The 57,671-nt window shown below is 44.4% G+C and carries 57 protein-coding genes, 3 tRNA genes and 1 other RNA gene (1 of these 61 only partly in view); 31 read left to right on the forward strand and 30 right to left on the reverse strand.

What is annotated here, in order from left to right; translation table 11 throughout:
• Positions 1-54: 54 nt before the first annotated feature.
• A complete protein-coding gene (locus tag ACE1CD_RS36180) occupies positions 55-255 on the forward strand; it encodes a hypothetical protein (protein ID WP_374791894.1) in 201 nt (66 codons plus the stop codon).
• A gap of 385 nt (positions 256-640) precedes the next feature.
• Here the strand turns inward: ACE1CD_RS36180 and ACE1CD_RS36185 are convergent, their stop codons facing one another.
• Together ACE1CD_RS36185 and ACE1CD_RS36190 are read right to left on the reverse strand one after the other, a co-directional pair.
• Entirely contained in the window at positions 641-1,126 is a 486-nt protein-coding gene (locus ACE1CD_RS36185) for a hypothetical protein (protein WP_374827834.1), read from the reverse strand.
• Between the two features lie 33 nt (positions 1,127-1,159).
• On the reverse strand, positions 1,160-1,996 hold the full coding sequence (locus ACE1CD_RS36190) for a hypothetical protein (protein ID WP_374827835.1): 837 nt from the start codon (positions 1,994-1,996) through the stop codon (positions 1,160-1,162).
• Between the two features lie 105 nt (positions 1,997-2,101).
• On the opposite strand from ACE1CD_RS36190, the gene ACE1CD_RS36195 reads away from it, so the two are divergent.
• Positions 2,102-2,260: a hypothetical protein gene (locus ACE1CD_RS36195; protein ID WP_374791890.1), complete on the forward strand. Its 159-nt coding sequence runs from the start codon at positions 2,102-2,104 to the stop codon at positions 2,258-2,260.
• A gap of 42 nt (positions 2,261-2,302) precedes the next feature.
• On the opposite strand, the gene ACE1CD_RS36200 is transcribed toward ACE1CD_RS36195, so the two are convergent.
• The 5 genes from ACE1CD_RS36200 to ACE1CD_RS36220 all read right to left on the reverse strand — a co-directional run bounded on the left by ACE1CD_RS36200 (position 2,303) and on the right by ACE1CD_RS36220 (position 4,780).
• Entirely contained in the window at positions 2,303-2,713 is a 411-nt protein-coding gene (locus ACE1CD_RS36200) for a type II toxin-antitoxin system HigA family antitoxin (protein WP_374827836.1), read from the reverse strand.
• Positions 2,701-3,369 carry a hypothetical protein gene (locus ACE1CD_RS36205; protein WP_374827837.1) on the reverse strand — a complete coding sequence of 223 codons (669 nt, stop codon included), beginning with the start codon at positions 3,367-3,369 and terminating at the stop codon, positions 2,701-2,703. The genes ACE1CD_RS36200 and ACE1CD_RS36205 overlap by 13 nt, the downstream gene beginning before the upstream one ends.
• Positions 3,370-3,496: 127 nt before the next feature.
• Positions 3,497-3,886: an alr0857 family protein gene (locus ACE1CD_RS36210; RefSeq protein WP_374827838.1), complete on the reverse strand. Its 390-nt coding sequence runs from the start codon at positions 3,884-3,886 to the stop codon at positions 3,497-3,499.
• 21 nt (positions 3,887-3,907) lie between these two features.
• Complete coding sequence (locus ACE1CD_RS36215; protein ID WP_374792018.1) at positions 3,908-4,369, reverse strand: HNH endonuclease; 462 nt, start codon at positions 4,367-4,369, stop codon at positions 3,908-3,910.
• Between the two features lie 165 nt (positions 4,370-4,534).
• On the reverse strand, positions 4,535-4,780 hold the full coding sequence (locus ACE1CD_RS36220) for a hypothetical protein (RefSeq protein ID WP_374791882.1): 246 nt from the start codon (positions 4,778-4,780) through the stop codon (positions 4,535-4,537).
• Between the two features lie 93 nt (positions 4,781-4,873).
• Between ACE1CD_RS36220 and ACE1CD_RS36225 the strand changes: the two genes are divergently transcribed.
• Positions 4,874-5,212 (forward strand): hypothetical protein, encoded by a 339-nt coding sequence (locus tag ACE1CD_RS36225; protein ID WP_374791880.1) that lies wholly within the window; start codon positions 4,874-4,876, stop codon positions 5,210-5,212.
• A 160-nt stretch (positions 5,213-5,372) separates the two neighbouring features.
• Positions 5,373-5,636 (forward strand): hypothetical protein, encoded by a 264-nt coding sequence (locus ACE1CD_RS36230; RefSeq protein WP_374791878.1) that lies wholly within the window; start codon positions 5,373-5,375, stop codon positions 5,634-5,636.
• A gap of 9 nt (positions 5,637-5,645) precedes the next feature.
• Here ACE1CD_RS36230 and ACE1CD_RS36235 read toward each other — a convergent pair whose 3' ends face one another.
• Positions 5,646-5,870, reverse strand: coding sequence for a hypothetical protein (locus tag ACE1CD_RS36235; RefSeq protein ID WP_374791876.1), 225 nt, complete (start codon positions 5,868-5,870; stop codon positions 5,646-5,648).
• Positions 5,867-6,043, reverse strand: coding sequence for a hypothetical protein (locus ACE1CD_RS36240; protein WP_374827839.1), 177 nt, complete (start codon positions 6,041-6,043; stop codon positions 5,867-5,869). Before ACE1CD_RS36240 ends, ACE1CD_RS36235 begins: the two co-directional genes overlap by 4 nt.
• 167 nt (positions 6,044-6,210) lie before the next feature.
• Here ACE1CD_RS36240 and ACE1CD_RS36245 point away from each other — a divergent pair, with 167 nt between their 5' ends.
• From ACE1CD_RS36245 to ACE1CD_RS36295, 11 genes are all read left to right on the forward strand, one after another.
• Positions 6,211-9,444: a WGR domain-containing protein gene (locus ACE1CD_RS36245; protein ID WP_374827840.1), complete on the forward strand. Its 3,234-nt coding sequence runs from the start codon at positions 6,211-6,213 to the stop codon at positions 9,442-9,444.
• A gap of 83 nt (positions 9,445-9,527) precedes the next feature.
• Entirely contained in the window at positions 9,528-9,752 is a 225-nt protein-coding gene (locus tag ACE1CD_RS36250) for a type II toxin-antitoxin system HicA family toxin (protein WP_374827841.1), read from the forward strand.
• Complete coding sequence (locus ACE1CD_RS36255; protein WP_374791868.1) at positions 9,752-9,976, forward strand: type II toxin-antitoxin system HicB family antitoxin; 225 nt, start codon at positions 9,752-9,754, stop codon at positions 9,974-9,976. Before ACE1CD_RS36250 ends, ACE1CD_RS36255 begins: the two co-directional genes overlap by 1 nt.
• Positions 9,977-10,099: 123 nt before the next feature.
• Positions 10,100-11,743 carry an SWIM zinc finger family protein gene (locus ACE1CD_RS36260; RefSeq protein WP_374827842.1) on the forward strand — a complete coding sequence of 548 codons (1,644 nt, stop codon included), beginning with the start codon at positions 10,100-10,102 and terminating at the stop codon, positions 11,741-11,743.
• Positions 11,744-12,576: 833 nt separating this feature from the next.
• On the forward strand, positions 12,577-13,488 hold the full coding sequence (locus tag ACE1CD_RS36265) for a hypothetical protein (RefSeq protein ID WP_374791864.1): 912 nt from the start codon (positions 12,577-12,579) through the stop codon (positions 13,486-13,488).
• 86 nt (positions 13,489-13,574) lie between these two features.
• Positions 13,575-14,975 (forward strand): reverse transcriptase family protein, encoded by a 1,401-nt coding sequence (locus tag ACE1CD_RS36270; RefSeq protein ID WP_374827843.1) that lies wholly within the window; start codon positions 13,575-13,577, stop codon positions 14,973-14,975.
• 784 nt (positions 14,976-15,759) lie between these two features.
• Positions 15,760-15,829: transfer RNA gene (locus tag ACE1CD_RS36275), tRNA-Ala, on the forward strand.
• Between the two features lie 3 nt (positions 15,830-15,832).
• A tRNA-Met gene (locus tag ACE1CD_RS36280) sits at positions 15,833-15,908 on the forward strand.
• 27 nt (positions 15,909-15,935) lie between these two features.
• Positions 15,936-16,009 (forward strand) — tRNA-OTHER (locus tag ACE1CD_RS36285).
• Between the two features lie 452 nt (positions 16,010-16,461).
• Positions 16,462-17,064 (forward strand): YdeI family protein, encoded by a 603-nt coding sequence (locus ACE1CD_RS36290; protein WP_374791860.1) that lies wholly within the window; start codon positions 16,462-16,464, stop codon positions 17,062-17,064.
• A gap of 9 nt (positions 17,065-17,073) precedes the next feature.
• Entirely contained in the window at positions 17,074-18,642 is a 1,569-nt protein-coding gene (locus tag ACE1CD_RS36295) for a slipin family protein (RefSeq protein ID WP_374827844.1), read from the forward strand.
• Between the two features lie 69 nt (positions 18,643-18,711).
• Here the strand turns inward: ACE1CD_RS36295 and ACE1CD_RS36300 are convergent, their stop codons facing one another.
• Positions 18,712-19,002 (reverse strand): hypothetical protein, encoded by a 291-nt coding sequence (locus tag ACE1CD_RS36300; RefSeq protein ID WP_374827845.1) that lies wholly within the window; start codon positions 19,000-19,002, stop codon positions 18,712-18,714.
• A 128-nt stretch (positions 19,003-19,130) separates the two neighbouring features.
• A complete protein-coding gene (locus tag ACE1CD_RS36305) occupies positions 19,131-20,723 on the reverse strand; it encodes a DUF4419 domain-containing protein (protein WP_374827846.1) in 1,593 nt (530 codons plus the stop codon).
• Positions 20,724-20,858: 135 nt separating this feature from the next.
• Between ACE1CD_RS36305 and ACE1CD_RS36310 the strand changes: the two genes are divergently transcribed.
• Positions 20,859-21,458, forward strand: coding sequence for a hypothetical protein (locus ACE1CD_RS36310; protein ID WP_374827847.1), 600 nt, complete (start codon positions 20,859-20,861; stop codon positions 21,456-21,458).
• Between the two features lie 253 nt (positions 21,459-21,711).
• Here ACE1CD_RS36310 and ACE1CD_RS36315 read toward each other — a convergent pair whose 3' ends face one another.
• The 5 genes from ACE1CD_RS36315 to ACE1CD_RS36335 form a co-directional block, all read right to left on the reverse strand.
• Positions 21,712-21,864 (reverse strand): hypothetical protein, encoded by a 153-nt coding sequence (locus tag ACE1CD_RS36315; RefSeq protein WP_190465772.1) that lies wholly within the window; start codon positions 21,862-21,864, stop codon positions 21,712-21,714.
• 229 nt (positions 21,865-22,093) lie between these two features.
• A complete protein-coding gene (locus ACE1CD_RS36320) occupies positions 22,094-22,366 on the reverse strand; it encodes an RNA-binding protein (RefSeq protein WP_190465774.1) in 273 nt (90 codons plus the stop codon).
• Between the two features lie 1,150 nt (positions 22,367-23,516).
• Complete coding sequence (locus ACE1CD_RS36325; RefSeq protein ID WP_374791851.1) at positions 23,517-24,284, reverse strand: pentapeptide repeat-containing protein; 768 nt, start codon at positions 24,282-24,284, stop codon at positions 23,517-23,519.
• A gap of 167 nt (positions 24,285-24,451) precedes the next feature.
• Entirely contained in the window at positions 24,452-24,712 is a 261-nt protein-coding gene (locus ACE1CD_RS36330; protein ID WP_374791849.1) for a cold-shock protein, read from the reverse strand.
• A 22-nt stretch (positions 24,713-24,734) separates the two neighbouring features.
• Positions 24,735-24,896 carry an HPF/RaiA family ribosome-associated protein gene (locus tag ACE1CD_RS36335; protein WP_374791847.1) on the reverse strand — a complete coding sequence of 54 codons (162 nt, stop codon included), beginning with the start codon at positions 24,894-24,896 and terminating at the stop codon, positions 24,735-24,737.
• A 754-nt stretch (positions 24,897-25,650) separates the two neighbouring features.
• On the opposite strand from ACE1CD_RS36335, the gene iscB reads away from it, so the two are divergent.
• The 3 genes from iscB (at position 25,651) to ACE1CD_RS36350 (ending at position 29,423) form a co-directional block, all read left to right on the forward strand.
• Positions 25,651-26,937, forward strand: a complete 1,287-nt coding sequence (gene iscB / locus ACE1CD_RS36340; protein ID WP_374791845.1) for an RNA-guided endonuclease IscB — start codon at positions 25,651-25,653, stop codon at positions 26,935-26,937.
• A 103-nt stretch (positions 26,938-27,040) separates the two neighbouring features.
• A complete protein-coding gene (locus ACE1CD_RS36345) occupies positions 27,041-28,465 on the forward strand; it encodes a dihydrolipoyl dehydrogenase family protein (RefSeq protein ID WP_374827848.1) in 1,425 nt (474 codons plus the stop codon).
• A 115-nt stretch (positions 28,466-28,580) separates the two neighbouring features.
• Positions 28,581-29,423, forward strand: coding sequence for a metallophosphoesterase (locus tag ACE1CD_RS36350; protein ID WP_374791841.1), 843 nt, complete (start codon positions 28,581-28,583; stop codon positions 29,421-29,423).
• 121 nt (positions 29,424-29,544) lie between these two features.
• Here the strand turns inward: ACE1CD_RS36350 and ACE1CD_RS36355 are convergent, their stop codons facing one another.
• From ACE1CD_RS36355 to ACE1CD_RS36385, 7 genes are all read right to left on the reverse strand, one after another.
• Entirely contained in the window at positions 29,545-29,745 is a 201-nt protein-coding gene (locus tag ACE1CD_RS36355) for a hypothetical protein (protein WP_374791839.1), read from the reverse strand.
• Positions 29,746-29,995: 250 nt separating this feature from the next.
• Positions 29,996-31,027, reverse strand: a complete 1,032-nt coding sequence (locus ACE1CD_RS36360; RefSeq protein ID WP_374827849.1) for a hypothetical protein — start codon at positions 31,025-31,027, stop codon at positions 29,996-29,998.
• A 684-nt stretch (positions 31,028-31,711) separates the two neighbouring features.
• Entirely contained in the window at positions 31,712-32,413 is a 702-nt protein-coding gene (locus tag ACE1CD_RS36365) for a peptidoglycan-binding protein (protein WP_374791835.1), read from the reverse strand.
• Positions 32,414-32,525: 112 nt separating this feature from the next.
• Positions 32,526-33,818 carry a M16 family metallopeptidase gene (locus ACE1CD_RS36370; protein WP_374791833.1) on the reverse strand — a complete coding sequence of 431 codons (1,293 nt, stop codon included), beginning with the start codon at positions 33,816-33,818 and terminating at the stop codon, positions 32,526-32,528.
• A 71-nt stretch (positions 33,819-33,889) separates the two neighbouring features.
• Complete coding sequence (locus ACE1CD_RS36375) at positions 33,890-35,158, reverse strand: M16 family metallopeptidase (protein WP_374827877.1); 1,269 nt, start codon at positions 35,156-35,158, stop codon at positions 33,890-33,892.
• A 298-nt stretch (positions 35,159-35,456) separates the two neighbouring features.
• Positions 35,457-35,641, reverse strand: a non-coding RNA gene (ssrS, locus tag ACE1CD_RS36380) — 6S RNA.
• A 193-nt stretch (positions 35,642-35,834) separates the two neighbouring features.
• Complete coding sequence (locus tag ACE1CD_RS36385) at positions 35,835-36,986, reverse strand: 5-(carboxyamino)imidazole ribonucleotide synthase (RefSeq protein ID WP_374827850.1); 1,152 nt, start codon at positions 36,984-36,986, stop codon at positions 35,835-35,837.
• 84 nt (positions 36,987-37,070) lie between these two features.
• Between ACE1CD_RS36385 and ACE1CD_RS36390 the strand changes: the two genes are divergently transcribed.
• Positions 37,071-37,925 (forward strand): FkbM family methyltransferase, encoded by an 855-nt coding sequence (locus ACE1CD_RS36390; RefSeq protein WP_374827851.1) that lies wholly within the window; start codon positions 37,071-37,073, stop codon positions 37,923-37,925.
• Positions 37,926-37,934: 9 nt separating this feature from the next.
• Here ACE1CD_RS36390 and ACE1CD_RS36395 read toward each other — a convergent pair whose 3' ends face one another.
• Positions 37,935-38,510: a pentapeptide repeat-containing protein gene (locus ACE1CD_RS36395; RefSeq protein ID WP_374827852.1), complete on the reverse strand. Its 576-nt coding sequence runs from the start codon at positions 38,508-38,510 to the stop codon at positions 37,935-37,937.
• 328 nt (positions 38,511-38,838) lie between these two features.
• Between ACE1CD_RS36395 and ACE1CD_RS36400 the strand changes: the two genes are divergently transcribed.
• The 3 genes from ACE1CD_RS36400 to msrP all read left to right on the forward strand — a co-directional run bounded on the left by ACE1CD_RS36400 (position 38,839) and on the right by msrP (position 41,568).
• Entirely contained in the window at positions 38,839-39,336 is a 498-nt protein-coding gene (locus ACE1CD_RS36400) for a peptidoglycan-binding protein (protein ID WP_374791825.1), read from the forward strand.
• Between the two features lie 307 nt (positions 39,337-39,643).
• Positions 39,644-40,510: a tetratricopeptide repeat protein gene (locus ACE1CD_RS36405; protein ID WP_374791823.1), complete on the forward strand. Its 867-nt coding sequence runs from the start codon at positions 39,644-39,646 to the stop codon at positions 40,508-40,510.
• Between the two features lie 68 nt (positions 40,511-40,578).
• Entirely contained in the window at positions 40,579-41,568 is a 990-nt protein-coding gene (msrP, locus tag ACE1CD_RS36410; protein ID WP_374791821.1) for a protein-methionine-sulfoxide reductase catalytic subunit MsrP, read from the forward strand.
• A 135-nt stretch (positions 41,569-41,703) separates the two neighbouring features.
• On the opposite strand, the gene ACE1CD_RS36415 is transcribed toward msrP, so the two are convergent.
• Positions 41,704-42,084 (reverse strand): hypothetical protein, encoded by a 381-nt coding sequence (locus ACE1CD_RS36415; RefSeq protein WP_374791819.1) that lies wholly within the window; start codon positions 42,082-42,084, stop codon positions 41,704-41,706.
• A gap of 141 nt (positions 42,085-42,225) precedes the next feature.
• Here ACE1CD_RS36415 and ACE1CD_RS36420 point away from each other — a divergent pair, with 141 nt between their 5' ends.
• The 4 genes from ACE1CD_RS36420 to ACE1CD_RS36435 all read left to right on the forward strand — a co-directional run bounded on the left by ACE1CD_RS36420 (position 42,226) and on the right by ACE1CD_RS36435 (position 46,896).
• The gene (locus tag ACE1CD_RS36420) at positions 42,226-42,810 is read left to right on the forward strand and encodes a hypothetical protein (RefSeq protein WP_374791817.1); all 585 of its coding nucleotides are present in this window, start codon (positions 42,226-42,228) and stop codon (positions 42,808-42,810) included.
• A gap of 241 nt (positions 42,811-43,051) precedes the next feature.
• Positions 43,052-43,681 (forward strand): Uma2 family endonuclease, encoded by a 630-nt coding sequence (locus ACE1CD_RS36425; protein ID WP_374791815.1) that lies wholly within the window; start codon positions 43,052-43,054, stop codon positions 43,679-43,681.
• A gap of 126 nt (positions 43,682-43,807) precedes the next feature.
• Positions 43,808-46,234, forward strand: a complete 2,427-nt coding sequence (locus ACE1CD_RS36430; RefSeq protein WP_374827853.1) for a sucrose synthase — start codon at positions 43,808-43,810, stop codon at positions 46,232-46,234.
• Between the two features lie 251 nt (positions 46,235-46,485).
• Entirely contained in the window at positions 46,486-46,896 is a 411-nt protein-coding gene (locus ACE1CD_RS36435; protein WP_374791811.1) for a hypothetical protein, read from the forward strand.
• On the opposite strand, the gene ACE1CD_RS36440 is transcribed toward ACE1CD_RS36435, so the two are convergent.
• Positions 46,883-48,043 carry an RNA-guided endonuclease InsQ/TnpB family protein gene (locus ACE1CD_RS36440; RefSeq protein WP_374827855.1) on the reverse strand — a complete coding sequence of 387 codons (1,161 nt, stop codon included), beginning with the start codon at positions 48,041-48,043 and terminating at the stop codon, positions 46,883-46,885. The genes ACE1CD_RS36435 and ACE1CD_RS36440 overlap by 14 nt on opposite strands.
• A gap of 59 nt (positions 48,044-48,102) precedes the next feature.
• Here ACE1CD_RS36440 and tnpA point away from each other — a divergent pair, with 59 nt between their 5' ends.
• Together tnpA and ACE1CD_RS36450 are read left to right on the forward strand one after the other, a co-directional pair.
• Positions 48,103-48,504, forward strand: a complete 402-nt coding sequence (gene tnpA / locus ACE1CD_RS36445; RefSeq protein WP_374791807.1) for an IS200/IS605 family transposase — start codon at positions 48,103-48,105, stop codon at positions 48,502-48,504.
• 39 nt (positions 48,505-48,543) lie between these two features.
• Positions 48,544-48,831 (forward strand): Coq4 family protein, encoded by a 288-nt coding sequence (locus ACE1CD_RS36450; protein WP_374792014.1) that lies wholly within the window; start codon positions 48,544-48,546, stop codon positions 48,829-48,831.
• A 72-nt stretch (positions 48,832-48,903) separates the two neighbouring features.
• Here the strand turns inward: ACE1CD_RS36450 and ACE1CD_RS36455 are convergent, their stop codons facing one another.
• Both ACE1CD_RS36455 and ACE1CD_RS36460 read right to left on the reverse strand, forming a co-directional pair.
• Positions 48,904-51,075 (reverse strand): protein kinase, encoded by a 2,172-nt coding sequence (locus ACE1CD_RS36455; RefSeq protein ID WP_374791805.1) that lies wholly within the window; start codon positions 51,073-51,075, stop codon positions 48,904-48,906.
• Positions 51,076-51,238: 163 nt separating this feature from the next.
• Positions 51,239-51,508, reverse strand: a complete 270-nt coding sequence (locus ACE1CD_RS36460; RefSeq protein ID WP_190469737.1) for a peptidoglycan-binding protein — start codon at positions 51,506-51,508, stop codon at positions 51,239-51,241.
• A gap of 364 nt (positions 51,509-51,872) precedes the next feature.
• On the opposite strand from ACE1CD_RS36460, the gene ACE1CD_RS36465 reads away from it, so the two are divergent.
• Entirely contained in the window at positions 51,873-52,631 is a 759-nt protein-coding gene (locus ACE1CD_RS36465; RefSeq protein ID WP_374827856.1) for a peptidylprolyl isomerase, read from the forward strand.
• 169 nt (positions 52,632-52,800) lie between these two features.
• Here the strand turns inward: ACE1CD_RS36465 and ACE1CD_RS36470 are convergent, their stop codons facing one another.
• A complete protein-coding gene (locus ACE1CD_RS36470; protein WP_374827858.1) occupies positions 52,801-53,088 on the reverse strand; it encodes a peptidoglycan-binding protein in 288 nt (95 codons plus the stop codon).
• A gap of 471 nt (positions 53,089-53,559) precedes the next feature.
• Complete coding sequence (gene cax, locus ACE1CD_RS36475) at positions 53,560-54,681, reverse strand: calcium/proton exchanger (protein ID WP_374827860.1); 1,122 nt, start codon at positions 54,679-54,681, stop codon at positions 53,560-53,562.
• 579 nt (positions 54,682-55,260) lie between these two features.
• On the opposite strand from cax, the gene ACE1CD_RS36480 reads away from it, so the two are divergent.
• Positions 55,261-57,671: the 5' portion of a DUF3536 domain-containing protein gene (locus ACE1CD_RS36480; RefSeq protein ID WP_374827861.1), read on the forward strand. Its footprint extends 328 nt past the window's final position; only the first 2,411 of its 2,739 coding nucleotides appear in the window; the start codon lies at positions 55,261-55,263; the stop codon falls past the right edge of the window.

A 57,671-nucleotide genomic window follows, 5' to 3' on the forward strand; every position in this document is an offset into this window, starting at 1 on the left:
AAAATCACTCAGCTTGTTAGTGAAACCTTTTTTGAGATTTCATAGGAGTAGACCTTGTTTAACAAAGAAGTTTTTTTACGCGCTGAAATAGATAGGCTTGAGGCTGAGGTTCTTTGGCTGAAATTGCAGTTGGCGGATCTCAAAGATGAGGTAGCCCAGCTAAAGGCTAACCAAGAAGATCGAAGGTTGGAAGATTTAAAACCGAGTAAAGCAATTGCAAACCAAATTAGAAAAAGCGAAAAAATTTCTGGCTAATTGCCAGCAGGTGAGCTGCTTTGATGTGGATTGATGGTTGCGATCGCCATATTATCTATCGTGTAGGGATTCGCTCTCAAGTCCCTCAGTGTAAGGCGTTCTGGGTAACCGAGATCTGCCAGGTGTTTTCCAGAAAGTAAAAATGTAACAAATCTTTGTAGCAGACTACTATACAATTAAACGTCGATCGTGCATAAGTGCTGTCCTGTGAGACATATATAAGTTTATGGTGATGCTACTTCTTCTATCCCGCCCAATCCTAAAACTGGGCGGGTTTTTTTTTTGGAAGAGCGATCGACTGTTCCGCCACACCAGCTGTCGGATGTAGCGGATCGAAGCTTGGCATACCGTGCTTACCCGGAATAACTCCCACCTTCAAATAAGCTTAAGCCTGAAGTCTATTTTTAGCCCAAGGGACAGACTCTTCTTTCTCAGCTACACGACTGAAATAATCCCCTTGGTAATCAAAGAGATATAATAGCACAAGTTCTAAATACCAAAGGCCAAGTTTCCAAGCTTCATATCTTGATTGCTGAGAATCAGAAATTTTTTTACGTTCTTTTGGGTCGCCAGAGTGAACTATTATATTACGTATATTTGTTAAAACTTTTGGTCCCTCAACTTTATTCAGTTTTTTTGAGAATTCGTTCAACTGGTATAAGCTTTTAGGTATTCTATTGCAGATACCGCATTCTTGCAATAATTCATTTAGCTTTTCAGCAGCTTTCAGGCCATCTTTACCAGGAGCAAATTTATCTGCCATAAATCTTTTTTTATCTTCTACTAGAAGAACCCTTGAAAGCAGTTCAAAAGCAGCTTGTTGTAGAACGATTGAACCTTCTATACCCCCTGCTTGAGCATTACTTTCCATGTACCAGTAAATCGCTAACCTTATCGGCTCGTTCTAGGTAGGATTATTCCATCGACGCCAGAAGCCGAGAAAAGCTCTATTAATATTTTCACCATTTGCATAATCAGGAAACCACGATTCCACACTCCGCCAAGGTGATACTTTAGGAAAATTCCATTTTTCCCAAACCTTTTCGTCTTTTATCTTATGACCAACTTGCAGGAGTGGAGCAATCCAGAAGCCTCTGGAAAATGATAAGAAGTAAGATAAGGCTTCCAAAAAATTATTAGCATCATCTGACGTAAAAGCTGATTTATCGGAACGTTCCAGCTTTCCTACATGGGTTATAGCATAGCCTCCTTGAGATTCAAGAGATCTGATGATGTCGTTTGGAAGGGTGTCGATAGTGACAGTCCATCCATCTGCTTCTATATGTAATCTGCCTCTGTATCTATCCTTTACTCCTGAGATTTTTGCTGATATACATCTTCCAACAAAGCGGTGAAAATTAGTCAAATGAAAGATAACATAAGATAAATCTTGTCCGTTACCTAATATAATTCCTTTTTTGGGTATGCCAGAAAACCGAGAATTAAGAATATCTTCAGACAAAATAGAAACTTTTGTCAAAGTGCGATCTGATAATTTTAAATTCGCTTGTTCTAGCTCTAATTGTAATTGGTATTCATGATAGGGTAAAAAATCAAATTTTACCTTGGGAGAAGGAAGCCATTCAAAATATACGCTACCGTTACCTTTAATCACCGTTGTTTGTTGAGTAACTTCTAACTCGCCTTGATATAGCTGAATAGGTTGGTTGGGCTGCTCAGTTAGGTAAATTGGCCTAAGTGCCAATGGGTATGATTCAGAACGCGCATTTATAGATTCCATTTTGATATTCAACTTAGATGGTGACGAAATACTTTATGACATACTAATATGTGGAGTCATTATCGGGAAACTTTACCGTAAATTAAATAAAAAAGGGCGGGCAAGATGCCCCCCCCACAAGATATTTTATTCACTCACGCAAGAGGAGGCGATTTGCGATTATTGCCACAATTTGAACAGGAAGAAATCCGCGCGATCGCTCATTGTTACTGCAAAAATATCTTCTCTCATTCCATCTGGGTATTTTTCGCCAGCACCTATTAAACATTTACTGGTGATACACGATAAACGTTCGCACAACTTATCTTACAGAAACAATGCCGCTGATACGTGAAAAAATTCTCCTAGTGCTTTAGCTTGATTCTTACTAATACTTCTTTTGCCATTAATCACCTCTGAAACGATGCCCTTAGAACCAAAAACTTCTACCAAATCCTTTTGTTTTAGCTCTCTAGCTAGCATCAATTCATTCAATATTTCCTGGGGGGTTGCCGCTTTTAGTTGATAGTGCTTATTTTCATATTGTTCGATAAGGGTTACTAGCAAATCAAACACTTCCGCTTGTTCATCTGTGAGCTCTTCACCTAAATCCATGAGTTTTTCTACCTCTTTTACGAGGCGTTTATGCTCATCTTCTGTATGAAGAACTCTTGGCAAAGGTTCAGCTAGTATTTTTATGTATTCTTCTGTATTCGGTGTGTTAGTTATTCGTTCCATTTTTCTTGACTATTTGCAGAAGATATGGATAACTGCTCTTTCAGCTTCATAAGTTCACCATCAATATCAAGTTCTAATTCCATTATTTCAGATTTGCTTTCCACAGAAGAATCAATTACTTGAACTGCTTGGCAACGATTTTGGTTCAGAATTTGCTTTACTTGTTCTAAAGCTGCTGCATTTAATTCAATCATTTGAGCAATAGATGTTTGCTGGTGAAATAATTGAGATCTCATATTTTCTAAATCACGTTCTAGCTTACGTATTCGAGTTTCTAAATCAAGGTCAGATACCTTAGTTATAGGTTGAGAAATGTGGGTTAGATTAATATCTTTTTCTTCTGACGAAGAGCTAACACTATTAGTAAGCGTATTATTGAATGTATTGTTATGAGCCTTAAATTTACTTCTGAGGTTAGCAACTCTCTCTTTTTGTTCATCTAACATTGCTTTCAAATTACTAGCCTTTTTAGTCAATACCTCTTTATAAAACTGTATTTCCTTAAGGGCTGATTCATCAGTTCCTAGCTTTAAAGTACGTTGATATAGGCTTTCCCATTTATCTGCTTCAGCTTGTGCTTTTTTATAATCTCGTTCAGCAATAGTAAGGGCGTGGATATTTGCAGCAAGGGGCGATCGCAATTCACTAGCGTCCATAGCTCAGTATGATTTGTGCTACTAGGTCATCTTACTAAATTATTCCATATTCTGATTATCGATCGATCGGCTACCAACCGAAAGCAACAAAAAAGGGCAGGCAAGATGCCCACCCCACAATTCAATTTTATTCACTCACGCAAGAGGCGGCGATTTGCGATTCTTGCCAGAGTTTGAACAAGAAGAACTCAGTTCGATCGCTCAAGGTGACCACGAACACGCCTTCATCTTTATCCGTACCTGCCGAAACCCAATTGCCGCGCAAACCGATTTCGACATATTCTGCATCGCAAGCACAGACAGAGATGATTTCGGAGTCTTCGCGCTGCGCCTCGATTTCCAAACGATCGACTCCGGGTAAATCGGCAGGCAGCAGAAACGAAGCTGTGCTAGGTTCGACGCAAATATGCCAACCAGCTCGCAGGGACAGAATCACTCGTGCCGTGACCCAATCTTCGAGGAATTGAGCCAGACGCTCTAATTGAAAGCCATTTTCGGTGTAAGTGAGTTTCAGCATGGTGTTGTCGGGTATCTCCCGCTATTCCAGATTTTGTTGCTGTTGTTCGCGCCAGAACTGTTCGGCAAAAGTGACAACTGGGTGCATCGGTGCTTTCGGTTGGGTACGGAGTGGCATTCCAGCTTGTACCGGAGTGCGATCGCCCTTACGAGCATTACACCGATCGCAGGCAGTAACTACGTTATCCCAGGTGTGTTTTCCGCCTTTTGACCGGGGAATTACGTGATCTAAGGTCAGGTTTTTGGTGCTACCGCAGTATTGGCAGGTATAGTGGTCGCGCCGCAGAACTTCTCGCCGGTTCACCGGGGGAACCTTCCAGAGACGTTCGTTACCGGCTAAGGTCAGACGGATTTGTTTTGGCACGTCGAACACCACAGAAGGCGATCGCACTTGCCAAAAGTTATCCTTTACAAGGTGATCGAGCGGTTCCGCCTTACCTGTTACCAGCAAGACAATTGCTCGCTTAATATTGACTCGACTCATCGGCAGGTAGTTCTTAGAGAACACGACTACCGACTGCGTTAGTACGTCTGTTGGGTTACGCCTATGAGGTTGCGATGCTGTGGTCACGACTTCACTCCTTATACAAGAACCCCCGCTTCTGTTTGGTTGGAAGCGGGGGTTAGAAGGCTTTGGGTTCTTCTTGTTCTATATAGGTACAGCTATTCGTCTGTACCCCCCGCTTCGTCTGCTTGAATCTGCACCTGGATTAGGTTGATGATTGGCGATCGTATAATCGTCTTCTCTCTCTTTTATTTTTTCTCCTAATCCATCAATACTCCTAAACAGGCAATCCACGCCAATAGCCCCGCCTAAGCGCCATGAGGCACTTGTCCCGCCGCCGAAGCTTTGGGTGAGGGGCATTAGAGTGGATAGGGACTGTTGGAGTTTCACTGTTGTACTTGTTGAAGGCTGTTATCTGAAAATCTTACTTTTTAAATACTACACTTGTATTATAGATTTGTCCACCCATTTAGGAGAAAAATCATGCACGCCTTAACTCGGACTTCTACCACTGATATGGACGTGACCAGCATACGCTTGGAGCGAGACTTAAAGGATAGACTCAAAGAACTGGCTGGCAACCAAGGCTATCAAGCGCTTATTCGAGAAATCCTGTGGAATTACGTCCAGCAGAAATCCGGTGCCTTTAAACCGCAGTTTTCGAGGTCTGACATTCGGGCAAGCATTCCAGCGACAGCAGAACGGGAAGAACGTTGCGTTCTCACAGGTCAGTTTATCCGACCGCAAGAGCCTATGTTATTGGGACTCACGCGCCACGGAGAATTGGTTCCACTTAGCGTCGAAAGTTTGGCAGCCAGTTAAAGACAGACTTGTTGCCAGTATAACAGTAGAGCGATCGCCACGACGAGCGATCGACAGGTTTTCTAGTTTCTCCAGTTCCCAGGCAGAACCTGGGAACTAGAGTAACCTATTTAAATGAATCTCCGGCACGCTACACGAACGATAGGGGTAAATTGAAGTCGTGAAATCAACTTTATATATAACGGCAACAGTTTTGCCAGGAAACAGAATTGAAATTCAATCTCCCAACCTTTCCGTTGGAGAAACTGTCGAAGTATTTATTCTAGTTCCAGAAGCAACTCCTGATTCTGTTGAAGAACGAAATCTTTCCTTAGCACAACGTCTTGCTTTCTTAAAATTACCAATAGCCGAACGCAGAAGAATTCTCGAAAGTCAAGCTGAGACAATGCTCGCTCACTATCAACAAAACTCTGAGATGATTTGATTGGATTTGTTATATTGCTCGATCGCGCGGTTCGGAACTTTTGCGAAGATGTTGGATAAACTCAGGATAATTTTCTAAATCTTCTGCTGATTCTACAGGTGGCATTTCGACCCAGTTAGCTTCTGCGTGTAGTTTGTCTATATAAGCATAAAATGCTTCTTGGTCATCTCGATTAGCAAGAACGTAAGTTTGTAAATCTTTCTGACTCATTGCTTTAAAGTTAGGTCTATTCATCGTACATACCTCCATCTGCCATTAGGGTAGATCTCAATAATATTTTCCTCCCCAGCCAAAAAGAAAATATTGCCCGTGCGATCGTCCATCCTTACTATGTTAATAGGCAAATATCGCTTGGTGAACCAGACGCACAAATTAAAGCATTGTGTTTTCTGCTGTGGCGTGGGCATTCTTGAGACGCTTTACTTTAGTTTAACATTCCTATTTTACCAGGTCGATCGCCACATCCTTTTCACCCATTTTGCCTGAAAACTCCATTTAGTAGGTAAAGCCTCCTCAAAATATGTAAAACTAAAGAAACGAAACTTGCGATCGCAATTTGCAGGCGGTAACTACCATGCAGCTAATCAAACGAACAACCCTCCACTACCAGGAAGGAAGTTCCGATAAAGTGTACGAAGTCGATTTGTGCCAAGTTGGTGAAAACCGATATACGGTCAACTTTCGTTACGGACGCCGAGGTGCTAATCTTAAGGAAGGCGTCAAAACCGAACAAGCGGTGCCATTAGCCCAAGCACAGAAAATCTTCGACAAATTAGTTGCAGAAAAAGTTAACAAAGGCTATCGGGATGTCAGCATTGCGCCTGCGAGTCAAACGACTGCACCAAAAGCAGTTCGCCAGAAAAATCCCGATGCACGCAACCAAGCTATTTTAAACCGTTTAGCCGATCGAAATCAAAACAAATGGCCTTTAGAAAGAGCAATCTGGCGTGCAGGCGAACTGAAAATCCGCGCAGCTACACCTTTGCTTCTCCCACTTCTCGGTACTGGCGACGCCCTCAGAGATTATTGCATAGTTTGGGCTTTGGGTTGGTGCGGCGATATGGAAGTTACACCAACCCTTCAACGAATTTATAAGGATAGTAATAAACCTGACTTTGTTCGTCGCATCGCGTGGGAAGTTTTATTTAAATTTGCCGATGCAGCGACAAAGACAACAATGCGTGCTGAGAAAATAGGACAATTGCCATCAGAATTGCGCGAACTAGCTAAAAATGGCACGGCAGAAGCATTTGCAAATGCTTTGCGCGGATATTTAGAATATCGCACTAACCAACAAGTTACCGGATTTTACAGCCAAGATTACCAGCGTTTCGCCGTACTCGATCTTATCTATCAAATCGATAACGAGTTTGTGCGTCCAGTTTTATTGGAAATTTTGCAGAATGTAAGATTTTTGCCTAACACCTTTCAGCGAATTCGCCACATTTTTAAAATGGCTGAATATCGCCACGATGCAGAAGTATTCGGAATCCTGACATATCGTTTTGAAAAAGAGAAGCCAAATTACCGCAGCAATCGCTATTGGGTGAGGCTTCCCGATGGAAATTACTTAAGTAGTAATACTAGGACGTACAATCCTCAAACAAGACAATATGAAAGTTTGGGAAATCAAATCGAAGAGGAACTGAAGCGTCCTAATTGCAGGATCGCTTACAATGACAAGACACAGGGATATTTGCGGCGACGAACTTGGAAAACGCTTAAACAGTTGGGTGAGGAAGGCGATATTAACTATGTGAAAATGGCTGTTGGCGTTTTGCTACAATATTCAAATGCAGATGCTCAACCTGTTCGAGAAAACACTATCTATAGATACGATCGCACTAATAATTGGAGTCCCATCTCTTTTAAACGTATCTGGGATGGCTACGCTGGCTATCTGACATTTAACCATATCCTTTACGAAAATAGTCCGCGCTACGGATTAAAGGAAAATTCAAAGGCGTGGCGCTGTCGAAATTACAAACCGGGAGATGCAGAACCGGATGTACGAGAAGAAGCTTTTACCGAACTTTGGGAACAACAACCAGATGAACTTTTGCGTTTGCTTTTGTCAAGTAGCTGTCGTCCGGTGCATCATTTTGCAGTCAAAGCTTTGCGTGCGTGTCCGCAGTTTTGCGCTGAGTTAGATGTGGATACTGCTATTAAATTACTGAACAAGCTTTATGAGGTAACGGTAAGGTTTGGGTTTGAGATTGCGCGTAACTTATATAATTCTGCCGAACCTCAGCGGGAGTTGGTTACAGCTGTCGTAAATTGTATAGTTGGTGAAGTGCGTGCAGAGGCTTATCGCTGGATTGAAGAAGGACGCGATCGCTTTCTTTCCGATATCAATTTTATCACCAATTTAGTCACCAGCGACTACGCCGACACTCGCCAATTTGCACGCCGACTTCTCAGTTCTTCAGTCATCGGCGAAAATGCAGCGAAACTCCTAATTGCGCGAGTCATCACCGAACTTTTAGCCTTATCCCCCAACTCGGATATCAACCCTGTTCACCAAGACAACATAGGGGAAAAAGTAAAAGACATAGCCGAAACTTTGCTAACTTGCTTCACCGCACAGCTACGCACTTTGGGAATGTCGGTTATTCACGATTTGCTAGAACATCCCCAGGTAGAAATTCAAGAATTTGGCGCTCGCATTCTATTAAATCACGAAATCGCCGCCGCCGATTTGCCACCGGGATTAATCGATTCTTTGATGAATTCTCCCTACGAATCTGTACGCGGAGTCGGTATTCGTATTTTCGGTCAACTTCCCGACCCCACCTTGCTGAATCAATACTCGTTACTGGTAACAATGCTAACTCACGAATTAGCAGATATACGCAATGCAATTCGCCCGGTAGTGCGACGACTTTCGGCAGATTACCCGGACTTTGCCGCGAGATTGGCAACAGCGACGATCGATATGTTAATGGGGTCAGAAGCAAAAGAAGAAGTTCGGGTTGCGATCGTTCGCTTGTTGAAAGAAGACTTACCCGGATGGATGACAGGTGTTACCAAAGATACCGCCTTGAGATTGCTGAAAGCCAAATCTTCCGCGACTCAGGAATTAGCAGGTTATGTGCTGAGTGCAAATCGCGATAAATGGGCAAATGATTTCGAGACAATCGAGATAGTTAGACTGGCGGATAATGAAATATTGTCTGTGCGAGAAGCAGCGCGAGAAATGTTTTTGCACAACCTCAATCGCCTGCGCGGAAACGAAGAGGAAATGTTATCCGCAGTGCGAATAGTCGAGTGCAAGTGGGAGGATTCGCGAGAATTTGGATTTAGGTTATTTAACACATTCTTCACCGCCGATGATTTGACACCCAACGTTTTAGTTAGTCTCTGCGATAGTGTGCGCGAAGATGTCCGCACTTTTGGCAGAAATTTAGTGATTCGTTATTTCAATGAATCCTACGGACAAGAATATATGCTGAAATTCAGCGAACATCCCACAACAGATATGCAGATGTTTGCCACTAACTATCTGGAAAACTACGCTGTTAACAATCCCGAACGATTGCAAGAATTAAAGCCATACTTTATAACTGTACTGTCGCGTGTGAATAAAAGTCGCGTCGCCAAACAGCGCATCTTTACCTTTTTGGATAAAGAAGCGCAAAAAACAGAGGAAGCAGCGCGAGTCGTCGCCGAAATACTCACCCGACAATCAGTAACAATGGCAATTGGCGATAAAGCAATGGCAATTCAAAGTATGGTGAAAATCAAAAAAACTTATCCCCATCTTGACCTACCCATCCAAGTAAAACCCATCTCAGAAATTAGGAGATAGAAAACCTCACCCCCCGACCCCCTCTCCGCAACGGAGAGGGGGAGGAAGAGAGAGGTTGATTTTAGCGCGTCGCGATCGCACCCATGCCTAAGAAAATTCGAGAATTGAAAAGCTTGTTACTGAAAGCAGGATTTACTTACCGTTCTGGAAAGGGCAGTCATACAAAATGGTATCATCCGCTTCTACCCATACCTATTACTCTATCAGGCAATGATAGCAATGATGCTAAACCGTACCAGGAAAAAGACGTAAACGATGCGCTTGAGAGAATACAGCAAATTCAAGGAGAACAGGAGGAAGAGGAATAATGAATTATCACTATACCATAATAATTCAATGGTCAGATGAAGATAAATGTTATATCGTCAGTCTTCCTGAATGGGGAGAATTCTGCCACACACACGGAGATACATACGAAGAAGCGCTGAAAAATGCCCAAGAGGTGCTAGAACTTCTAGTAGAATCGTCATTAGAAGACGGTAAACCTCTGCCAGAACCTCAAACATTTGGAAAAACACTTCAAGTTGCTTAAAATATAGCAAACGCTAAGTTGTAATGAAAGTTCTTAATTCCGCCAAACTCAAGATTTCTAGATTCTTCTTCCCCTAGTCCCTAGCCCGACGCCCTAGCTATAACGATCGAGGAATAACAAACTATGGAAGTAAACTACGCCTACAAAGGAAATACCGCCGTAATTGACAGAGGCGATCGCACGCAGATGTCCTTCTCCCCCGACACCAAGCGCGAACCCACTTTTTTCATCGGCGAACTGCGTCAAAACATCGCTTTTCGGGAAGCAATCAGCGCCTTACACGATGTCGTCGTTTCGGATCTGCGGTTTAAACCAAAAGACAAAACCGCTTACAAAGAATGGGCGGCGAAACAGATGGAAATTGACTGGCAATTGGTAGCTGTCCAAAAGCAAGAAATTGCTAGTCGCATGAAGCAACTGCAAGAGGAACTCAAAGAACTTAACAACAACAGTTACCAGCGTCTCAAACCATATTACGATGCCAGAGATAAATTTCGCAACTATGTTTTTCAAAAGCAACTAGACCTGTATTTTTTATTCGATCCAGTCATCACCGTTCATCCCGACGAGATATTTTTTGAGTGCTTCAGCGTCGATGAATCGAGTTACGGACGTCTGGGTGCGAGTTACGAAGTCTTCAAAAATATCGACGAATTCGCCTGCGGTACAACTAACATCGATTATTCCCACGACTTGTATAACGAATTTCAGAAAATCCGCAGTTACAAGACTACTAAATTAGAAGTCGATCCGTCAGGTTTTGAAGTTCAAACTACTAACGAAGAAGCTTTCAAAGAAGTCAAAATCGATTTACCGGATAGCTGGGTCAGAGGATTTTTGCAAGTAAGTTCCGCCATGTCTTTACCAGCGACCCGATTCGATTTACACCCGATGGATATCCATAATATGTGTTTGGTTTTGCGCCGCCATAAGGAAAAGCAAGGCCCGCGCAGTATGCGGTATCATTTAAAACCAGGGGAACCAGTGCGGGTGTTTTTTGAACCGTGGAATATTGAGGTAGTTTGTCCGCGATCGCCCTACACGGGAACATCTGAACAAGTCATTCGCGTTTGGGGACGCCGCCGCCTCCTCATTCTGGAACGTCTCATCGCCGTTGCTAAAAAGTTTACCGTTCACCTACTCGGTACGGGTATGCCTTCGTTCTACGTCGCGGATTTGGGCGATATATCTTTCACCTTGGGATTGTCGGGATGGACTGCAAACGACTGGTCGCGATCGGGCAATTTTGACCTGATGACATCCCGTACAGAGGTAGACAACCTCACAAAACTCTCTATTTTCGAGATGCTGAAGCGAGATTGGTTACAAACGCCTGATTCGATCGCCAATCGCCTGAATGTCGATCGTTCTGTCGTTCTCAGCGCTCTCAGTGCTTACACGCAAGCAGGTAGTGCTATTTTTGACTTGAATAAGCAAGTATATCGAGTGCGGGAATTGAGTCGGGAACCGTTACCGATGGATAAGTTACGTTTTGCTAACGAACGTGAAGAAAAGGCATCTCGCTTCTTGAGTCAAAATGCGGTGCGGGTGACTTCCTGTACTGGCGATGCGTCTAATGTGTTGATTTTGCAAGGGAATGTTAAAGATAAGGAAAAAACTTACACTCCCTCTTTGACGATCGACTCGGATAGTCGTATCATAAATGCAGAATGTACCTGCAATTGGCATTTCCAAAATAAGCTGTTCAAAGGCCCATGCGAACACATTTTGGCTCTGCGAACTCAGCACTTACGCCAAAGCAGGTAATTTGTTGACGCGCTACGCCAGAAGGCCCAACAGCCTTGCAATCCGGGCAGTGGATCGCTGTCCTTGCGTTTAGTTCGATCGCGCATCACTAGCCCGCTCTTTACTGTGCGTAGTGTCAGGTAGTATCGCTATTACGGTTTGGTTTCGGCGAAACTAATGAGCGATACTACCTGCACTACGCTTGAGTTGATCGGTCTAGTCCTGAGATGTTTACGAAGGGGAAACCTGATGGCAGTAGCGCATTTTTTCTTTCAATTAATTGAAATAGAAAATTTGTAGGGTCGAAGCATACCCTTCGGGAACTGCTTCGCAGAATGGGCGACAATTTATCACGTAAAACCCAAAGATTTTATATCCGTAGGCGATAGCCTTGCTGAAGGCTATGCTTCGCCCTTCCCTACGCTAATAATATGGAAAAGATTGAGCGATCTCCAGAAAATTACTTTAACTGACTCTTTTTACTTTGGGCCACTTTCATAAAGCACAGGCGCAAGATTTCAGTTACAATATAAATCACTCACGCGCTATGCCATTCATGTGAAACAGCCTTGCAATTTGGACGGTGGATCGCCGTTTATGCGTTTAGTTCCAACAAGCATCACTAGCTTGCTCTTAAATGTCCGAATCTGTCACGGATTTCGTATTACAGATAGGTTTCCGTGAAACTAATGAAGAAATCCGTAACAGATTCGCTTGAATTGAGTAATCTAGTCCTGGGGTATTTACGAAGGGGCAACATTTTGGCAATAGCGCGTGAGATTTTTTAATATTGCAATTTTTGACACAATTTCGCTTTAAATTTATTAATAAGACTTATGCTGGCAAATTTGTAGATGGCAAAGGTTATGCAAAAACCGATTCGCATTCTATTGCAAACGACCATTCCCACCACAGAAGATGATTGGAGTATCGATCGCTTCTCATTATTGCGCGACTATCTCGCATCTGTCAAAGACGAAGCGGGGAACAACCTCTTCGAGGTGACGGCGCGTGACCGAGAATCAGATGCGGAAGGAAACGACCCCATTCTAAGCAACCTCGGCGAATCGAATTTCGACGAACTATGGTTATTTGCAGTCGATGTCGGTAACGGACTTACGGAAAAAGACCACGCAGGTATTGCGGCATTTCATAACCGTGGCGGCGGTCTTTTCGCAACGCGAGATCATCAGGATTTAGGTTCCTCTATCTGCACTCTTTGCGGTGTTGGGATCGCCCACTTTTTCCAAACGCGAAATTTAGACCCAGATGAATCTCGGCGTGCTAGAGACGATATTTACACCGAGAATATTTCTTGGCCGAACTATCACTCCGGACGCAATGGCGACTATCAAACAATTATCCCCGTCGCACCGATTCACGAACTATTAAAAAACCCCACATCGCCTTCGGGAATAATTGAATTTTTTCCAGCACATCCCCACGAAGGTGCAGTAGGCGTTCCCCCAGACGAAAGCAACGGTCGTGTAATCGCAATGGGGACAAGTAAAGTTTCGGGACGTGAATTTAATCTCGCCGTTGCCTTTGATTGGCCAAAAGATGCTGACGGTAACCAACTCGGTCGTGCGTTGGCTGAATCGACTTTTCACCACTTCTGCGATTACAATTGGGATGCAGATAAGGGTTGTCCCTCTTTTGTGTCAGAAGCACCCGGTAATACTATGAAGACAGAACCTCGCGCTTTGGAAGATATCAAAACTTATGTGCGAAATATAGGTTTGTGGTTGGCAAATAAAACTGTATAAGCCGAATTTCAGATTGCCAATTTACCATTTCAAATTTGCAATCTGAAATCCAAAATTTGCAATTACCTCAATCAATTACCAACAATATGACTGACCAGCCAAGAACTCGCCAAGAACTGTACGATCGCATTCGTCAAACTTCTAGAGAAGAGGTAATTCTTGAGGAAATGATTCGCCTGGGATTTTGGCCCGCCCAAGGTGAAATGCCGCAAGACCCTGCTGATGAAATTCGTCGTCGTGGGGAAATACAGAAGGAACTTAGCGACCTCTACAAACAAAATCGTCAACTCAACGATGAAAATCTTCTCAAGAAACAGTTATACAAACAACGTTTAGCAGAGTCGCGCCGCAAGCGTCAGGAAACTAAAGAAAGGCGGGAAAGGGAAAGGCTAGAACGCGCAGAAGCTTGGCGACAAAAGAAGCAGCAAGATATTGTTTATTTAGGCGATCGCGTTTCCGGCGGACTCAACTACACCGACTGCGACGAACAGCGTTTGCAAAGTTACGGCTTACCCATTTACGCTACAGCCGAACAAATTGCCACGGCGATGGGAATTACTATCGGACAATTGCGCTTTCTCGCCTTTTCTCGCAAAACATCTCCCATTTCTCACTACATTCGTTTCCGAATACCCAAAAAAACGGGAGGCGATCGCATCATTTCCGCCCCCATGCCGCGCCTCAAAAAAGCCCAACATTGGATACTTAATAATATACTCGCAAAAGTTGAATTGCACAACGCCGCCCACGGTTTTCGTCCGGGTCGTTCAATTGTTAGTAACGCCCAACCTCACATCGGTGCAGAAGTTGTAATCAACTTCGATTTAAAGAACTTTTTCCCCTCAATTTCCTATCAGCGAGTGAAAGGGCTGTTTATATCTTTGGGATATTCAGAAGCAGCAGCGACAATATTCAGTTTATTGTCTACAGAACCGGATATAGAGGAAGTAGAATTAGATGGCAAAACTTATTATGTAGCCCTGAGCGATCGCCACCTTCCCCAAGGCGCACCCACCAGTCCAGCTATTACTAATATACTCTGCCGCCGACTCGATCGCCGCCTCAGCCAAATGGCTGAAAATCTTGGTTTTACCTACACTCGTTACGCCGACGATCTCACCTTTTCAGCTTCTGGCGATCGCCGCCGTCATATTTGTAACGTACTGAGACGCACCGAATCAATAGTCGAACACGAAGGTTTTACCATCAATGAAGAGAAAACCAGAATCCTTCGCAATTCCCGACAGCAAGATGTAACTGGAGTTATAGTTAACGATAAACCCAACATTGATAAGAAAACTCTCAAACGCTTTCGAGCAACTTTATATCAGATCGAAAAAGACGGATTAGAAGGCAAACGCTGGGGTAATTCTTCAGATTTAATTGCCTCAATTCAAGGATTTGCTAACTTTGTCGCAATGGTAAATCCCGAACTCGGCGCAGAGTTTAAAGAACAGGTGAAACGCATCAGAGAAAAATATAAGTAAGGCCATATTTCTACAATTTCGATCTAGTTGGGTTATAATGAGTGGAAAGGTAAGAATACATTGTCCAAAGCAGTAGTCTGGGTTCTGTATGCCCAACTGGTACGCCGATCGTTGAATCGAGCGTATACCGCCCAGCAATATATTACTACCAGTTGAAAGTTAACTCTCTTGTTAGAGCGATCGGTGGATCGCCGATCGATAACAGGTTTACTCCTGTACTTTCCGCAAAAACTCTTTCGCCCTGAATAAGGGCACCTTGTTAGGGACAAGGCACCTTCGTAGTTACAAACTTTGGGAAAAAAGTAAGACGGAAGAAATCTGTCTTAGTTTGGCAAACTCTGCGGTGTTGGTGTTATGCTATCGTTTATCGTCCGCGATATCGGTAGTCACAGCAAAGAAGCCAGTGCAATTGTTTTCTCTCTAACTTGAGTATGTTCCTTCGTTTGACACATCCATTTCTATGGAACTGACAAACCGAACGACATATTTGAGCGCTGATATTTTTTTCTAGATTGCCTTTGGGTATTCTAGGTGAAAATTGCAGCAATCTTAATCCAGTTTTGGAGATGCAATTTGCCCGCAACTGAACTGTAAACACCTGCATTTGCAGAGTTTAAAAATAATATTATTTAGTAAACCCCTACCACTTGACATTTTTTTGTGCTACATTAAGTAGCGAGTTAGTAATACATTAACTGGCTATGGTTTGGGCTCTGTATGCCCAACTGGTGCGCCAACCTCTGAATTGAGCGTATATCGCACATTAATGCGTCACTACTCGACAGTTTGATTAGCTCAGTGGGAGAGCATCCGATCGCATCGGCAGGTCGTAGGTTCGACTCCTACATCAAACGCCCAGGAAGTTAGCTCAGTAGGTAGAGCGATTGGCTCATAACCAATTAGTCGCAGGTTCGATTCCTGTACTTTCAACCAACCCTGTCCGGGTCAAAAGACAAATTCGCGGAATAGAGCAGCCTGGTAGCTCGTTGGGCTTGTCCCCAAATGTCAGTGGTTCAAATCCACTTTCTGCCCCACCAACCCTGTCCGGGTCAAAAGACACTACTTTTGGGAAGTAGCTTTCCTCAACTTTATGACAAACTCTGCGATGTAGGTGCGTATTATCGATGGTTACTTGCTAAGCATCGATAGTAACTGTAAAGGAGCCAGTGCAATTGTTTGCTCCCTAACTTGAGTATGTCCCTTCGTTTTACCTAGCCAGTTTTCTGGAAATGGTAAAGCGAACGGCGTATTTGAACGTTGCGATCTTTTTTTGAATTACCTTCGGGTAGTTTAGAGAAAAGTAGCAGCAATCTCAATCCAGTTTTGGATCCGCAATTTGCCCGCAACTGAACTGCAAACACCTACACTTGCAGAGTTTAAAAATATAGTGTAGTATATGTATTATGCAAATCGTTGAAAAACTCAACTAGAGGTATGTTGTTGCGCTTCAGCGCCAAAGTGCAATAACATACCTAAAAAGCAAACTTTGCCTAATAACGTTCCCATTATGCAAAAATTTGATAACCAACTAGAAACATTTTATGCCACAAATGGCAAAGAATGGCGGGGCTGGTTAGAAAAAAACCATCATAGCTCTATTGGTGTATGGCTAATTTATTACAAAGTAAAAAGCGGTCAGCCAAGCATTAAATATACCGAAGCAGTCAAAGAAGCTTTATGCTTTGGTTGGATTGACAGTAAAGTTAAAGCTTTAGACGCAGAACGTTATATGCAAATATTTACTCCTCGCAAACCGAAAAGTGGGTGGTCACAATTAAATAAGCAGTATATCGAAGAATTGATCGATCGAGGTTTGATGACTGAAGCTGGCTTATCAAAAATTGCAGCCGCAAAACAAGATGGTTCGTGGAATACTCTGGATGCGATCGAAGCATTAATTATCCCAGATGACTTACAGCAAGCATTAGCAGCAAACAAAAGTGCCAATCAATATTTTGAAGCATTGAGTAAATCATCCAAAAAGAATATTCTTTTTTGGATTGCAAGTGCTAAACGTCCTGAAACAAGGTCGAAGCGAATCGAGCAAACCATAATTTCAGCAGCGCAAAACCAAAAACCCAAGTTATAAATGTAGTGAATGAGTATGTTATTCCTACTGCGAATCCCCAAATTATCTTGGCAATTTTCTATGTGGAAAACGTTTTATGTCAAACCTAACGAAATTGGCATCTTATATCACCGCAGTGATTTTAAGAAAATCTTGCAGCCCGGTACTTACACATATTTTGGTCAGCATTGGCAAGTAAAAACTTACGATCTCAACCAACCAGAGGCAAAGATTGACAACTTGGAATTATTGCTGCGAAATAATAGTTCGGAATTACAGCAATATCTCTTAGTAGTAAGGACTGCATTCAATCAAACTGCTTTAGTGCGAATCGGACAAAATTGGGTGAGCGTTTTACCCAATCAATTGCGAGCTTTTTGGCGCGGTTTTCTTGAGGTAGAGTCTCATCTTTTCAATTTGAATGAAAGCTTGGAATTACCTGCCGATTTCGTACAGCAAATACGTGGAAGTACCTTGTATGGAATCAAGAAATTCCAAATTTCAGAATCTGAAATTGGTTTGCTTTACGTGCAGAATAACTTTGTGCGATCGCTCTCACCGGGCGAGTACGCTTTTTGGGCTGTCGATCGAGATGTTACAGTCCGGAATCTCAGCCGTATTGTACCCAATCCCGGCTTTCCCTCGGAGGATGTGCTGATCGATCGACATCCTGAGTTTGTCGCGGCTTACTGCGAGATAGTTCAATTACAGAATCAGCAAGTCGCCATTGTACGCGATCGAGGTAAAGTTATCTCCATCCTACCGCCGTCTAGCCGCAAATTATTTTGGCAAGGTGTAGAAGTAGAAGTAATTGAGATCAGCACTGATGCTAAATTGCCAGCTAATTTAGTGACAGAATTAGTCTTGAATGCGCCAGAGGTAGTCCGCAATTTTTTGCATATTCGGGAAGTCCCAACACAGCATATTGGACTACTCTATATCAATCAAGAATTTCAAACACTACTACAACCTGGGATACACGCTTGGTGGATATTTGGACGCTCTTGGCAAACGGAAGCAATTGACCTCCGCTTACAAACTATGGAAGTATCCGGTCAAGATATCCTCTCTAAAGATAAAGTTCCTCTGCGCTTGAATTTAACTGCTGGTTTCCGTATAGTAGACCCATTGAAAGCCAAAAATAGCTTGTCAGATGTGGCTGCTTTCTTATACAAGGAATTACAATTTGCTTTACGGGCGGCAGTCGGCGAACGAACTCTAGATGCTTTATTGGAGGATAAAGGCGCGATCGATCGAAGCGTTGCTGAATACATTCGTCAGAAAACCGCAGACTATGGAATTGAATTTGACTCGGTTGGGGTAAAAGATATTATTCTCCCTGGTGAGATTAAGACTATTTTGAGCAAAGTTGTAGAGGCGGAAAAAGCCGCACAAGCTAACGTAGTCCGCCGCCGTGAAGAAACTGCTGCGACTCGCAGTATGTTGAACACCGCTAAAGTGATGGAAGATAATCCTGTTGCTTTGCGTCTGAAGGAGTTGGAAGTGCTAGAAAGAATTGCTGAAAAGATCGATCGAATTCAAGTTAACGGCAGCTTGGATAGCATCTTGACGGAGTTGATTCGCATCAATAGACCATAACTAGCTGAGGCAAATCAGATAAAAATACCGCATTTTATGGGCTTTTAAAGTTAACAATTAAAAACTAACTTAATTGCCATTATCCCTGTTTCTTTTCAATTCCTCCAAAGTGCGATCGATCCGATCTAATGCGGCATTTGTAGTTCTGCGGAATTCCTGTCTCGCTTCTCGTTCTTCCACTAACATTTGAGTTAGCAATGCTTGTCCTTCTCGCAAGTCTCCCACAAGGACGCGAAGGCTTTCAATCCCTTGAGTATTCCTCTCAAACGCAGAGCGAAGGTCAGCAATTCCTTGAGTGTTCGCCTCAACTATCCCTGCGAGTCGATCGAGCATTTCATCATTCCATCGTTCTGTTGCCATATTTTCTTTTCTTCCCATCTTTAATTATATTACTAACAATATACCAAATAATGACTCTTTTTTCTCGCTCCCTGGTTGTAACCAGGGAGCGAGCTTTTGACGATCCGCCTCGCTTTTCTTAGCGCTATTCAATCACCCTCATCAAATGAATCATCGGGAATAAAGTCAGGCGCATCGAAATAGTATCGTCCCTCTGCCTGAATTATTCGCTCAAACAATTGCGGAATTCCCTTAGCAATAACCGCAGAATTTTGGGGCTTCAAAAGCTTGTACTCTTTTTTCAAAGTTGAATCCCAGAAACTCATAGGCTGACCTACAATCATCCACCACTCGTTATAACGTTTATAGGTTCCATCTTTCAAGTTTCCCGTTGACCGGCTTACATAGGCATAAGCAATACAACGACCGTCATTGAGGTCAATAAAAGCTGTCCCGTATTTGTGCAGGCGGTACATCATATATAAGTAATCTTGTACCGATCGCACCCGCCAACTGTGTTCCGTATGGGCAAATAGAGTCGCTCCATTAAATCGTTCCAACAGTTGTATAAGTTCTCCCGGCATATCCGGAATATAAATATCATTATTGCCCGATCGATCCAAAGGTGGTAGTGTTTCGTGTTCCTGCTCTAACAAATCCAACAACTTGGTAAACTTATCTTGTTCGCGAACTGCCCAACCAATTTCCGGTTGAAGAGTACCATTGTCTGAATCTTGTTTAATTCCAATAAATCCAGCTACTAATTCTAGCGATTTTTCTCCTTGCTCTGTCTTCAATTTAAATGGAGCGCAGGACAGACCAACAGGTATTGCTTGAGTAGAAATACCATCCTCAACAGTTATATCTGTGCGAGCTATATTTAGAATTGGGTTTCTAACTTTTGGAGCCTTTGTCTTGCTCTCTTTAAGATATGGAAAGAGGTTAGCTAACCATCCCGTAATTACTTCTCCGCCGTAAACTGACTTAGGTTTGTAAATTTGACGCCAAAAACTTAACGAAGGTTTGCCTTCAGCGGTTTCTAGAAATCCTTGACAAATTGGTAATAACCGCTGTGTCCACCAATCCAACTCGTATTCAGCTATCTTCTCGACTCTATGCTGAATACTGCGCCAATCATCCACCGTACCTTGCAAAGTCACGAAAGGAATACCGCAAATCCCCACAAGCAAATAATCGAAATACTGCTGGAAAGCATCCATCATCACTACATGACTCGCAGTGCGTATTCTTGGCGTAGTGGTGCTGAAGTTGCACTCCATCAAGTCGCACAAATCTGCACCTACCTGTGCGCGAATACCTTTAACCCATTGTTCTATAGCTTTTTCCCAGTGATAAGGTTGTGTGAGTTCCTCTGTTTCAGATTTAAGTAAAATTTTTCCCTGGTGGCGCACAAAACGAGAGCGAAGTGCTTCCGCGTTATTATTGATATGATGTGCAAAACCTTGTGCGATCGTCATCCAAATCGCATCCGGAGTCAGCAGCAAGGGTCGATGTTGACTGAACGCTATGTGAACTGCACTTACCAAAGCATTGTCACTGGTATTTTCTACAAGTGGGAACTCCGGGTGGTGACTGAATGCAAGTACCGGACTTCCATAGCACTTTTCAAAGTGTAACAAAGCACTTTTTTCTGCAACCAAGTCTTGACATGGTTTTACATCATCGACTTGGAAACAAATTTCACCTACTCTCTGGGATATAATGGGGGCTATATCGTTCATAAGTAGCTTTGACTGAGGTAGATTTTAGGGCGACGAACACGCGCTTAACCTATTTTACTATCTGTTATTCAGAAAAAGGGTAGTCGCTCTCAATTGTTTTCTATTATCACCACAAAAACAGGAGAGCCAATTTGTATGCGTTTCTGGCTTCTAATTCTACTCTTATTAGTTTTATTACTTACTGTTTTCTTTGCCGCACGTGAGCCAATCACCGAGCAAATAACAATAAGTTCGGTACTGATTTCCGATAGCGCAGTTGATATTGGTGAAGATACACCATCAAAGCTTTTTAAAATGATCGAAAAAGATAAGAAAAATGACCGAGCTTGGCAGGCAATTCATTATTACAGCAATATCACTGATGCCGGATATACTTTAATGTTTTATCGCGACTGCTTTAACGCCCTGAAAGACGATCCTCTGCTATTTTTCGATAGATATATGGCAGGTGACGAGAAAGCTTTATTTTTGATGGTAAATGCTTTATCGCACGACTTTTCAGCTTTTACAGGGGAGAGTTTTGAGCAAACTGAGAAAGTCTTTCGTCAGTCTTTCAATCTAATTAGGGATTTTATCACTCAACACGCTAAACAGCGAGAAGTTGACCGACGCGCTGATAATTTTCTCAGAATTAGTCAAGCTCAGTACGACTCTTGGAGATTGCGTTACTGCGAATTCGTTAGGACTCGATCGAATATAGTTGCTACTAATTGCGCTCCTGGGGAGAAAAAATGATGGGAGCAATTACGATCGCTATTGTTGCGCTTGATGCGATCGCTCTGTTCTGCAAACTTTAGGTCATCCGCTCAAAGGAGGACTTTTCCTACCTACCGACTCCTTATGAGGAAATTTTATCGAAATCTGCAAAAATTACCAAAAAGCCCAACCTCTGCGCCAAAAGATGCTCAACACTTTGAAGAAACACCCCGACCCCAGAGATTGGGCAAATTTTACGCTGCAAAAGCGAAGCGAAGTGAGGCTAAGCCTCTTACTCTTCTTCGTCGTCACCCTCTGCGGAAACAGACTGGTTGCGTTTTCTAGAAGAAGAGAAGTTAGTCGTATTTTTCCGTTTGCGATACTTTCGTGCGTATGCTTGGTTACGCAGTGCTTTTTCTTTCTTTAGATTGCGGCGTTTCGCCATTTTGACCTCATTGCGGAAAAAAACAGTAGCACTTCTGCAATATATTGAGGCGCTACTATCTTTAGGTATGATTAGGGTTGCCGCTTAGCCTTGTTTTTTAGGTAAGCTTAGTTAAGATATCACAAATTCAAAGCAGTGTCAAGACAAAGTTACCCTCACAAGGCTGAGGATCTGTGTAGGTTCGATCGATCTTAACCCCCAGTTAACATTAGGGGCATCCAACCTAATTCTAGTAGCTGCTGCGATCGCTACGCCTGTCTTCTTGGGGTCTTGCCTTGTTCACCCGCAGCTGACGCCCCATCCATTCAGAAGAATTTAAATCCGAGATTGCTGCATCTTCTTCAGCTTCGCTAACCATTTCCACGAAGGCAAAACCTCGCGCTTTGCCTGTCTCCCGGTCTACTGGTAAGACTACTCGTTTGACAGAACCATACTCTGTAAATAATTGTTTAATATCTTCGGAAGTGGCTTTATACGACAGGTTGCCAACGTAAATCGTCATAAAAAATCGTCCATCGATCGAGAAGGGCAGATCCAGGCTAGTTAAGGATATTCGAGAAGTATGACTGGCTTGGAGCTAAAAATTTACCGTATTTTTCCGGCTTTTATTCGGTACTTTAGCCCAAATCGGTCATTTTTTCCTACCCCTTACCGCACCTCGTATCTGCATTCCTGTTTATTATAGCCGGGTCTGCTCTTAGCCGATCGTGTTGGAGGTGACATTATGAAAATCTTTTGCTGCCACTTTAGATAGAGCTACTTTTATCCAGGTGAAGCGATTTGGAGAGCCCTAGTTTCTACGGTAATTTAGAATACATTTTATTTAAAGTTTTGCCTAAACCAAACAAATGTAAACCCTTACAGGGGTGAGGTTTTGCTACGATTCGCACCCCTATTGCTGATTCAGTAGGCTTACGGTTTCGGTTACGTTTTTACCTAAGTACAGGCTGGAATCGGTCTGATTTTGCGAAGTAACACCCAAGAAAAAGTTTACAGAGAACGTGATTGCAGCCGCTAGTATTAGTTTTTCCAACATACTCAACTCCCCCATTGACAGATGGCATCACCGCAGAAACACCGATACTATTAATATCGATCCTTTTTATAAGATGTCTGGTGATGAGTATCTTTCAAAAAAGGTGACAATTATCTGAGTGCCAAGTGATTTAAGTCACAGCTACTTCTAATTTTACTCAAGTAATCAGTCAGTTTTAGCTAGCGAAAAGGATTAATTATTCTTCCTTACGTAAGAGTGATATCGCTTTATCTTGATAAACTCAAACTTCCGATGAAGTTTTATTTAACAATTAGACATCTCCGACAAAAGAATCTCACTCGTCAGGCAGGATGCCAACCCCACAAGAATTTTTGGAAATGTCTAATGAACAAACAAAAAAATCAGAAAAGTAATGCCAAATCTGCGATCGAAACCCCCTTTATCCCTAAGAAGGGTGAAGTATTACAGTAGAAAAACTTTGGGCCAAAGGAATACACCGATCGCCGCAAAGCTTCACCCCTACACCCCACACTACTAGAGTCAGCAATGACTCTAGACAAGGACTCTCGTTGAACCAAGAATCCCCGCATCTAAGCGAGCGGGGAGTGTCAAAGCCTGATACAGTATAATTTCAGCTATGCGATCGCTCTAGGCATTAGAAAAACAATTGCAGCCCCAAACTGGCAATACCGCTTAGGAAATTCAGAAAATTCGATCCGCCGCCAGAACGCCTGGGTTTATTAGCTGTTTCAATTCCTTTAATAACATCTTGAGCTAATTGATATCCCTGCTGATTTCCTTGCGCCATGTAAAGTTGTGCCGCTCGCTGAGTATCCGTCATCGCTCCCGTTTTGTCGCCTTGTTGAAAGCGAACCATACCGCGCCCCATGTAAACTTCAGCATAGTCGGGTTTAATATTCAGCGCCTGGTTGAACAGTTCCATCGCTCTAGCATAATTGTCTCTCTCCGCTTCTGCCATTGCCCATCGATAGAAGTCCTCAGCTGTACCGGTGTAGCTTGGCAATCCCATCGCACCCAAAAAGTTAGCATTAGTTAAACTAGCACCAACTAAATTAGCCTGAGCGAGAAAAGTATCTCTCATATCCGCAGCATTAAGATTGGCACCGCTGAGATTGGCACCGCTGAGATTGGCACCAAACAGACTCACGCCTGTAAGATTGGCATTGCTGAGATCTGCACCGATTAGGTTGGCGCGACTGAGATTAGCGCGAGTCAAATCGGCACCGCTGAGATTGGCGTTAGCCAAATTAGCCATCACCAGTCCGGCATTGCTAAGATCGCACCTGGGACATTGCCTTGTCGAGAGCAGTTGTCTGATATGGTCGGGATTGGCAGCTTCGGCAGCATTTGCCAAACTAAAGGTTGTCAGCAGTGTTGCACTAGCCAAGAGTGTTGATTTCATAAGCTTATCGAGAACGATCGCCATCGGATCTTTTCTGTATATCAGCAATTGTGCTAAATCCAGGCAATTAGCACAAGTCAGTTGAAAGGTTGAACGAGAAGGGATTTTGCGTTTCCCTTTCCCGTTTTTTTAGTACCCAGGCGCTCAAATTGACGATCGCAACTGCACTACTGCCAACCCAGCGGCGCTTCCACGGGAGGTTGCTCAGCCGCAGAGTCTACGCGCACACCCGGTTTATCGACAATCTGCACCCTCTCCTGTGGCCCCATTTCCCCTGACTGCTCAACATATCGCACACCGGTACCAACTTCCAGGCGATCGTAATCATCGTGGAGAACGCTGTTACGGTGGAAATAAATATCGCGACCGTCCAGAGATCTGATAAAGCCGTAATCTTGCTCTGGAAATAGCTTGGTCACAAGTGCCATTGTTTGCTGTTCTTCGTGAGTCTTAACCGCTGCGCGGGCGATCGTGTGCCTTTTCGATCGCTACGTGGCAACTACTGATATAGGCGCATACTTCTTCTAATTTTGCCAATTTTTCCCTAACTAATGCCTCAATACTATCTGTCTTTTCCACATCTCGATAGGTAATTTCCCATCCAACTTGCATCGCTTCTACCTCCCAGTTGAATTTCCGGAACAAAAAAGAAACAAATTCACATTTCTTTTGCCTTTTTGCCTGGGTGACGCTCAAGGCAAAAGAAAAATGTTTTGATTTTTACTTAAGATGTATTCGCTGAAATGTCGGTCTGGATACAACCGACATTCCAGCGCTGACTGTAATACTATCGATGCGATCGCAGACTGTAATTCTATCTAATTACAGAAATTGCTTAAGATTCATTATCAATAAAGTCACTTAGTCAAACGCAGATCCACATATTAGACTTTCTCAGACTTTCGTCATCTGGCAAAAAGAATAGGCGAGCGCTGTATCGTTGTCCGAGCGTAATGGCTATATACTACGCTTTGTCCCGCAAGTTATTTCATTTTGGGGGAAGCACCCACCTGGGCACAAGATGTTGGCGGCACTATATTTATAGGCGATACTATAATAAGCCAAATTACTACATGGCATCAATCAGCCGCAATCGGGGTGAGTTCTGCCAAATCAATGGAGGTAAACTACCCGCCACCAAGCTGAGTACAGCTATGGTGGGGGCTTTTAAAGAAGCCTAGAGTTTACCCGACTAAGTACCTCGCGTACTACGTTTTGGAAGCCATCACACCTACAGATACGAAGCCAGTCTGTAGCTCTGTGGTTAACGATTAAACAGGCATATCGGGTCGAAGCCAGTGTCGTTAATGCGACAAACTTCTAAAACATTGTCAAGGCTAACATTACCCGCAAGGAGACTCACAAGTTGAGTAAAGTTTTCGTTTTGAACGCTAACAAGCAACCTCTCAACCCCATCCATCCAGGCAGGGCGAGAATGCTGCTATCTCAAGGGAAAGCGGCGGTTTTCCGACGCTACCCTTTCACGATAATTCGGAAAGAAGAGGTATTAAATCCCGATGTAGAACCACTTCGTATCAAGATTGACCCAGGTGCCAAAACAACTGGATTAGCTGTAGTCAACGACAGCACAGGCGAAGTTGTTTGGATAGCTGAACTACAGCACCGTGGCTTCCAAATTCGGGACGCTTTAACTTCCCGCCGCCAGTTAAGGAGGTTGCGTCGTAGCCGCAAAACCCGTTATCGAAAACCTCGTTTCCTTAACCGCACCCGCAATACAGGATGGTTGCCACCGTCTTTAAATAGTCGAGTTGCGAACATTTTGACTTGGGTTAGACGACTGTCTTTGCTGTGCCAGATTAACGCTATTTCTCAAGAATTGGTCAGATTTGATACGCAGCAGCTGGAAAACGCTGAAATTAGCGGGATTGCCTACCAACAAGGGACTATAGTAGGCTACGAAATTCGTGAGTTTCTCTTGGAAAAGTGGGATAGAACCTGTACCTACTGTGGGGCAAAAGACACCAAGCTTGAGATTGAGCATATACAACCTCGCTCGAAAGGCGGTTCTAACCGAGTCAGCAACTTGTGTTTAGCCTGTACTCCTTGCAATCAAAACAAGGGCAACCAAGATATCAAGGACTTCCTCAAAGGTAAACCCGACTTACTCAAACGAATTCTGGCACAAGCTAAAAGACCTCTAGCTGATACGGCTGCCGTCAATGCAACCCGATGGAATCTGTACTTTAATCTTCAAAAAACAGGTTTGCCTGTTGAGGTAGGCACTGGCGGTCGCACCAAGTACAACCGCACCATCCGTGGCTTGGACAAGACCCATTACTGGGATGCGGCTTGTGTTGGAGCATCTACGAAAGAACAGTTAATTATAAATGGACTCAAACCCTTACTGATTGCGGCTAAAGGACATGGAACCCGTCAGCAATGCCGCACAGACAAATTTGGTTTTCCGGTTCGCTATTGTTCCAGAACCAAGTTTCACAAAGGTTTTCAGACAGGCGACTTTGTTAAAGCCGTTGTCACCTCTGGGAAGAAGATTGGGGCTTACGTTGGTCGAGTAGCCACTCGTGCTACTGGAAGTTTCAACATCTCAACAACTGATGGCGTCGTTCAAGGAATTAGCCACAAATACTGCACACACATTCACAAAAAAGATGGCTACGCCTATGCTACATAGACCCTGCCCCCCTTTTCCTCCCACCACCAATCTGGGTACAGATATGGTGGGGGTCTCCAAGGGGGAAGAAAGATGAAGACCGGATATAAGAGGATATGAAAATATGGCAGCCGATTACGATATAGTCATTATTGGTGGTGGTTCCGCCGGGTTGGTTGTTGCCAGCGCAGCAGCCCAACTAAAAGCAAAAGTAGCGCTAGTGGAACGCGATCGCCTTGGTGGCGACTGTCTTTGGTATGGCTGCGTTCCGAGCAAATCTCTCCTCCACGCTGCCAAAATTGCTTATCAAGTAAAAAACGCTGCTCGCTTTGGCATTGACTGCGAAAACCGGGAAATTGAATTTGCCAAAGCTATGGGTCACGTCCGGAGTGCGATCGCTGCCATTGAACCCCACGATTCACCAGAAAGATTTCAATCGTTAGGCGTTGAAGTAATTTTTGGTTCCGGTCAATTTATAGACGAACAAACTTTTTCAGTCAACCATCGCCGTCTCACTGCAAGAGCATTTGTAATATCCACAGGTTCTCGACCGGCAATTCCTCCTATCCCCGGAATTCAAGAAGCAGGATATATTACCAACGAACAAGTTTTTCAGCTAACTAAATGCCCTCATTCCCTTGCCGTAATAGGCGGCGGGCCAATAGGATGTGAATTGGGTCAAGCTTTTGCTCGCTTGGGTTCTCAAATTACTATTATTGCCAGCAGGGATTACATTTTACCCAAGGAAGATCCGGAAGCAGCCCAAGTTGTGCAATCCCAAATGGAATCGGAAGGAATTACTGTCATCACAAAAACACGAGTGGAACGAGTGGAAATCATCGACGGTAAAAAGCAAATATGGGCAGGCGATCGCCAAATTATTGCAGATGAAATCTTAGTTGCCGCAGGTAGAAAACCTAATATAGAATCTCTCAATTTAGAAGCCGCAGGAGTTGCAGTTGACAAACACGGAGTAACCGTAAATGCTAAACTCCAGACAACTAATCCTCGCATCTATGCTTGCGGCGATGTGATTGGTGGATACCAATTTACCCACGTCGCCAGTTACGAAGCAAGTGTAGTCCTAAAAAATGCTTTATTCCTACCTCTGACAAAAGCCAAGTACGAAATAATCCCTTGGGCAACATTTACCGATCCAGAATTAGCGCGAGTTGGCTTAACCGAACAGCAAGCTAAAGAAAAATACGGCGATAAAATTTACGTACTAAAGCAGAATTTTGCTGAGGTCGATCGCGCCCAAGCAGAAGCCGCAACTAGCGGATTTGCCAAAATTATTACCCGTTCTAACGGTGTAATTCTCGGTGCCCATTTAGTCGGCCCTTCTGCCGGCGAATTAATCCACGAAATCGTCTTAGCAATGTCGCACAAGCTGAAAGTTTCTACCCTCAGCGGTATTATCCACATCTACCCCACTCTAGCAGAAATAAACAGCAAAGCCGCACTTCAACTCACCAAACAAAAATACGCTAAAAACCAGAAACTCCAAACCATCCTCCAAAAACTCTTCCAACTTATGCGAAGCTTTTAAAAGCCTCACCCGCGCTTCCTCAGTCGTAATACCAGAGGAGGAAGAGAAGCAAAAAATTTTTATTTGGCGTCAATCTCTGCCTACCTTTGCCTTAAAAAAAATTCATTTCTAAGTTATGCACAGGCTGTTAACCGGGGCATTGAAAGTTGAAAATATCATAGTAGCGATCGCAGACTTACCAGTATCGTTACATCATACAAAAATCGTACAGTTATCCGATTTCCACTACGACGGAAAGCGACTTTCGGAAAACTTGCTAGAAGAAGCGATCGCTGCCAGCAATCAAGCGGAACCTGACCTTATTGTACTTACCGGCGACTACGTAACCTCAGATCCTGCCCCTATTTATAACCTAGTACAGCGACTCAAACACCTGCAAAGTCGTATGGGTATCTATGCTATTTTAGGCAACCACGACCTTTACTTTCGGCACTCGAAACAGCAAATTCGTACAGCCCTAACTAACATCGGCATTCACGTCCTCTGGAATCAGGTAGCTTATCCCTTTGGCCCAGGATTAGCGCTGGTAGGTCTTGCTGACTTCCATTCTGCCAAATTCAAGCCTGGGCCGATCCTGAAACAGATAGATTCCGCCATTCCCCGCATTGTCTTATCCCACAATCCAGATAGCGCCGAGATTTTGCAACAGTGGCGGGTGGATTTGCAACTTTCAGGTCACACTCACGGCGGACAAATTTTGTTACCCCATTTGGGGCCACTACCTGCATGGTTGCCAGTAGTTACTCGCACGATTCCCAAATCGCTTCGCCCTCTTCTACCATACACCCGCAAAGATTGCCGCAAAGTATTTCAGCATTGGGAATGGGCCCAAGGTTTGCATCAGATTGGCGCAAACCGTTTGTATGTCAACCGAGGATTGGGAACCTATTTACCCGGACGCCTCTTCTGTCCCCCAGAAGTCACGATTGTCAAGTTAATTGGTGAGCCTGTATCTTAGGCCACATTTTTAAACCCGCCCAGCTACTTGGATAAACGTTTAGTAGCTTGCGGCGGGTTAAGATCTGTCGATTTAATCGAAACGAATTACAACCAGGTGTTTCCAAAAAGAAGGAACTTAACTACAATAAGGTGGACTTGAATCGCAACCGACCGCAACCGGACTTTTGCATCACCTCCGTGTATTCACACAGCCGATTAAGATAGTGATATCTGCTTTGCGTTCTAATATCAAACATTAATCCGGGCTGAACGCAATGCCACTTTTCTTGGATGAATCTCACATCGGTCAGACGTTGCGTTTGGATTGGAGCGGGAGGCACTAGCTCGAATCCAAGAGTTTTGTTTGAAGACTTTCTTGATTCGTGCCTTAATTTTTAAGTTAGCATTTGTTTCCTAGTGGTGCGATAGTTATTTACAAAACTTTATATAGTTTGAATTTTTGAAATAGTTCATAAATTTGATTAATTTTGAAATGAGCATAAATAAAAAAAGCCCCCTATTTATTTGAGGAGGCCGAAGATTAAGCGACTATCAAGAAGCAATTAGGAATAAGGATGCAAAATTTCGCTTTTATTGGCCCGAACCGCCCGCGCTACCTGCGCCAGAACCGCTACCGGATGTGCCACTACCTGTAGCACCGCCGGTAGAGCCGCTACCGGATGTTCCTGTGCCCGTACCGCCGGTAGAGCCGCTACCGGATGATGTGCCTGTGCCCGTACCGCCGGTAGAACCGCTACCGGATGATGTGCCTGTGCCCGCGCTACCAGCGCCAGAACCGCTACCGGATGTGCCACTACCTGTAGCACCGCCGGTAGAGCCGCTACCAGATGTGCCTGTTCCCCCCGTGGTAGAACCGTTACCGGATGTGCCTGTTCCCCCCGTAGTAGAACCGTTACCGGATGTGGTGCCACTGTTACCTAAAGAACCTGAAGTTGCCGCGCCGCCATTCTGGTTTTGCGATCGATCCGGTACTGTCTGTACAGAAGGCAACTGTCTACTTCCCGTAGAAGTGCCTGTTGAGCTTTGGGATCTACTTTCACTGCCCGAACTTTGATTTTGTTGCCCAGAACTGGGTGGAACGTTAATGTTAATATCTGGCGCTGGTGTTGGAGAAGATGGTGATTGTTGAATAGTAATGTTCGGTTGCGGTGATGAAGAAGCCGGCGTTTGTCTTTGGGGAACCGGAACTACTACAGGAGATCTATCTATAGTTGTTTCGCGCTGTATGATCGTTCTATCTGGAGCCGGACTGGGTGATTGATTTGCTCTAGGTGCCGGTACAGGAACGATCGCAGGTGCAGGTACCGGCTCATTATTCCCCTGGTTGAAGAAGTATAGTGCAGCAGCACCGAGACCGACAAGAGAAGTTAGGATAATCCCCAGCAGCAAGCCGCGAGCTGCATTATTATTATCGCGAGTAGTTTGGTAACCTTCTTGGTGGCGACGTTCGGCCATACGACCGTGAGTGTAACCGTCGCGATACTCATCTGGTGTTGTACCGTGAACGGTTTCCGTGTTTGGCGTTACTCTGCTATGAGTGTTTCCTTTCGGATCTTGATAAAATTCACGCTCAGAGGTGGTGCGATTGTTGTGGTCTGTCATAGCTTTTGATACAACTCCCTTGCGGAATAAACAAATAGAGAAATCTACTGCACTGCCTCAAAAGCAGATTTAAACAGCGATTTATTTGTTCTATTAATTAAGCAGGATTTATTTTTTTGTCCTGTAAAGCTAGAATAACCAGAAAGTTCTCGCCTCTGGCTCTATCCCAAGTCGAAATCATCCTTACGTCAAAAGATTGACTTGAGCGGTGGCACAACAGGGGAGCGCTCTAGTGCAATATCAATCTTGGGATGTTAGACACGAAGATATTGAGATTCCACTTAAAACTAAGTTTGATTGGGAGATTATTCAAAAGAACGATCGCACCTTAAATTACTGCTATGATTAAGTTTTAGTTGATAGTTTCAATACATTACCCCATCAACGAAAGCGTTAGTCGGCTCTGCCTTATTTATCCGGATAATAAAATCTTATTTAGTCCCTTTGCCGTAAGACGATCGATCGCAACTTACCCATTGTTTTTTTCTCCCCCACTCCCCTCTAATGCAGTACATATTCTTTGAGCGGGAAGCTAGTAACTGTAGGGTGTGTTAGGCACGGGCGCAAGAAAATAGAGTACGGCAAGCAAAAATTAAATTGCTGTACCTAACATACCATCCCCCAAATTGGTAACAAAAGTGAAGATTTTACCCCATCAACCCAAAAGAACCAATGTACCGACAACTAAGGTAAAATGGCTCTCCAAGTGCTTCGGCCAACAACTCCATCAGCATTTAACCCAAAATTTCTTTGTGCCGCTTTGACGGCAATTTGCGTATCTGAGCCGAAAACACCATCGACAGCACCAGTAAAAAAACCGGTTGCTTGCAGTCGTTTTTGTAACCAGAACACAGCAGGGCCGCGCATCCCCAGCCGCAAAATTGGTAAATTGTTTGTTGGGGACTCAGGAAGAGTAGAAGCGCTGGTGTTAGCGGCAGACTGATTTGCCGGTACTGGTTTTTCTTGTGACTCGGCTGTTGGGGAGGATACAGCAGAAGGCTGTGTCGTCAGCGCAGGTGGAAATAATCTTTCCCAAGTTGCCGTACCCACAATACCATCAGCTTTTAGACCAGCCGCTCGCTGAAATTGAGAAACTGCGATCGCAGTTGTTTCATCATAGTTGCCATCAACCGCGCCACCATAATATCCCAACAGTTTGAGAACTGCTTGCAGTTCTGAGACTACCACTCCCTGACTACCGCTTTTGAGGGTAGGTCGAACTACGGATTGGCGGCTGGAAACTTCCGAGTCTAAGCGACTGAATCCCTGGCTAAATGCAGGTGGCAGTTGATACCAACTTAATAGGGAAACAGGAAGCACAAATAAGCAAAAACGGATCGACCTTGACATTTTCCATCGCGTCATTCGCCACTGGTCATTAGTCATTGGATATATATCATGACACATGACTTTTGTCAACTCCCGCTCTCGAAACCCAATTTATATGAATGATGGGGCAATCTCTAGTCCCTAACCCCTAACCCCTAACCCCTAACCCCTAATTTTGCCAACCCTTTTCTACCAATCCATCCACAGCATATGCTGGCCCAACCAAAGACACATAAGGCTCGATAAAGTATCGGCAAGCCGCATCCATCGCCGCCTCAGTTGTTACAGCTGCAACAGCTTCGGGGAAAGTGATATCGAACTCGATTCCCAACCCCAAGATTTCGTACCAGCCATAAACCTGGGCTATTTGAGCGTTGGTTTGTTTGCCCAAAGCGTACTGACCCAGCAACTTATTTTGGGCAGCCTGAAACTCTTCTGGGGCAAGTGGAGCTTTGCACAAGCGATCGACTTCTGCCCTTAAGCTATCGAGTGCGATCGCTGTATTTTCGGGGGCAGTACCCATGTAAACTGCAAATTGCGACCAATCCAAGCGAGTGGGGTAGAAAGCAGAAACCTCATAAGCCAAACCTCGCTTTTCCCGCAATTCCACAAACAACCGACTGGAAAGACCGTTCCCCAAGTACGTATTGAGCAACTTTAAAGCCATATAGTCGGGACTTCCCACTGATGGTGTGAGATATCCCAACATCACAATAGATTGCTGAGTTGGTTGGTAGGTAACGCTGGGGTGAGGAATAGGGGTAATGCGGGGTAGATTGAGGGTGGGTATAGGCGTTGCAGGTGCTTCCCAGTCGCCGAGAACTTGCTCGACTTGGGCGATCGCATCTTCTGGCGCTATTCTGCCCACTATACTGATGACAGTATTATCCGGGCGAAAGTAAGTGCGATGGTACTCCTGTAAATCAGCACGACGAAGCTTGGAAACGCTGCTTTCTGTTCCCAGACTCGACATCGCATAAGGATGATCGCGATACATAGCTTGTCGCAGCTGCTCGAATGCCACAGTAAAAGGCTGTTCTTGCTGCGATCGAATTGCCTGCAAAGCCATGCGGCGTTCCAATTCCACTTCTGTTTCTGGAAAGCTGGGCGAGCGCAACAGCTGCCCAGCCAGTTCCAGTATCTCCGCAAAATCAGCAGAAACAGTTTTCATGCTGAGCAAAAAATAATCGGCAGCCGCGTCAGCACCCAAACTTGCTCCCAAGGATTCTACACGTTCGGCAATTTCTGAAGCGGTCAGTCGATCGGTTCCCTTGGTAAGGACGGATGCGAGTAAGTGAGACAAACCCGCTTGCGACCTTTGTTCCCACCGACCCCCAACACGCAAAAATATCCGACTGGCAATAATATCGGCAGCCGGATTTTCCACTGCGATTACGACAATGCCGTTTTTTAATAGTGTTCGCTTAATCCCTCGATCGATGGAATTTTGCATTCTGGTCATCTGTCAATTGTGAATACTTAATACTCAATAGTCATTGATCGCTAATGGCTTTTCAACAAAGCCATTAGCTATTAGTAATTAGGTTTTAAGATAGTGACCGCATAACGCTCCGGAGATAGATACTGCTGTGCTAGCTGCTGAACTTCTGCTGGCTGAAATGATTGAATCTGCTGCGGGTAGGTAACTGCGATTTCTGCTTGGGCGATCGTATTGTAATAGCCATACAGCCCAGCCAACTGCCCGGGCGATTCTGTGGAAAAAGCATAATCATTACACAACAGGCGTTTGCAGCGTTTCAATTCTGCCTCAGAAACGGGTGAGGCGTGCAACTGGGCGAGGCAATCCGAAATCAGCCCCTCTACCACATCTAAATATTGCGGTTCCAACCAGGCACTAATCGTAAATAGACTCGACTCCTGCTGTAGCGAGAAACTGCTACCAACGTTATGCACTAATTGCTCTTCTTCCCGCAATTGCCGTATCAGTCGAGAACACCGCCCTTCTGCCAACAACACCGACAGCAAATCCAACCCGTAGGCACTGCGTAATTCCTCCAGTCCCGGGCCTGTCCAACCCATGAGCAGACGAGCTTGCTCCAGTCTGGGTAGACAAAGTTCCTGGCGGCGAATTTCTGTCAGCGGGCTAGCGATTTTTGTTTGCAATTGGGGAGAATTGCAACGAGGGGCAAACTCTACAAACGATCGACTCACAAGTTCTAGAGCCGTTTCTCGATCGACTCCCCCGACGATCGTCACAGTAATGTTTTCCGGTTGGTAATGGCAAGCGTGGAAACATCGCATCTCTGCGGGAGAATGTTTGAGCAGATGGCTCTCCGTTCCAAGTACCGGACGACCGTAAGGATGATGGGGATAAATGCTTTCTACCAGCGCTTGGAAACCCAACCAATCCGGGTTATCTTCTGCTTGGCGAATTTCCTCCAATACCACATCCCTTTCCCGGATGAATTCGTCATCTGGGATGGCAGCATTTAATAGCAGTTCCGCCAAGTACGGCAACGTATCTGCCAAGTACGGCACCGCTGTGGTAATGAAGAAATGAGCGTAATCGTGGCTCGTAGCGGCGTTTGTGACACCTCCCCAGTTTTCCACAATCTGGTCAAACATTCCTGGAGGCACTCGGTCAGTGCCTTTGAAGATCATGTGTTCCAGAAAGTGGGCCATACCAGACCATTCATCGGGTTCTCGTATGGCTCCCGCACGCACCCAAACATCGACCACTGCTACGGGTGTGGCCGATATGTATTGGTGAATCACCGTCAATCCATTGTCTAGCCTGAATACATCAGCCGGGAACTCTGACACGTTCGGCAGTTGAGACAAAACGTTTAATCTCAAACCCGCATTCCACTCGTTTTCAATTATGTTAGCGTTTCTTGTCCAGCTTAACTGGAATCAAAAAATACAAACAGTCATGGGGAGTCAAAAGTCAAAAGTCAAAAGTCAAAAGTCAAAATTTCTCCCTCTCCCTCTTCCCTTTTTCCTTTTCCCTCTTCCTTCTCCCTCTTCCTTCTTCCCTAACCCCTAACCCCTAACCCCTAACCCTTAACCCCTTTTCCACCTTATCGGGATCACAAAAAAAAATACCCCCATCTGTATGACAGGGGAATTATTTCTGTGCAGGTATCCCGCAACGCCGTCTTACCTCAGTTTTTGACCTGGATGAACCAGGTGGGCACCATCGGTGATAGCTTCAAAGTTTCCGGGTACAAGCCCGGTCTACCGCAGCTCAAACTCTATGGCTCCCTTTTTAAACAGGCATAGATCACAAAACATTATTGGCAGTCACCAACGTCTCAGGACAACCTGCTTCCATATTTTAGCTTTTTTCTGGAGATTGCAAAGGGGGGAGTGGGGGAAGTCAAAAGTCAAAAGTCAAAAGTCAAAAGTCACTCATTAAGAATTTATTCCCGCTATCTCGTTCCCCCGCTATCTCGTTCCCCCTCTCCCCTCTTCCCTCTTCCCGACGCCCTAGTCCCTAACCCCTAGTCCCTAACCCCTAACCCCTGCTGTACCATATGGATTCGATCGCCTGTGCTAAGGTTTGTGCGTTGGATTTATCTGCGCCATCTAATAGAACGGTAACGTGGCCGAGTTTGCGACCGGGGCGGGATTCGCTTTTCCCGTACCAATGGACGTGAGAGTTCGGTAAATCGGCAAGTTGTTGTCGTTTGCTGAGGTAATCGTTCTGGGAATGTTCGTAACCCAATAGATTTACCATGATTGCCGCATCGCATTTTAAGGCAGGATTGCCCAAGGGTAGGTCGCAAACGGCTCGCAGATGCTGCTCGAATTGAGAAGTATAACAGGCATCAAGGCTAAAGTGCCCGGAATTGTGGGTGCGGGGTGCAATTTCGTTGACCAATACTTTGCCAGTGGCGGTCAAAAATAGTTCGATCCCGAATATTCCCACCGCTTGTAAGCTATTGAGTAGGGTATGGGCGATCGCTTCTATCTGGGCGCTGACGGCTGAATCGATATCTGCCGGTACTAGCACTCGCCGACAAACTTGTTCTTCTTGTTGCGTTTCCACTACAGGATAAACCGCAACTTCACCAGTATGGGAACGCGCTGCAATTACCGCCAGTTCCCGTTCAAAGGGAATAAATTCTTCTAGCAATACAGGGGTTTGTCCCAATCGTTGCCATGTTGCTGCCAGAGTTTCCGCATCTTTGATGATGAAGGTGCCCTGTCCGTCATAACCGTGGCGTCGCGCCTTCAGCACTACTGGGAATTGGAAATGGGAAATTAAGTGTTCTTCCGCTTCGTCCTTTTCCTCAAGGGCGACAAATTCGGGCACCGGTATACCCAAATCTCTCAAATAGCAGCGTTGGTCGTATTTATCTAAGAGGGGGGCCAATACCTCTAGCTTCGGACGAAAGCGGACGCCTTGTTCCTGTAGCGGCATTAGAGCTTCCAAGTTGATAAACTCATTCTCAAAGGCGATCGCATCGCAGCGAGTAGCTAGCTCGGCGGTGGCGGCATCGTCATCCACTGGTGCAAAAATGGTGGAAGCTGCGATCGCCACAGCCGGATCGGTGGGATGGGGCGTTTGGATTGCTAATTCAATCCCCAACGTCTTTGCTGCACCCGCCATCATCCAAGCTAGCTGTCCTCCACCAATAACCCCCACTCGCTTAATATTGTTCATTGCTAACTGTGATTAGTCATTTGTCATTTGCGATCGGTCATCGGTCAAAAGGTTATGCCCATTAACCATCACCTATTCTTTATTATGAAACAAATTTGGAACGTTATATTTAGCCATATTTTACGTTTAATCGTCAAGTTAGTTTTTGTTTTTACTGGTAAGGGTGGAGGTAAATTTGCCCATTTACTAGCCAAAGGCAAAACTTATACAGTCAAAAATTATGCTGGTAAATATAAATTTAATGTTGATACAACTTATCCAATCGAAGCTTCTGTATGGCTTGGCGGTGTGTACGATGTTGTAACCACCAAGTTTTTCCGCAAGGTGATTCGCGAAAATGATGTATTTTTAGATATTGGCGCTAATTGCGGTGTCCTTACCTTAGTTGCCGCTAGTTTAATAACTACTGGCAAAATTTATGCCTTTGAACCATCAGAACATATCCGTTATCGTTTGCAAGCCAATATTAAGTTAAATCCGCACCTGAAAGATTTAGTAAAAGTGGTGCCGTTAGGAGTGGGTGCGAGTAAAGGCCAGCTATTTTATCACGAAGACCGAGAATTTCTAGGAAATGGTGCTTTGCAGCCAATTTCCGGTATTTTGGTAGATGTAGTTTCACTTGATGAATGGGTAGTGCTGGAGAACCCCGATCAAATAGATGTAATTAAAATAGATGTAGAAGGCATGGAATATGATGTTTTACTAGGAGCTAAGGCAGTCATAGAAAAGTATCATCCCTTAATTTACTTTGAAACATTGCCTATTTTTTTTAAATATACCTCTCACAATATTAGAACTATCTACGAATTTCTGGCAAACTTAGGTTACAGGATAGTGAGCCCCACAGAACCTCACTCGGAGATATCTTTTGATGGCCCTTATCCTGCAAATTCTGTCGCAATTCATCCCCAGCACGCAGATAGATTAAAAAGGCAATAAGCGGTAGAATTACCTACAACCGAGAGAATCGCGAGTTGCCACACCTGTTTTAGAATTCACGCCGCTAGCGCGTTGGCATAATTCTCTGATTTGACTGCCATCCAAAATCGCATAGCTGAAATCTGCCCCTGTAATATCAGTACCTCTAAAAATAGAGCGCAGTAAAACGGCTTGCTCTAAAATTGCGTCGCTTAAATCGGCATTTGTCAAGTTGGCTTGATCTATCAAAGCATTAGTCAAGTCAGTTCCGTGCAAATTTGCCCCTGTCAAAACAGAACCGCTAAAAGCCACTCCACGCAAGTCAGCATTGGCGAAGTTCGTTAGTTGCATATTAGCGTTGGAAAACTCAGCTTGGCGCAGAGTTTGACCGGAAAAATTTTGCCCTGTCAGTTCCGCATTGCTGAAGGACACAGGCGGGGCATAGTCGAATGCTTGTGCTGGAAAAGCCCAGCAGCATAGAATGGAAGCTAATAGGAATGCAGCTACTTGCCGGAAAATCATAGAAAAACAGTTGTAATTTGGTCGATCGATCGGGTTATCTTTCAGATTACTGCATTGTGCTGCCAGAGAATCGGTTGATCGCACAAAGGTTTATCTGTACGTAAGTCACCTGAAGATGGTTGTAATCTCTTTCTTTAGATAGTATTTATCTGCATAAAATTTTCTAGCTTTCTTGCCACAAAATCAGATGCTGCGTTCTGGCATCCACAAAGTCATTTTTATCAATTTTACAACATCATACTTGTGCCGTAAATTAAAAATTTATCAGCCCTTTCTTAGGTTATAAAATTGACAAGCCTAAACTCACACTAGCGGTCTATGTTCTAATTCGATTGACCATATAAGGTTGAGGATAGATAGATAAAGTTTGAAAGAAGCGCTTGCCTCAAGTTTGTAATAGGGAGTTTCAATCATGGCCACTAAATTAGTGAAATCGAGTGTTGTATACGTCGGAATTATCTCTGCAATTTCTGCGATTCCTTTCCTGGGAGGGATGCCTGCTAATGCTCAGACTGGTTCCCCTCAAGTGAATGATTCTTTAAACCAAACGAATCAGCAACCAAGTCAGCTAAATCAATCTCCCTCTGAACTCAATCAGCCGCTAAATCAACCTTCTCAAAATACAACCACTACTCCATCTAATGGTACGAGCGGTACGAGCGGCTTTTCAAACAACCAAAATCCGGTTTTAAGTTTGGGTAGTCGGGGAGAAGAAGTTAGACAGGCTCAGACTTTATTGCAACAACAAGGTTTGTATAATGGCCCGATTGATGGTGTGTATGGGCTGCAAACTCGCAACGCTGTTAGAGCATTCCAACGTTCTAAAAATTTGGTTGCGGATGGTGTGATTGGGACTAGCACTTGGAGTGTAATGCTCAATCCGCAAAATCAAGCTTCTTCTAATTTGTAAGGGCTTGGTAACTCGAATTCAGTCATTAGTTATCAGTCATTAGTAGGGACAGGATAAACCTGCCCCTACTCATTTATGAGTTTTTTCGCCCAGTTCCGGGGGCGTGTGGGTGGAAAAGGTTTTGGCAGATGACGGATGACGAATGAATGTTTATGTGTTGTTTTATTGACATGAAGCTGATAGACATTCTTAATATTCTACGCAATGGCAAGAAAGCCGTCCTGGAAGGACGGGGTTTTAAACCCAACTTTTTGATAAAGTATAATTGTGGATTGATAAGGATATTTTTAATTGCTTGCTGGTCGCTATGAGTCGTCTGAGTGCTTTTGACCAAGTAAACGGTAGCCATAATAAATCTTTAGAGTGCCGTCCGGATGATTATCGCTCCTGGTATCGACGGGGCAATGCGCTGCGTGCGGGGGGCCATCACCATGATGCGATCGCCAGTTATGACAAAGCGATAGAATGCAAATCGGATGACTACCGCGCTTGGTATCAGCGGGGAAATACTCTAGACGATCTTGGCTTTTATGAAGATGCGATCGCTAGCTATAACCAAGCACTACATTTGAACGCCCATGACTACTGGTCTTGGTACTGGCGGGGTCATACGCTCCGTAAAGTGGGGCGTTACGAAGAAGCGATCGTCAGTTACGATAAAGCGATCGAGTTGAAACCAGAAGATTACTGGGCGTGGTACAATCGCGCTCACGCTCTGCGGGAGGGGAGGCGTTACGAAGAGGCGATCGCCTCTTACGATAAAACTCTCAGTCTAAGGCCAAAAGACTACTGGTCGTGGTATTGGCGGGGCGATAGCTTGCGTTTGATGGGTTGCGATGCAGAAGCAATTAGCTGTTACGATAAAGCGTTGCAAATCAGACCAAATGACTATTGGGCATTGTATCGTCGCGGCGATGCGCGGCGCGGTATGGGTCGCTATGATGATGCGATCGCCTGCTACAACAAAGCGATTGAAATGAATCCTCACAAAGCTGATGCTTGGTTCAGTAAAGCTTGCTGTTGTGCGCTTTTAACTAAGGTAAATTGGGCGGTGGAAAGCTTGCAAAGGGCGATCGAACTGGATCGGGATAAATACCTAACTCTAGCGGCAACAAGTTCCTATTTCGATCGGATTAGAGGAAATCAGCGCTTTCAACAATTGCTGCAAGAATAAACTTATTTTGACTTTTGACTTTTGACTTTTGACTTTTGCCAGCCGATCGAAATAGGAGTTTGTTCTCTATGACACTGATTCGCGTGCCTAAATCCTGGGAAATTCCCGATCGCTCCGTCACACCGGCAGATGTTTTTTTCAATCGGCGTCGCTTTCTGAAAACGCTCGTGGGAGCAAGCTTGGGCGCAAGTATTATGCCCATTTTAGGCTGCCAGCAGTCTGGAGAATCGGCGCTGACCCTGGAAAAAACATTGGATAAACCGAAGTTAAATTCAGTTAAACGCAATCCCGCTTTTGCCGAAGTCGATCGACCGATTACCGCCGAAACTTTGGCTGGCAGATATAACAATTTTTATGAGTACGGTAGCGGTAAATCGATTTGGCAAGCAGCCCAAGCTTTGCCTACTGAAAACTGGAAAGTTGAAGTAACCGGTTTGGTGAAAAATCCCCGTACTTACGACTTAGATGATTTGCAGAAAAAGTTTCCTCTAGAAGAGCGCGTTTATCGTTTTCGCTGCGTTGAAGCATGGTCGATGGCGATTCCCTGGATTGGATTTGCCATGCGCGAATTAATTGCTGCGGTGGAACCAACTTCGCAAGCTAAATTTGTCCGCTTTACCTCTTATTACGATCCGAAAATTACGATCGGTCCAGCTTGGACATTGGGGAGAAAGTTGCCTTGGCCTTATACAGAAGGTTTGCGCCTAGATGAAATGGCGAATGAGTTAGCATTTTTTGCTGTAGGAGTTTACGGTCATTTGTTACCCGATCAGCACGGTGCGCCGTTGCGAGAAGTAATACCGTGGAAGTATGGTTTTAAGGGTGCGAAGTCGATCGTAAAAATTGAGTTTGTGGAAAAGCAGCCAGCAACTTTTTGGAATACGCTTGTACCTAACGAGTATGATTTTATCGCGAATGTAAATCCCACAAAACCTCATCCCCGATGGTCGCAAGCGACGGAAAAATTCGTCGGGAAGGGGCCGAATTTTGAGTGGGAGAAACGAGCCACGCTTCCTTATAACGGTTATGGGGAATACGTGGCGAGTTTGTATGCTTGAAAAAGGTCACCCAATTTTGGATTTTGGATTTTGGATTTTGGATTGGCTGGGCCTTGAAAGAGCGGAGGTTGAAATTCGTCAAAATTTTTTGATGATTCCCATTAAAATGGGAGGCTTGAAACCGCTTTTTTTCGGTCAAGCTGGCTGCGATCGCTTATCGAGGTTAAGGTCAGGTGGGCGAACTTTGCCCACATCTGCTGGATCTAGCTGTTCTTTAGCGATCGCGACTAGCTCCTCAACAGTGTAAGGTCTTTCAGCTGACTCCGACCAAGTGAATGGGGCTAAGTAGGCTAAATCCTCAGCCTTTGGCTTCACTACAGATGCGGTTTCCAAACGCCACAGCTTGTTTTTGCCGATTACCTCCTTTTTGTGGTACTCGTTGATCAGTTCCACAAAGTCGTCCAATGATAAGCCGTGTCCTTCGTCTTGGCGCATTCTGGCATTGAGCAGAAGTTCCCCAAGGCGATACCTACCATCTCGTGTAAATCCTTGCGCCTGTTTCCTGTAAATTGGCACAGCGATAGTCTGTTACTCTTATTTAATCCATCATCATTTCAATATAGATCGTAATTCTTTACAAAAATGTTTTAAATATTGTTTAATATATGTTATATTGGTATCAGTGGTAAAAGTCACGCGCCAGTGAGGAAGCAAATCATGGCCAAGCGGTTAACAGAATTCGTCAATCCGAGAAACCTCCAAATCCAGCTTTCCGACATTGCTAACGGGATAGGGAAGCCAGCAGAGACACTCAGCTTACCGGAACAAGCGGAAGACCCAGATGGTTGGAAATGGCCGGAAATATTTCTGGTGACAGTCGAGGGAGAAGGGGGACGGTTTTGCAGCTATCGGGTGTTGGAATGCTGGCTGTTAGCTGTGATTGAATTGCTGACAAGTTGCGCTGACTGGGAACAGTTAGAAGAATTGATTGCTGTAACAGAAGCGGAATTGGAACGGTATTGCTACCCGCTAGCACACAGGGAACAATTGCAGGCAGTTTTAGTGCAACAAAAAGCACGTTTGGAAGATTTGAAAGTGAAAGCAACCGGGTTAATAAATGCTTGGGATTGGGCGAAAGGATGGGAGAGAGTTTTAACGAATTGTCCCGATGAAAAAGCTTTAAATATGGCAGTGGAATTATTTAAAACCCAAAAAGCATTGTTTGCGGAATATCCAGATGCGATCGAATCCGTGCGGCAAGTAGGCAGAAAGCAACGGAGATCCTTGCAGCTTTGTGCGTGAGATGGACGGATTGGGGTCTAATTTGAAATATTTGTATATATGTATGGTTCCTCCATAACTGTATACTTACTGTTTCACAAATAACCAAACACCAATTTTTGCTTTCCCTGGCTTTCCGAATCGGCAAATTCCCTGAAAATTTTAGAAAATCTCCCCGCAGGCAGAAGCTATTAACTGTAAACATTCGGCTTTTGGGTGAGACAATGTTTAATGGAAAAACACAGGGAATTGAGCATTTATAATGGCAGTCGATTTAATTCAACCAAAGCAAAAGTTTGTCCTGACAGACATCAGTTGGGATGCCTATGAAACAATAGTGAAAGTATTACAAAATCGCTCGGTTCGCCTGACATACGATCGCGGCAATTTAGAGCTGATCGGCCCCCCCTACAGACACCAGCGCTACAAGACACTCATAGGGAGCTTTATTAAAATTTTAGCGGCAGAGCAAACTATTCCCCTAATTAATCCGGGTTCTATGACGTTTAAGCGTCAGGACTTAGAACGAGGCTTAGAACCAGACGAATGCTTCTACATCCAAAATGCCTCAGCTGTAATGGGTAAAGCGGAAATTGACCTCACTCGCGACCCTCCTCCCGATTTGGCGATCGAAATTGAGATCGGCAACTGTTCCCTAAATAGAATATCAATTTATGATGCTCTTGGTATTCCCGAAGTCTGGTGTTACGACGGAATTACCCTGAAAGTTTATCTACTCGCAAAAGAAGAAGGTGGCAAACTAAAACAAAGGTTCACTTTCCCTTTTCTGCCACTGCCAGAATTTATGCAGTTTGTCCGACAGGCAGAAGTAGTGGATGATACAACTCTATTTCAGTCATTTCGGGATTGGGTGAAAAAAGGTTTCCGCTAGAGACAGCTTATATTTAGCGATCTGGGCCAAACTCTGAAGAAGAACTCTTCCTCAAGGAACAGGCGCTTTCGGCAGAATTTTGTAAGTTGGTTGTAGGAAAAACAATCGTTTTTCAAGCGAGTTACCATGTCCGAACTTATCGAAGCTGTGATTGGCAGCGAAGAAAAAGGCGATCTGCGGGAGTTTGCCAGCTTTTTACGCCAGCAAGAAAAGCGTTACCTGCTGCGTAACGACATACTTACTGCTTTTTCTGAATATGCCACTAATCGCCAGAAACCAGAAAATTTTTACAAGTCTTCCCATTTAGAAAAATTAATTTATTACACGCAAGAGATTATTCGAGAAGATAGTAATCTCTATTTGATTATCCGTCCTAAGATTGCTTCTCAAGAAGTATATCGATTGACAGAAGACTTGGCAGTCGATCGCATAACCGTACAGGAGTTGCTGGATCTGCGGGATCGCTTCGTCAACCACTTCCATCCCCATGAAGGTGACTTGCTAGAACTGGATTTCGGGCCATTTTACGATTATTCGCCGACAATTCGCGACCCCAAAAATATCGGCAACGGTGTGCAATTACTCAACCGCTATTTATCTAGCAAACTGTTGCAAGAACCCGGACAATGGCAGGAAGCTTTGTTTAATTTCCTGCGCGTTCACACCTACAACGGTGTTCAATTGCTGATCGACGAACGCATTCGATCGCAGCAGCAGTTATCCGACAGGGTGAAAAAAGCTTTAACTTTTCTTAACGATTTACCTAACCACCAACCCTACGAAGAATTTCGGTTTGAACTGCAAACAATGGGTTTTGCACCCGGTTGGGGTAACACTGCGGGTCGGGTACGAGAAACGCTGGAAATGCTGGACGAATCGATCGATTCATCCGATCGTCAAACTCTGGAAGCATTCCTCTCTCGTATCCCGATGGTGTTTAAAATTGTTTTGGTGTCTCCTCACGGTTGGTTCGGTCAAGAAGGAGTTTTGGGACGACCCGACACAGGCGGTCAAGTAGTGTATGTTCTCGACCAAGCTAAAGGTTTAGAAAAACAACTGCAAGAAGACATCACCTTAGCTGGATTGGATGTCCTGAATATTCATCCAAAAGTAATTATTCTCACTCGTCTAATTCCTAACAGCGATGGTACTCGCTGCAACCAACGTCTGGAAAAAGTTTACGGTACTGAAAATGCCTGGATTTTGCGCGTACCATTCCGCGAATTCAATCCCAATATGACGAATAACTGGATATCGCGTTTTGAAATTTGGCCTTATCTGGAGACCTATGCTATAGATGCAGAAAAAGAACTGCTGGCAGAATTTCACGGTAGACCGGATTTGATTGTCGGTAACTATTCTGATGGGAATTTAGTGGCGTTTTTACTGGCGCGTCGTCTCAAGGTGACTCAGTGCAATATCGCTCACGCTTTAGAAAAATCTAAATACCTTTTTAGTAATCTTTACTGGCAAGAATCTGAGGAGGCATATCATTTTTCACTGCACTTTACCGCCGATTTGCTGGCGATGAATGCGGCGAACTTTATTATGACCAGCACTTACCAAGAAATTGTGGGAACGGCGGATAGTGTAGGTCAGTACGAGTCTTACAAGTGTTTTACGATGCCAGATTTATATCACGTTGTCAATGGGATTGAACTATTCAGTCCTAAGTTCAATGTGGTGGCACCTGGGGTAAATGAAAATGTGTATTTTCCCTATACTAGCCATGAAGATAGAATAGAGAGCGATCGCGATCGGCTGGAACAAATGTTGTTCGATCGCGAAGATCCAGTCCAGATATTTGGTAAACTGGAAGATACCCGCAAGCGTCCTCTCTTCTCAATGGCGCGACTCGATCGCATCAAAAATATGACTGGATTGGCGGAATGCTTCGGTAAAAGTAAAGAATTGCAAGCAGATTGTAACTTAATCTTAATCGCCGGGAAATTGCGCGTTGAGGAAACAACCGATCGCGAAGAACGCGCTGAAATCGAAAAGCTTTACCGCATTATTGACGAGTACAATTTGCATGGTAAAATTCGCTGGTTGGGGGTGCGCCTACCTAAAAGCGATTCTGGAGAAATTTACCGAATCATAGCCGATCGCCAGGGTATTTTTGTGCAACCAGCTTTGTTTGAAGCATTTGGTTTGACAATTTTGGAATCGATGATTTCAGGATTGCCAACTTTTGCCACCCAGTTTGGTGGCCCTTTGGAGATTATTCAAGATAAGGTTAATGGATTTTACATCAATCCAACCCACTTGGAGGAAACTGCTGAGAAAATTTTGGAATTTATTTCCAAATGCGATCGAGATCCTCACTACTGGCATGAAATTTCCCAGCGAGCTATCGATCGAGTATACAGCACCTACACCTGGAAAATTCACACGACTCGGCTGCTGTCCTTGGCGCGGATTTACGGTTTTTGGAACTTTACTTCTCAGGAAAACCGTGAGGATTTGTTGCGGTACATTGAATCGTTGTTTTATTTGTTGTTTAAACCAAGGGCACAACGTTTGCTAGAGCGCCAGTCCAGTAAAAGAGGTTGACAAAGGAATTAAGGTGTGTGTGCCTATATAAACCTCGGCTCCGGCGTTGCATTTGGATAAAAAACTGTTGCCGATCGCGATCGATTGTCGCCCAAATGCTTCGCCCCTACACAACAAAACCCGCTTTTTTAGTTTCTGGCAAACTACTTTAAATATGGCGATAAATAGACGCTTGTCAAACTGGTATTTCCGGATGGGATTGGGTTAGTACCGAATATAGAGTATTGGTACATACAAATTTGAGATTTTTTATGTTAGCACCAGAACTAAATCGGCAAATGCACCTTGACTATCTCATCGGTTTCAAGGGATTTATTACTTTTGCTATAGATCCCGGTCAAACTGATTCTGTTTTCGATATGGCGGAGGGGTTTCGCCATACCGAAACATATCAAAAATCGATGGAATATTTGAAGTCTATCCCTGAAGTTAAACCTCTCATTGACGAACGTTATATCGCCCAATCTCCAGATATAGAAGATCTGCTAAAACTACCCAAAGAATCTTTGGGTTACACCTATGCGTACAAAATGAAGGAGGCAAATTTCGATCCGGAATTTTATCGTAAGGTTAGGGTGGACAATGATTATACTTACTTAGCATTACGCATACTTGACATACTCCCCGGCGTGAACGCACGGGGATTCTTTACGCTTCAATGACTGATGCTACCGAGGTAGTCTTACTCTGTCTCGACGTACATTTAAGGTCGTGCCGATGCCCCATGCCGACCATTTCTATATTTACCGAGGCGTTATCATCTCGGTTCTGTTCTGTTCCGCAATTTAGGCAAAGTATAGAACGGATCGACAAATCGATTTTTCCCCATTTGTAACCACAATCAGAACAAATTTGACTGGTTGGTTCCCATCGACTGATAACTACAAACTTCCGTCCGTATTTCTCTGACTTTGCCTCAACTAAAATCCGGAATTCTCGCCATCCCTGTTGACTAATTGCACGAGAGAGCTTGCGGTTTTTAACCATCCCCGACACATTCAAGTCTTCCAGTACGATAGTTTGGTTTTCACTAACGACCTTGGTTGACAATTTGTGTAAAAAATCTTTACGGGGATCGGCTATCTGATTGTGCAGCTTGGCGATCTGAATACGGATTTTGTTTCTACGTCTAGAGTCTTTCTGTTGTCGTGCTAACTTCCTCTGAAGCTTGCGTATCTTACGGTCTAGCGTTTTGTAGTCAGGACTGAAAGCTTGATCGCCGTTACTCATCACAGCAAAAGTCTTAATACCTAAATCAATACCAATGCTTTGGTTCTTGGCATTAACATTGATTGGCTCAATATCGACGACAAAGCTTAAGAAATAACGGTTAGCACAGTCCTTAATAACAGTTACAGAGCTAGGATTCGCGGGTAGCTCTCTTGACCAAATAGGTTTTACAACACCTATCTTTGCCAGATAAACACCCTCACCTTTAATCGAAAAACCTCCAATCCGGAACCGTGCTGATTGTCTGTTAGTCCGTTTTTTAAACTTGGGATAACCAGCCTTTCTACCTTTTCTCTTGCCTTTACAGTCATCGAAAAAGTTCTTAAAAGCTATCTCTAAGTCGGCTACTGACTGCTGTAAGGGGATATTTGAAACTTCGCTCAACCACGCCCGACGCTCAGTCTGTTTTGCCTGAGTGATAACTATTTTTTGAAGTTCCGGAGATTTTGGTTTCTTCTGAGATTGTTTGCAGATAGCCAAAGCATCGTTATACACAACACGGACGCAACCGAACAACCGAGCTAAACTCTGTTGCTGTTGGTCTGTTGGATAAAATCGATACTGGTATCTAGCTTTCATTGCCCGTGTTAGAATTGGTCTATAACTTAATAACTTAATTATATATTGGTCTACACAAAATGACAACCCCATTCCGGAGAGAAAGACATAGCGTTACAGACCTTAAGATTCACTTGGTCTGCGTTACAAAATATCGGAAGGCTGTATTTACAGCTAAAAGCTTGGAAGTTATTAAAAAATCTTTCAATGAAGTATCAGAAAAGATGGATTTCAAAGTGCTTGAATTCAATGGAGAGTCCGACCACGTACACGCACTGATTGAGTTTCCACCAAAGCTATCTGTTTCACAAATTGTTAATGCACTCAAAGGTGTCTCTAGCCGCAGATACGGGCAAGCTGGGTACACCAAACCGCATAAAGAAGCTCTTTGGAGTCCCAGTTATTTCGCTATATCCGTTGGTGGCGCACCACTGGAGGTCTTAAAGGAATACATCAGGAATCAAGAAAAGCCGTCCTTTTAGGACGGGGCTTGTACCCAGTTTTTCGGTCAAACCTACGATATTTGGCACGCGATTACTGGTTTTGACACTGATGTATTCGGAGAAATCGGTTTGCAAGCATTTTATCTTGCTCAAACTCGCACACCTTTGTCGGTGGCGCTGATGGCGGGAGGAATTTTGAATACTCTGCTGAGATTTCCAGATGATTTGAGCGAGCTGATGAAAATTATCGATCGCGGCTATAACATGGGCTTAAAAGCGAAACCTCTGCTGGCGCAAAAGTGGGAGGAAAATTGGGAAAAACCTTTGTCACAGTGGAGAAGTGAGTTAGAAGTTGAAATTAATTAGAGACTGGTGATAGGGAAATTTTAAATTGCTGATTTGAGATTTCAGATTTAAGTTTAATTTGAAATTTCAAATCTAAAATTTTCCAGTTTCCAGTTGGGAAAGCGGCCAAATTTTGATTGTATTGTCATTGCTACCACTGGCGATAACTAAGTTCTGGGGACTAAAAGCAACAGCATCAACTGTATCTAAATGTCCGCTAAGTTTGTCAAGCAATATACCAGTAGTGACATCCCAAATTTTGATATTTGAGTCGCCACTGCTGGCGATTTTCTGGCCATCGGGACTAAATGCGATCGCCGTCACCGCATCTTCATGTCCGGTGAGAGTGTTTTGAATTTGACCGGTGATCAAATTCCACAGTTCGATCGTACCTTCTCCCGTACCGCTGACGAGAAGATTTCCATCAGGACTAAAAGCAAGCGATCGCACTCGTAAAGATTGTCCGGTTAAAGTTTGCTTTTTCTGACCGGAGATGGCGTCCCAAAGTTTAATAGTATTATCAAAACTGCCACTAGCAATAGTCTTTCCATCCGGACTGAAAGCAACAGCAAACACCCAGGAATAATGACCGTTTAGAGTTTTTCGCAACTCACCCGTTTTCGCATCCCAAAGTTTAATGCTATGGTCGTAACTACCGCTAACAATAGTTTGTCCGTCGGGACTGAATGCGACTGAAGACACCCAACCAGAATGACCGATAAGGGTATGCAGCAGCTTACCCGTACTAACGTCCCACAATTTAATAGTATTGTCGGCGCTGGCGCTAGCTAAAGTTTGGCCATCGGGACTGAATGCGATCGCATTTACTCCGCTTAAATGACCCCACAAAGTTCTGATTTGTTTACCATTGCTTATATCCCATAATTTGATAGTGCTATCACCGCTACCGCTGGCAAGGATTTCTCCATCAGGACTGAAGGCGATTCCATTTACCCTGCTTAAATGCCCTAACAATGTGTTGTAAGGGTTAGATAGGTGCGTTTCTGCCAGGTTATTTTTAATAGCATTATTTGCATTTGAACTAATCACCACAGGACTAGATTGCTTTTCTGCCGCAACTGCTGATTGGGATTTTTCTGAACCATTTGGCCTTCTTTGGTAGCTCCAATCTGGTGAGTTTGTGCTGAAATAATCATAAATTTGAGTGCCTGTAAACCCCAGCAGCAAAGTCGCATTAACTGCTAGAAATTCAGTGGCGAACTTTGGTAGCTTTTTATATCGCGACTTTTGAATTTTTGGTAAAGGTATTTTTTGGGATAGCCCCGGTAAGTTAGTTTGAATACCTCTACCTAATGTGTTAATTTTACTTGTCGATAAATGGCGCTCTATATTTTCAATATACTGTAAAATAATTTGCGTACTTGAAGGGCGGTTCCCCGGAAAAGGAGCCATCAAGTAATCAATAAAATCTGCTACTGGTTTTGTTACTTGAGGGGCATTTTTTCGCCACAACAATTCACCAGTGCGGGGATCTTCCAGAAAGTCGTTGGGAGGTTTACCTGTGAGCAAATAAACTAAGGTTCTGCCTAAAGCAAAAAAATCAGATTGGGGCACTGCTTTGCCATTTACTTGTTCCAGGGGTGTATAGCCTGTAGATATAATTCCCGTAACATTTTGTCCGCCACCGACTTTCGCCAAGTAAGTTCCTGAAATTTCTCTAGCAGTGCCAAAATCAATTAATACCAAATCGCCCCAAACTCTCTTACTAAGGAGAGCATGGGAGGAGCGCAGCATAATGTTAGATGGTTTGATATCTCGATGAAAATACTCTTGCTGATGTACCCGCTCCAAGATAATTACCAATTGTTTTAACCAGTCAACAGCTTGCGCTTGGATAATTGGTTGATAGTTCCTGGCTAAAAGCCATTCTTCTAAGTTACAGCCGTCAATTTTTTCCATCACCAAGCAATGTAGCGGCTCTTGACTGTTTCTGGGCAAAGTAAGAAAATAGGCATCGCGATCGACTTTGGGAATACCGGGATGGTCTAGCAAACTTAAAATCTCTGCTTCTCGTCGAAACAGGGAAACAGCCTTGGGATGGTTGTTAAACAACACTTTGAGAACTTTTGGCGTTGTTCCATCCAAGACCTCAAAGGTTTTGCTAAATCCACCTTCCCCCAGTGGACGTATAACTCGATAGCGCTCATGCAATAATATTTCCCAACCGCAGTGACGACAAATACGATTGGGAATATTTAACGGATCTGTAGGTTTTGGGCAATCGGGATTTAGGCAATAACTCACGGCGTTTAGATTACTCTAGTTTAGATAGTTAGCCTGTGACGATGCTAACCAAAGAAGCAATCCGCCACAATGGGTTAGTGCAACATTAATGCGATCGCCTGATTACATTCAACGCTCTCCAGGTATAGTTGTAGGGACAGCTTCACCGCCCAGCAGTTATTCCTCAACAAGATATACGACTTAACCCTAACCAAGTTTTGCTGTCAACAATGCCGTTAACCACCAACCCGTTATCTTTTTGGAAAGATTTTACCGCCGCCTCTGTCCGTAAGCCGTACACTCCATTGATGACATTGCTGTAGTAGTTCAGAGTAAAAAGGAGTCGCTGTACAATTTTGACGGCATCCCCGTAGCTACCGTAACGCAGAACCGGCAGAGTCTCTGTGGGACTTAGTTGAGCGCTCTTGGTTTCTAGCTTGATTACAGATTGCATGGTTTTGTTCGCAGAACTTTGCTTTAACATCTCCAAGATAATACTGAGTCCCAAGCTGTGTCAGTACCCAAATGGGTGATAATACGTAGATAGTAGCACAAATAACTCTTGTACGCAAGAGCGATCGTATGCTTAAAGTTATTTGCCATAAGCGTTTAGACAAATTATACTCTACCTCTTACGGAAAGCTTTTGGAATGGAATATTACTTAGCAAATATCAATATTTCAGCGTTATTACTGGTTTTTTCTTCACAAAGCTAACACTCAACTGCATCTCAAGGCCAAAAACCGGGTTTCTTTTGACAGCGATCGCATCAGTCAGAAGATAATATGTATGGGTAAATATAACAAAGTGGTTTTTTCATGACATCTCAACCATTCTTGACTGTTGACGAGCAACAGATTTCTTTAGCACAAGCCATCCAATATTTACAGATGTCTGGAAAACTACAGTCTTTCATCGGCGATATCCTCCGCCGATATATCTTAGATCGAGAACTGGAAACGCGATCGGACATCACTGTTGAGCAAACGCTAGTCGAGCAAGCAATAATTAATTTTCGATTACAGCGTCAGCTGACAGAACTGCATCGTTTTGAGGAATGGCTGGCTAACAATAACATTGATTACGTCTCTTTTAATAAACAAATAGCTTTTACTTTGAAGCTAGAAAAGCTAAAAAACGCGATTACACAGCCACAACTGGAAGAATACTTCCGCCAGCGCCAAATTTTTCTCGATCGAGTTTTCCTTTATCGCATTGTTGTTAAAGACCGCGAACTTGCGGAAAGCCTGTACAGCCAAATCCAAGCAGGAGCGAGTTTTGAGAAGCTAGCCAGAGAATATTCCATTACGGAGGATCGAATTCTCAACGGTATTATGGGGCCAGTCAGTCGCGGAGTATTGCCAGATACTATCAGAGCATCTGTTGATTCTGCCAATCCCGGTGACTCGATCGGGCCATTTGAAATTGAGGGAAATTGGTGTTTGTTTCGAGTCGAAGTATTTCTGCCAGCTTCTTTAGCAAACAGTCAGCTGCGGGAAACGCTACAAAATGAGATTTTTGAACTTTGGTTAACAGAAAAACTGAAAAATTTGAACGTCAAGCTTCAGACTGGCTAATGTTTAAATATTCTAAATTTAGCCAGCGTGGTAAGGCAGGCAACAGATAAAAAAGAACCAATAATTATAGATATCACTCGCTATAATTAGAGCAATATCTATAATTTAAAAATTTAGCTTTGCGAGCCAAATTTACAGGAATTTTTGGCGCTGAACTCTTTGCATTTGATTACAGTAACTCGCTAATCGCACGCCAAGTGTTTTTCCCTACAACTCCGTCAATAACCAAAACAGTGCTGGGATTTGGACTGGAGTTGTAGGCAATTTGGAAATCTTCTACAGCTTGCTTTGTGCGGGAGCCGAACTGTGCATCAAATGACCCGGTATAATAGCCATAACGGATCAGCAGCTGTTGCAGAAACCGGACAGCCTCACCTTTAGAACCGAGACGAAGTTCTGGCATATTGATACTGGCAGTTGCAGACTGGGTAGTAGCTTGCATGGTTGATTGTTCCATAAATTTGCGTTTCAACAATTTCAATGTAATGCTATCTACGATGTTGAGACAGTACCCAAGCAGGGTGATTTACAGCAGATTTCAAGTCAGTGATGTACTCATTTAAAAGAGTGGGGGAGCGGGAGATAATTCGTATTTTTCCCTTTTCCTTTCCCCCTTTTCCCTCTTCCCGACGTCCTAGCTATAAAAAAATAGCGATCGCTCAACGGATTGCGGGCGATCGCTAAAATATTTAGCCATGACTAGGAGGTTATATCGTATTTGTTAGCATCGCGATTGCGTAGGAGCAGATGCAATGACGCGGACAGCTTTGATAAAAACGACGCTAACTATTCCAAAGTAATATTGCCTGCTATGTACATACAGTACCCAAATGGGTGATTTTCTGCCAATAGGGTTGAGTTAAAAATAATTGTAGGTTGGCTTAACTTACCTCAAACCAACCTACAAGCTAACTAAACCGCATGGGATTTAGCCAATCCCTTCGATGACGGGATGGAAGTAGAAAGCTATCCCCAAAACAAGATAGGCTGCTAATAGGAGTGTGCCTTCCAGCCAATTAGATTGCCCATCGGAACTAATCGAATTGGCAATCAACACTGCCACCGCAACGGCCACCAATTCAAAGGGATTAAAATCTAAATCCATAGGTTTGTGCAGCACCCAACCAGCTAGAACTAAAAAGGGTGCAACAAACAAAGCGATTTGCAAACTAGAACCCACTGCTACCGAAACGGAAAGATCCATTTTATTTTTCATCGCCACAGTAACGGCGGTAGCGTGTTCGGCGGCGTTACCGATAATGGGAACCAAAATTACCCCAGTAAATAAAGCTGTTAGTCCCAGACGGGATGTTGCTTCTTCTAGAGTATCTACTAGCAGTTCCGACTCGATCGCCACCATCAGGGTACAGGCTAGCAGTACTCCCGACCACAACCATACATTTACTTCGTGTTGCGGCGGTTCATCGGGGGCGAGATTCGCTGCTGCTAACTCTTCCGGCTCCATTTCTGCCAAACCTGCATCGTAGAGATACGAGTGGGTTTTCATCGAAAACAGCAGGGTCAGACCGTAAACCAGGATTAGCACGATCGCCACCCAGTCAGAAAGATGCTGGATCGCGTCTTTTGCTACCCCTGTAGAGGTATAGTTCACGGCTGTCGGCAGTAACATAGCGATGACGGCTAAGTTCATCGCAGAAGCATTCGTGCGGGCGACGACCGGCTGAAATTCTTGCTCCTTGTAACGCAGACCTCCTAAAAACATAGAAAGTCCCATCACTAGCAGCAAGTTACCGATAATCGAACCGGTGATGCTAGCTTTGACTACATCGATCAAGCCGGCGTTGAGAGCGACAAGACCGATAATCAGTTCTGTGGCGTTGCCGAAGGTGGCGTTGAGAAGCCCTCCCAGCGATGGGCCAAGGACTATGGCGATTTCTTCGGTTGCAGTACCCATCCAAGCAGCGAGGGGTACGATCGCCAGTGCCGATGTGATGAACACAGTTAGCGATCCCCAATGCAGGAAGTGTGCGGCCAGCGAAATCGGAATGAACAGCAATAAGGCCAGGAATATACTGTCTTTGTTCAGCATTAAATTATGCGTGTTTTTCTGGTTGAGTCCCGCCTGGAGTTGAAACGCATCCTTTCCAGACAGTGCAGGAATAGTCAGACTCTAGAATACTCGCTTCCCAGGTTTTGTGCAGAGGGGCAAAAATACACTTCTTTAGTTTTTAGTATGCCGATCCTTGGGAGCGGGGGAGCGGGGGAGAAAATGTTCGCGAATGAACTTCTGCATAAAGATTCCAAAAGAACCAAAAATACCTTGTTTCCTATTTTTTAGTAGATAAATTAAGTAGTGTTGATTTTGTTAAATATTTTGCAGCAATCAGTACTGCGATCGCTCAACTTTAGTTAAATTCTGTAAAAGAACCCTTTCAGGAGTCTAGATTTTGCAGTTAAATCGAGAAAACTGCAAGAAAACCCCTCGCTTGGTAGATGTTTTTTGTTTTGATATCAAGCTTGGCGGCGCGGGTAATTTCTCATTAGTTACAGCACATCAACTGATAATTTCGCTCCCCACCCATAATTGAACCGACTTAGCTGGCTTGGATATTGTTTGAGCCAGTGGGAAGGCTGTGTGTAAGTTTATCGTTGCCAACAAAAGTGAATTATGACTGCATTTGCTGATATATCGGTTTCCGTTGAGGACGTAAAATCCACAAGCATTGCGCCGATTACGCCTCAAGAGGAGCAACAGCGCGATCGCCTTCAGAGTACGGGCGTTTTCGTCACCGTCCACGGGCATTTCTACCAGCCTCCCCGTGAGAACCCTTACTTGGATGCGATCGAACGTCAGCCTAGCGCGGCTCCTTTCCACGATTGGAACGAGCGCATTCACCACGAGTGCTATCGCCCGAATGCGTTTGCGCGGATATTGAACGATCGCGGCGAACTGGTGGGGATCGTCAATAACTATGAATTCATGAGCTTTAACATTGGGCCGACGCTGATGTCGTGGCTGGAACGCTACGATGTGGAGGTTTATCAGCGGATTTTGGAAGCCGATCGCAAGAGCGGCGAACGCCTGAACGGACATGGCAATGCGATCGCTCAAGTTTACAACCACATCATTATGCCACTCGCCAACAAGCGAGACAAACACACCCAAATTCGCTGGGGCAAAGAAGATTTCCGCTCTCGCTTCGGTCGCGATCCCGAAGGAATGTGGCTGGCAGAAACTGCCGTTGACTGCGAAACTATAGAAGCGCTGATTGACGAGGGAATTCGCTTCATTGTACTGGCTCCCTCGCAAGCGCAGCGCTGTCGCCCCATCACTACTCCCCGTCTGACAGGCGAAAGGCCGATCGACACAGAGATTTCCCTTGTCAGCACAGATATCCTATCTACCACCATCAGCAGGTTGCCAGCCCCACAACAACATCAAAAAGAAAGTGATTGGATCGAAGTGGCCGGCTCGCAGATCGATCCCACCCGCCCCTATCGCTGTTTTCTACCCGGTACTGATAGATACATCGATATCTTTTTCTACGATGGCCCGATTTCGCGGGATATGGGATTTGGCGAAGTTCTCAACAGTTCCCATAACTTCTCAGGGCGATTGGGGATGGCGATACATGGCGATAAGCGTCCCGCTCAATTAATTTCGGTCGCCACCGATGGAGAAACTTTCGGACACCACAAGCACGGTAAAGAAAAGTGTCTCGCCTACGCTTTCACGGAAGAATTTCCCCGACGCGGTTGGACGGTGACTAATTATGCCCATTACCTCAGCCTCAATCCGCCGACTTGGGAAGTAGAATTGAAGCCGGTGACAGCTTGGAGTTGTTCCCACGGGGTCGATCGCTGGCAAGATGATTGCGGTTGCGGTGCTGGTGGCGGTTGGCATTTGAAGTGGCGGCGTCCTTTGCGACAGGCGTTGGATTGGTTGCGCGATCGATTAATTGAGGTTTACGAAGAAAGTGGGCCGAAGTTTTTTGTCGATCCTTGGTTGGCGCGAGATGAGTATATCCAGGTGATACGCGATCGCACTCCTGCTAATGTTGAGCAATTTTTGGCACGTCATCGATCGCAGCAACTCAACCCCGCAGAACAAGTAGATGCCCTGCGCCTGCTGGAAATGCAGCGCCATGCCTTGCTGATGTACACCAGTTGCGGTTGGTTTTTTGAAGAACTCTCTCGTCCCGAAGGCGTGCAGATTCTCCGCTATGCCGCCCGCGCTTTGGAATTGGCGGGAGAAGTAGGTGGCGTGCAGTTGGAAAAAGAGTTTCTCGAACGCCTTGCCCTCGCTCCTAGCAATATAGATCGATTCCAAAATGGTGCGGAAATTTATCGGCAACTGGTAGTATCTGCCCAAGTTAGCTTTAAGCAGGTGGCAGCCCACTACGCGATTACTTCCCTATTTACCAATTACTCTCACGAAACCCGCGTTTATTGTTACTCCGCGCATCAGTTAGATTACCAGCTGCAAAGCATGGGGCCGCTAACTCTGGCGGTCGGGCAAGTGCGGATGGTATCGGAAATTACCTGGGAAAGCGTGCATCTGGTGTTTGCTGTTTTGCATTTGGGCGGTTGGGATTTCCACTGCTGCATTCAACCTTTCACGAGTCGCCGCGCTTACACTCAGTTGAAAGAGCAGCTGTTTGAGGCTTTGCAACAAGCTAGTGCGGCACAAACTATTCTGGCGATGAGCCAAGTGTTTGGGGATCAAAGTTTTAGCTTGCAGAACTTGTTTGCTGAAGAACGCCACCGGATCATGCAGCTGTTGAGTAAGGAAACACTGACTCGTCTGGATCAACTTTATACCCAAGTTTATCGGGATAATTTCGGTGTCTTGATGGCGTTCCACCGGGATGAGCTGTCGGTACCGCAAGAGTTGCAAGTTGCCGCCGAGATTGCGCTGAGTAATCGGGCGAGGATCGCTCTGCGCGATTTGGAATACGAATTGAGCGATTTGCCAGATGGGGAAGCGCATTTGGGTTTGGGCGAGCTGGTAGAATTGGAAGCGATCGCGACAGAAGCCAAAAATATGCGCTGCAACCTGAATGTCCGCGAAGGTAAGCA

It is taken from the genome of Aerosakkonema sp. BLCC-F183 (assembly GCF_041929145.1).
In the GTDB taxonomy this organism is placed as follows: Bacteria; Cyanobacteriota; Cyanobacteriia; order Cyanobacteriales; family Aerosakkonemataceae; genus Aerosakkonema.

Excerpts from the sequence above, each read along its gene's own strand:
- ACE1CD_RS36185 (WP_374827834.1), bottom strand. The coding sequence starts at position 1,126 with ATGGAAAGTAATGCTCAAGCAGGGGGTATAGAAGGTTCAATCGTTCTA.
- ACE1CD_RS36190 (WP_374827835.1), bottom strand. The coding sequence starts at position 1,996 with ATGGAATCTATAAATGCGCGTTCTGAATCATACCCATTGGCACTTAGG.
- ACE1CD_RS36195 (WP_374791890.1), top strand. The coding sequence starts at position 2,102 with ATGCCCCCCCCACAAGATATTTTATTCACTCACGCAAGAGGAGGCGAT.
- ACE1CD_RS36200 (WP_374827836.1), bottom strand. The coding sequence starts at position 2,713 with ATGGAACGAATAACTAACACACCGAATACAGAAGAATACATAAAAATA.
- ACE1CD_RS36205 (WP_374827837.1), bottom strand. The coding sequence starts at position 3,369 with ATGGACGCTAGTGAATTGCGATCGCCCCTTGCTGCAAATATCCACGCC.
- ACE1CD_RS36210 (WP_374827838.1), bottom strand. The coding sequence starts at position 3,886 with ATGCTGAAACTCACTTACACCGAAAATGGCTTTCAATTAGAGCGTCTG.
- ACE1CD_RS36215 (WP_374792018.1), bottom strand. The coding sequence starts at position 4,369 with ATGAGTCGAGTCAATATTAAGCGAGCAATTGTCTTGCTGGTAACAGGT.
- ACE1CD_RS36225 (WP_374791880.1), top strand. The coding sequence starts at position 4,874 with ATGCACGCCTTAACTCGGACTTCTACCACTGATATGGACGTGACCAGC.
- ACE1CD_RS36235 (WP_374791876.1), bottom strand. The coding sequence starts at position 5,870 with ATGAATAGACCTAACTTTAAAGCAATGAGTCAGAAAGATTTACAAACT.
- ACE1CD_RS36240 (WP_374827839.1), bottom strand. The coding sequence starts at position 6,043 with ATGCCCACGCCACAGCAGAAAACACAATGCTTTAATTTGTGCGTCTGG.
- ACE1CD_RS36245 (WP_374827840.1), top strand. The coding sequence starts at position 6,211 with ATGCAGCTAATCAAACGAACAACCCTCCACTACCAGGAAGGAAGTTCC.
- ACE1CD_RS36250 (WP_374827841.1), top strand. The coding sequence starts at position 9,528 with ATGCCTAAGAAAATTCGAGAATTGAAAAGCTTGTTACTGAAAGCAGGA.
- ACE1CD_RS36255 (WP_374791868.1), top strand. The coding sequence starts at position 9,752 with ATGAATTATCACTATACCATAATAATTCAATGGTCAGATGAAGATAAA.
- ACE1CD_RS36260 (WP_374827842.1), top strand. The coding sequence starts at position 10,100 with ATGGAAGTAAACTACGCCTACAAAGGAAATACCGCCGTAATTGACAGA.
- ACE1CD_RS36265 (WP_374791864.1), top strand. The coding sequence starts at position 12,577 with ATGGCAAAGGTTATGCAAAAACCGATTCGCATTCTATTGCAAACGACC.
- ACE1CD_RS36270 (WP_374827843.1), top strand. The coding sequence starts at position 13,575 with ATGACTGACCAGCCAAGAACTCGCCAAGAACTGTACGATCGCATTCGT.
- ACE1CD_RS36295 (WP_374827844.1), top strand. The coding sequence starts at position 17,074 with ATGAGTATGTTATTCCTACTGCGAATCCCCAAATTATCTTGGCAATTT.
- ACE1CD_RS36300 (WP_374827845.1), bottom strand. The coding sequence starts at position 19,002 with ATGGCAACAGAACGATGGAATGATGAAATGCTCGATCGACTCGCAGGG.
- ACE1CD_RS36305 (WP_374827846.1), bottom strand. The coding sequence starts at position 20,723 with ATGAACGATATAGCCCCCATTATATCCCAGAGAGTAGGTGAAATTTGT.
- ACE1CD_RS36310 (WP_374827847.1), top strand. The coding sequence starts at position 20,859 with ATGCGTTTCTGGCTTCTAATTCTACTCTTATTAGTTTTATTACTTACT.
- ACE1CD_RS36315 (WP_190465772.1), bottom strand. The coding sequence starts at position 21,864 with ATGGCGAAACGCCGCAATCTAAAGAAAGAAAAAGCACTGCGTAACCAA.
- ACE1CD_RS36320 (WP_190465774.1), bottom strand. The coding sequence starts at position 22,366 with ATGACGATTTACGTTGGCAACCTGTCGTATAAAGCCACTTCCGAAGAT.
- ACE1CD_RS36325 (WP_374791851.1), bottom strand. The coding sequence starts at position 24,284 with ATGAAATCAACACTCTTGGCTAGTGCAACACTGCTGACAACCTTTAGT.
- ACE1CD_RS36330 (WP_374791849.1), bottom strand. The coding sequence starts at position 24,712 with ATGGCACTTGTGACCAAGCTATTTCCAGAGCAAGATTACGGCTTTATC.
- ACE1CD_RS36335 (WP_374791847.1), bottom strand. The coding sequence starts at position 24,896 with ATGCAAGTTGGATGGGAAATTACCTATCGAGATGTGGAAAAGACAGAT.
- ACE1CD_RS36345 (WP_374827848.1), top strand. The coding sequence starts at position 27,041 with ATGGCAGCCGATTACGATATAGTCATTATTGGTGGTGGTTCCGCCGGG.
- ACE1CD_RS36350 (WP_374791841.1), top strand. The coding sequence starts at position 28,581 with ATGCACAGGCTGTTAACCGGGGCATTGAAAGTTGAAAATATCATAGTA.
- ACE1CD_RS36360 (WP_374827849.1), bottom strand. The coding sequence starts at position 31,027 with ATGACAGACCACAACAATCGCACCACCTCTGAGCGTGAATTTTATCAA.
- ACE1CD_RS36365 (WP_374791835.1), bottom strand. The coding sequence starts at position 32,413 with ATGACTAATGACCAGTGGCGAATGACGCGATGGAAAATGTCAAGGTCG.
- ACE1CD_RS36370 (WP_374791833.1), bottom strand. The coding sequence starts at position 33,818 with ATGACCAGAATGCAAAATTCCATCGATCGAGGGATTAAGCGAACACTA.
- ACE1CD_RS36385 (WP_374827850.1), bottom strand. The coding sequence starts at position 36,986 with ATGAACAATATTAAGCGAGTGGGGGTTATTGGTGGAGGACAGCTAGCT.
- ACE1CD_RS36390 (WP_374827851.1), top strand. The coding sequence starts at position 37,071 with ATGAAACAAATTTGGAACGTTATATTTAGCCATATTTTACGTTTAATC.
- ACE1CD_RS36400 (WP_374791825.1), top strand. The coding sequence starts at position 38,839 with ATGGCCACTAAATTAGTGAAATCGAGTGTTGTATACGTCGGAATTATC.
- ACE1CD_RS36405 (WP_374791823.1), top strand. The coding sequence starts at position 39,644 with ATGAGTCGTCTGAGTGCTTTTGACCAAGTAAACGGTAGCCATAATAAA.
- msrP (WP_374791821.1), top strand. The coding sequence starts at position 40,579 with ATGACACTGATTCGCGTGCCTAAATCCTGGGAAATTCCCGATCGCTCC.
- ACE1CD_RS36420 (WP_374791817.1), top strand. The coding sequence starts at position 42,226 with ATGGCCAAGCGGTTAACAGAATTCGTCAATCCGAGAAACCTCCAAATC.
- ACE1CD_RS36425 (WP_374791815.1), top strand. The coding sequence starts at position 43,052 with ATGGCAGTCGATTTAATTCAACCAAAGCAAAAGTTTGTCCTGACAGAC.
- ACE1CD_RS36430 (WP_374827853.1), top strand. The coding sequence starts at position 43,808 with ATGTCCGAACTTATCGAAGCTGTGATTGGCAGCGAAGAAAAAGGCGAT.
- ACE1CD_RS36435 (WP_374791811.1), top strand. The coding sequence starts at position 46,486 with ATGTTAGCACCAGAACTAAATCGGCAAATGCACCTTGACTATCTCATC.
- ACE1CD_RS36440 (WP_374827855.1), bottom strand. The coding sequence starts at position 48,043 with ATGAAAGCTAGATACCAGTATCGATTTTATCCAACAGACCAACAGCAA.
- tnpA (WP_374791807.1), top strand. The coding sequence starts at position 48,103 with ATGACAACCCCATTCCGGAGAGAAAGACATAGCGTTACAGACCTTAAG.
- ACE1CD_RS36460 (WP_190469737.1), bottom strand. The coding sequence starts at position 51,508 with ATGCAATCTGTAATCAAGCTAGAAACCAAGAGCGCTCAACTAAGTCCC.
- ACE1CD_RS36465 (WP_374827856.1), top strand. The coding sequence starts at position 51,873 with ATGACATCTCAACCATTCTTGACTGTTGACGAGCAACAGATTTCTTTA.
- ACE1CD_RS36470 (WP_374827858.1), bottom strand. The coding sequence starts at position 53,088 with ATGGAACAATCAACCATGCAAGCTACTACCCAGTCTGCAACTGCCAGT.
- cax (WP_374827860.1), bottom strand. The coding sequence starts at position 54,681 with ATGCTGAACAAAGACAGTATATTCCTGGCCTTATTGCTGTTCATTCCG.